General features: G+C 54.9%; 50 protein-coding genes (2 of these 50 cut by a window edge). 18 read left to right on the forward strand and 32 right to left on the reverse strand.

Annotation, left to right across the window (positions count from 1 at the left end; translation table 11 throughout):
• On the reverse strand, positions 1 to 333 hold the start of the coding sequence (locus TMES_RS00210) for an EAL domain-containing protein (RefSeq protein WP_085578315.1). The gene continues 903 nt to the left of window position 1, outside the view; 333 of the gene's 1,236 nt are visible here — the first part of the coding sequence; it begins with the start codon at positions 331 to 333; its stop codon lies beyond the left edge, outside the window.
• 409 nt (positions 334 to 742) lie between these two features.
• On the opposite strand from TMES_RS00210, the gene TMES_RS00220 reads away from it, so the two are divergent.
• Complete coding sequence (locus TMES_RS00220) at positions 743 to 1,324, forward strand: D-sedoheptulose 7-phosphate isomerase (protein WP_085578319.1); 582 nt, start codon at positions 743 to 745, stop codon at positions 1,322 to 1,324.
• Between the two features lie 103 nt (positions 1,325 to 1,427).
• Positions 1,428 to 2,900 carry a D-glycero-beta-D-manno-heptose-7-phosphate kinase gene (gene rfaE1 / locus TMES_RS00225; protein WP_085578321.1) on the forward strand — a complete coding sequence of 491 codons (1,473 nt, stop codon included), beginning with the start codon at positions 1,428 to 1,430 and terminating at the stop codon, positions 2,898 to 2,900.
• Positions 2,901 to 2,935: 35 nt separating this feature from the next.
• On the opposite strand, the gene TMES_RS00230 is transcribed toward rfaE1, so the two are convergent.
• Complete coding sequence (locus TMES_RS00230; RefSeq protein ID WP_085578323.1) at positions 2,936 to 3,514, reverse strand: nucleotidyltransferase family protein; 579 nt, start codon at positions 3,512 to 3,514, stop codon at positions 2,936 to 2,938.
• 37 nt (positions 3,515 to 3,551) lie between these two features.
• Positions 3,552 to 4,592 (reverse strand): adenosylcobinamide-phosphate synthase CbiB, encoded by a 1,041-nt coding sequence (gene cbiB / locus TMES_RS00235; protein ID WP_245835135.1) that lies wholly within the window; start codon positions 4,590 to 4,592, stop codon positions 3,552 to 3,554.
• Positions 4,593 to 4,835: 243 nt separating this feature from the next.
• Between cbiB and TMES_RS00240 the strand changes: the two genes are divergently transcribed.
• The 13 genes from TMES_RS00240 to bioB all read left to right on the forward strand — a co-directional run bounded on the left by TMES_RS00240 (position 4,836) and on the right by bioB (position 18,111).
• Positions 4,836 to 5,867, forward strand: coding sequence for a sirohydrochlorin chelatase (locus tag TMES_RS00240; protein WP_085578325.1), 1,032 nt, complete (start codon positions 4,836 to 4,838; stop codon positions 5,865 to 5,867).
• A 32-nt stretch (positions 5,868 to 5,899) separates the two neighbouring features.
• Positions 5,900 to 6,598, forward strand: coding sequence for a precorrin-8X methylmutase (locus tag TMES_RS00245; protein ID WP_085578327.1), 699 nt, complete (start codon positions 5,900 to 5,902; stop codon positions 6,596 to 6,598).
• Positions 6,591 to 7,913, forward strand: a complete 1,323-nt coding sequence (gene cbiE, locus TMES_RS00250; RefSeq protein ID WP_085578329.1) for a precorrin-6y C5,15-methyltransferase (decarboxylating) subunit CbiE — start codon at positions 6,591 to 6,593, stop codon at positions 7,911 to 7,913. Before TMES_RS00245 ends, cbiE begins: the two co-directional genes overlap by 8 nt.
• Positions 7,910 to 8,653: a precorrin-2 C(20)-methyltransferase gene (gene cobI, locus TMES_RS00255; RefSeq protein WP_085578331.1), complete on the forward strand. Its 744-nt coding sequence runs from the start codon at positions 7,910 to 7,912 to the stop codon at positions 8,651 to 8,653. The genes cbiE and cobI overlap by 4 nt, the downstream gene beginning before the upstream one ends.
• Positions 8,644 to 10,605, forward strand: coding sequence for a precorrin-3B C(17)-methyltransferase (gene cobJ, locus TMES_RS00260; RefSeq protein WP_085578332.1), 1,962 nt, complete (start codon positions 8,644 to 8,646; stop codon positions 10,603 to 10,605). Before cobI ends, cobJ begins: the two co-directional genes overlap by 10 nt.
• Positions 10,606 to 10,608: 3 nt before the next feature.
• Positions 10,609 to 11,379, forward strand: a complete 771-nt coding sequence (gene cobM / locus TMES_RS00265) for a precorrin-4 C(11)-methyltransferase (protein WP_085578334.1) — start codon at positions 10,609 to 10,611, stop codon at positions 11,377 to 11,379.
• 173 nt (positions 11,380 to 11,552) lie between these two features.
• Positions 11,553 to 12,956 carry a circularly permuted type 2 ATP-grasp protein gene (locus TMES_RS00270; RefSeq protein WP_085578336.1) on the forward strand — a complete coding sequence of 468 codons (1,404 nt, stop codon included), beginning with the start codon at positions 11,553 to 11,555 and terminating at the stop codon, positions 12,954 to 12,956.
• A gap of 16 nt (positions 12,957 to 12,972) precedes the next feature.
• Positions 12,973 to 13,923 carry an alpha-E domain-containing protein gene (locus tag TMES_RS00275; protein ID WP_085578338.1) on the forward strand — a complete coding sequence of 317 codons (951 nt, stop codon included), beginning with the start codon at positions 12,973 to 12,975 and terminating at the stop codon, positions 13,921 to 13,923.
• 1 nt (position 13,924) lies between these two features.
• Positions 13,925 to 14,746, forward strand: coding sequence for a transglutaminase family protein (locus tag TMES_RS00280; protein WP_085578340.1), 822 nt, complete (start codon positions 13,925 to 13,927; stop codon positions 14,744 to 14,746).
• A gap of 17 nt (positions 14,747 to 14,763) precedes the next feature.
• Positions 14,764 to 15,510: a proteasome-type protease gene (locus TMES_RS00285; RefSeq protein ID WP_085578342.1), complete on the forward strand. Its 747-nt coding sequence runs from the start codon at positions 14,764 to 14,766 to the stop codon at positions 15,508 to 15,510.
• 86 nt (positions 15,511 to 15,596) lie between these two features.
• Positions 15,597 to 16,247 (forward strand): GntR family transcriptional regulator, encoded by a 651-nt coding sequence (locus TMES_RS00290; RefSeq protein WP_085578344.1) that lies wholly within the window; start codon positions 15,597 to 15,599, stop codon positions 16,245 to 16,247.
• Between the two features lie 272 nt (positions 16,248 to 16,519).
• Positions 16,520 to 17,119, forward strand: a complete 600-nt coding sequence (locus tag TMES_RS00295; RefSeq protein WP_085578346.1) for a biotin transporter BioY — start codon at positions 16,520 to 16,522, stop codon at positions 17,117 to 17,119.
• Complete coding sequence (gene bioB / locus TMES_RS00300; RefSeq protein WP_085578348.1) at positions 17,119 to 18,111, forward strand: biotin synthase BioB; 993 nt, start codon at positions 17,119 to 17,121, stop codon at positions 18,109 to 18,111. The genes TMES_RS00295 and bioB overlap by 1 nt, the downstream gene beginning before the upstream one ends.
• Positions 18,112 to 18,227: 116 nt before the next feature.
• Here the strand turns inward: bioB and TMES_RS00305 are convergent, their stop codons facing one another.
• The 3 genes from TMES_RS00305 to TMES_RS00315 form a co-directional block, all read right to left on the reverse strand.
• The gene (locus tag TMES_RS00305) at positions 18,228 to 20,822 is read right to left on the reverse strand and encodes a plasma-membrane proton-efflux P-type ATPase (protein ID WP_085578350.1); all 2,595 of its coding nucleotides are present in this window, start codon (positions 20,820 to 20,822) and stop codon (positions 18,228 to 18,230) included.
• 869 nt (positions 20,823 to 21,691) lie between these two features.
• Positions 21,692 to 22,300, reverse strand: a complete 609-nt coding sequence (locus TMES_RS00310; protein WP_245835136.1) for a CHAP domain-containing protein — start codon at positions 22,298 to 22,300, stop codon at positions 21,692 to 21,694.
• Between the two features lie 76 nt (positions 22,301 to 22,376).
• Positions 22,377 to 23,615 carry an MFS transporter gene (locus tag TMES_RS00315; RefSeq protein WP_245835137.1) on the reverse strand — a complete coding sequence of 413 codons (1,239 nt, stop codon included), beginning with the start codon at positions 23,613 to 23,615 and terminating at the stop codon, positions 22,377 to 22,379.
• A 252-nt stretch (positions 23,616 to 23,867) separates the two neighbouring features.
• Here TMES_RS00315 and TMES_RS00320 point away from each other — a divergent pair, with 252 nt between their 5' ends.
• The 3 genes from TMES_RS00320 to TMES_RS00330 all read left to right on the forward strand — a co-directional run bounded on the left by TMES_RS00320 (position 23,868) and on the right by TMES_RS00330 (position 28,039).
• Entirely contained in the window at positions 23,868 to 26,435 is a 2,568-nt protein-coding gene (locus tag TMES_RS00320) for an alpha/beta fold hydrolase (RefSeq protein WP_085578354.1), read from the forward strand.
• Positions 26,436 to 26,531: 96 nt separating this feature from the next.
• Entirely contained in the window at positions 26,532 to 27,278 is a 747-nt protein-coding gene (locus tag TMES_RS00325; protein ID WP_158091163.1) for a class I SAM-dependent methyltransferase, read from the forward strand.
• A gap of 203 nt (positions 27,279 to 27,481) precedes the next feature.
• Positions 27,482 to 28,039, forward strand: a complete 558-nt coding sequence (locus TMES_RS00330) for a flavin reductase family protein (protein WP_085578358.1) — start codon at positions 27,482 to 27,484, stop codon at positions 28,037 to 28,039.
• 76 nt (positions 28,040 to 28,115) lie between these two features.
• On the opposite strand, the gene TMES_RS00335 is transcribed toward TMES_RS00330, so the two are convergent.
• The 26 genes from TMES_RS00335 to TMES_RS00460 all read right to left on the reverse strand — a co-directional run.
• On the reverse strand, positions 28,116 to 28,403 hold the full coding sequence (locus TMES_RS00335) for a YciI family protein (RefSeq protein WP_085578360.1): 288 nt from the start codon (positions 28,401 to 28,403) through the stop codon (positions 28,116 to 28,118).
• A 113-nt stretch (positions 28,404 to 28,516) separates the two neighbouring features.
• On the reverse strand, positions 28,517 to 28,999 hold the full coding sequence (locus TMES_RS00340; protein WP_085578362.1) for a rubrerythrin family protein: 483 nt from the start codon (positions 28,997 to 28,999) through the stop codon (positions 28,517 to 28,519).
• A gap of 296 nt (positions 29,000 to 29,295) precedes the next feature.
• Complete coding sequence (gene irrA / locus TMES_RS00345) at positions 29,296 to 29,730, reverse strand: iron response transcriptional regulator IrrA (protein WP_085578364.1); 435 nt, start codon at positions 29,728 to 29,730, stop codon at positions 29,296 to 29,298.
• A 222-nt stretch (positions 29,731 to 29,952) separates the two neighbouring features.
• The gene (locus TMES_RS00350) at positions 29,953 to 31,347 is read right to left on the reverse strand and encodes an NAD(P)H-dependent flavin oxidoreductase (protein WP_085578366.1); all 1,395 of its coding nucleotides are present in this window, start codon (positions 31,345 to 31,347) and stop codon (positions 29,953 to 29,955) included.
• Positions 31,348 to 31,454: 107 nt separating this feature from the next.
• Positions 31,455 to 33,578, reverse strand: coding sequence for a polyribonucleotide nucleotidyltransferase (gene pnp / locus TMES_RS00355; protein WP_085578368.1), 2,124 nt, complete (start codon positions 33,576 to 33,578; stop codon positions 31,455 to 31,457).
• 214 nt (positions 33,579 to 33,792) lie between these two features.
• Entirely contained in the window at positions 33,793 to 34,062 is a 270-nt protein-coding gene (gene rpsO, locus TMES_RS00360; protein WP_085578370.1) for a 30S ribosomal protein S15, read from the reverse strand.
• Between the two features lie 17 nt (positions 34,063 to 34,079).
• A complete protein-coding gene (gene truB / locus TMES_RS00365; protein WP_085578372.1) occupies positions 34,080 to 35,006 on the reverse strand; it encodes a tRNA pseudouridine(55) synthase TruB in 927 nt (308 codons plus the stop codon).
• Positions 35,006 to 35,452 carry a 30S ribosome-binding factor RbfA gene (rbfA, locus tag TMES_RS00370; protein ID WP_085578374.1) on the reverse strand — a complete coding sequence of 149 codons (447 nt, stop codon included), beginning with the start codon at positions 35,450 to 35,452 and terminating at the stop codon, positions 35,006 to 35,008. The genes truB and rbfA overlap by 1 nt, the downstream gene beginning before the upstream one ends.
• Before the next feature lie 18 nt (positions 35,453 to 35,470).
• The gene (gene infB / locus TMES_RS00375) at positions 35,471 to 38,233 is read right to left on the reverse strand and encodes a translation initiation factor IF-2 (protein ID WP_085578376.1); all 2,763 of its coding nucleotides are present in this window, start codon (positions 38,231 to 38,233) and stop codon (positions 35,471 to 35,473) included.
• 80 nt (positions 38,234 to 38,313) lie between these two features.
• A complete protein-coding gene (locus TMES_RS00380; RefSeq protein ID WP_085578378.1) occupies positions 38,314 to 38,904 on the reverse strand; it encodes an RNA-binding protein in 591 nt (196 codons plus the stop codon).
• Positions 38,905 to 38,922: 18 nt separating this feature from the next.
• The gene (gene nusA, locus TMES_RS00385) at positions 38,923 to 40,482 is read right to left on the reverse strand and encodes a transcription termination factor NusA (RefSeq protein ID WP_085578380.1); all 1,560 of its coding nucleotides are present in this window, start codon (positions 40,480 to 40,482) and stop codon (positions 38,923 to 38,925) included.
• Positions 40,483 to 40,491: 9 nt separating this feature from the next.
• The gene (gene rimP, locus TMES_RS00390; protein WP_085579713.1) at positions 40,492 to 41,031 is read right to left on the reverse strand and encodes a ribosome maturation factor RimP; all 540 of its coding nucleotides are present in this window, start codon (positions 41,029 to 41,031) and stop codon (positions 40,492 to 40,494) included.
• 164 nt (positions 41,032 to 41,195) lie between these two features.
• Positions 41,196 to 41,804, reverse strand: a complete 609-nt coding sequence (locus TMES_RS00395) for a biliverdin-producing heme oxygenase (protein ID WP_085578382.1) — start codon at positions 41,802 to 41,804, stop codon at positions 41,196 to 41,198.
• Positions 41,805 to 41,954: 150 nt separating this feature from the next.
• Positions 41,955 to 43,334 (reverse strand): HlyD family type I secretion periplasmic adaptor subunit, encoded by a 1,380-nt coding sequence (locus TMES_RS00400; protein WP_085578384.1) that lies wholly within the window; start codon positions 43,332 to 43,334, stop codon positions 41,955 to 41,957.
• A complete protein-coding gene (locus tag TMES_RS00405; RefSeq protein WP_085578386.1) occupies positions 43,331 to 45,148 on the reverse strand; it encodes a type I secretion system permease/ATPase in 1,818 nt (605 codons plus the stop codon). The genes TMES_RS00400 and TMES_RS00405 overlap by 4 nt, the downstream gene beginning before the upstream one ends.
• A gap of 132 nt (positions 45,149 to 45,280) precedes the next feature.
• Positions 45,281 to 46,015 (reverse strand): calcium-binding protein, encoded by a 735-nt coding sequence (locus TMES_RS00410; protein ID WP_085578388.1) that lies wholly within the window; start codon positions 46,013 to 46,015, stop codon positions 45,281 to 45,283.
• A gap of 179 nt (positions 46,016 to 46,194) precedes the next feature.
• Positions 46,195 to 48,906 (reverse strand): TonB-dependent receptor, encoded by a 2,712-nt coding sequence (locus TMES_RS00415; RefSeq protein WP_085578390.1) that lies wholly within the window; start codon positions 48,904 to 48,906, stop codon positions 46,195 to 46,197.
• A gap of 171 nt (positions 48,907 to 49,077) precedes the next feature.
• Positions 49,078 to 50,034: a FecR family protein gene (locus TMES_RS00420; RefSeq protein ID WP_085579715.1), complete on the reverse strand. Its 957-nt coding sequence runs from the start codon at positions 50,032 to 50,034 to the stop codon at positions 49,078 to 49,080.
• Between the two features lie 113 nt (positions 50,035 to 50,147).
• Positions 50,148 to 50,657 (reverse strand): RNA polymerase sigma factor, encoded by a 510-nt coding sequence (locus TMES_RS00425; RefSeq protein WP_245835139.1) that lies wholly within the window; start codon positions 50,655 to 50,657, stop codon positions 50,148 to 50,150.
• Between the two features lie 321 nt (positions 50,658 to 50,978).
• Positions 50,979 to 51,704, reverse strand: coding sequence for a tRNA (guanosine(46)-N7)-methyltransferase TrmB (gene trmB, locus TMES_RS00430; protein WP_085578392.1), 726 nt, complete (start codon positions 51,702 to 51,704; stop codon positions 50,979 to 50,981).
• A gap of 109 nt (positions 51,705 to 51,813) precedes the next feature.
• Complete coding sequence (metK, locus tag TMES_RS00435) at positions 51,814 to 52,989, reverse strand: methionine adenosyltransferase (RefSeq protein WP_085578394.1); 1,176 nt, start codon at positions 52,987 to 52,989, stop codon at positions 51,814 to 51,816.
• 336 nt (positions 52,990 to 53,325) lie between these two features.
• Positions 53,326 to 53,838 carry a helix-turn-helix domain-containing protein gene (locus TMES_RS00440; protein WP_425444034.1) on the reverse strand — a complete coding sequence of 171 codons (513 nt, stop codon included), beginning with the start codon at positions 53,836 to 53,838 and terminating at the stop codon, positions 53,326 to 53,328.
• Positions 53,839 to 53,910: 72 nt separating this feature from the next.
• Positions 53,911 to 55,494 carry an apolipoprotein N-acyltransferase gene (gene lnt, locus TMES_RS00445; protein ID WP_085578396.1) on the reverse strand — a complete coding sequence of 528 codons (1,584 nt, stop codon included), beginning with the start codon at positions 55,492 to 55,494 and terminating at the stop codon, positions 53,911 to 53,913.
• Positions 55,491 to 56,465: a hemolysin family protein gene (locus tag TMES_RS00450; RefSeq protein ID WP_085578398.1), complete on the reverse strand. Its 975-nt coding sequence runs from the start codon at positions 56,463 to 56,465 to the stop codon at positions 55,491 to 55,493. The genes lnt and TMES_RS00450 overlap by 4 nt, the downstream gene beginning before the upstream one ends.
• Positions 56,462 to 57,031, reverse strand: a complete 570-nt coding sequence (gene ybeY, locus TMES_RS00455) for an rRNA maturation RNase YbeY (protein WP_085578400.1) — start codon at positions 57,029 to 57,031, stop codon at positions 56,462 to 56,464. The genes TMES_RS00450 and ybeY overlap by 4 nt, the downstream gene beginning before the upstream one ends.
• Positions 57,015 to 57,671, reverse strand: partial view of a PhoH family protein gene (locus TMES_RS00460; RefSeq protein ID WP_143589492.1) — the 3' portion only. 465 nt of this gene lie beyond the right edge of the window; 657 of the gene's 1,122 nt are visible here — the last part of the coding sequence; the start codon falls outside the window, past its right edge — the gene reads right to left on this strand; its stop codon occupies positions 57,015 to 57,017. Before TMES_RS00460 ends, ybeY begins: the two co-directional genes overlap by 17 nt.

The raw sequence follows: 57,671 nt of genomic DNA on the forward strand, positions 1-57,671 counted from the left end.
TTCGCCATCAGGATCCTTGTTGTCGCTTAACAGCGGGTCATCGTTAAACAAAAACTTCAGACGAAAAATCGCGGCATTCACGTCATCGACACGGGTCTGGTCAAAAATAAAAATGACATCCTGATTGGTCAGGAAAAACAACCGCCCCGTAACAATCGGAACCAGGTCTTCAAACGCGGTCATGCAGGTGCGAATATGATGTTCGCGCCGGTTATAGTTTTGCAGCTTTGAAATATGCACATGCACCGCACCCACGCCCTGCTTGCGACGTTCAAGCCGCCGGACATAATCAACCAGAAATGCTTCGGGTGAAGGTAGGGCACTATCAGACATGTTTACTCAATTGCTTACATAATCAAACCGGAAAAATTTGGATTCCGTAACAATATAACTGTTTAACGTTAACAGCATATGTATCCAAGCACCCACAATTGTCGAACAATTTCTTGAAAGCTTCCAGTTCAATCAGCCTGATAAGCCGTAGCCACACACAAACCAAAGTGCTAGTTTCGCCGCGATCATAACCTTGTGAGGGATTGTGGATTGATATATGGCGATGCAGATGCGTCGTGATAACCGCCCCTGGCGAATTTTCGGGCTGAAATTAAAATGGCGCTTAACACCGCATTCAAATGACAGGCCTTTTTGCTTATAGGGGTGCGCGATATTAATCCCGACCGCTTCCATGACCAGATCACATGATGTGCCTGATACTTTCAAAAATTAAGATATGAGCCGAAAAATGGACATTAACACGTTTTTTGATGCCGAATTTGACGAGCATTTTGATCTGGTCAACAAAACCCGCGAGGCCACCCGCGACCCTTTTATCAAGCTGGTTGACCTGTGCGCCGATGCCTTTAATGCCGGTAACAAATTGATGTTTTTCGGCAATGGTGGATCTGCGGGCGATGCCCAGCACATCGCCACCGAATTTACCGTTCGTTACGTCAATAACCGGCGCGCCCTTCCTGCCATCGCACTGACCACCGACAGCTCAGCCCTTACCGCCATTGGCAATGATTTTGGTTTTGATCATTTGTTTGAACGCCAGATCGAAGCTTTGGGAAAACCCGGTGATATCGCCATTGGCATTTCAACATCGGGCAACAGCAAAAACGTTAATCTGGCTTTGCAAAAGGCCCGTGAAATGGGCCTGATCGCCACCGGCTGGACCGGGCGTTCGGGCGGCGAGATGGCCGCGTTGTGCGACCCGGTTATGATTGTGCCAAGCCAAACCACGGCGCGGATTCAGGAAATGCACATCATGCTGGGCCAGATGCTGGTCGGCATTTTAGAATACCGGCTGGGCCTGCGCGACTAGTTTGCGCCGCATGGCCCGAAAGGCCCATCGCGCCCTGCATATTCCCGTTATTGTCTGTTATCGCCTGCCAGATCAGACCCCATAAAAGCCGAAAGAGCCCCCCATGAGCGATCTTAGCCACCTTGCCCGTCTGGTCGAAGATTTGGGCACTGCCAAAATCCTGTGTATTGGCGATGTCATGCTCGACCGGTTTGTGTATGGCGCGGTCACGCGGATTTCGCCCGAAGCCCCCATTCCTGTTATTCGGGTACAGCGCGAAAGCGCGATGCTGGGCGGGGCGGGCAATGTGGTGCGCAATGCCACCGCCCTTGGCGCATCGGTTAAATTCCTGTCGATGGTGGGCGATGATTTACCCGGCCGCGAGGTAATGGAATTTGTTGCGGGCGATAAACTGGTCGAACCCTATATCCAGATCGAACGCAACCGCCCGACCACGATTAAAACCCGCTTTATCGCGGGTGGCCAACAATTATTACGATCCGATAACGAAACCACACTGCCCCCATCTGCCACAACGCTTACCCATGTGGGTGAACTGGCCGCACAGCTAACACCCGATGTAAACGCCATTGTTTTGTCGGATTATGGCAAGGGCCTTGTCGATGCCCATATCGTTAGCGCGACCATTGCCGCCGCCCGTGCCGCAGGAAAAACCGTTATTGTTGACCCCAAAGGCAATGATTACAGCCGCTATCGCGGGGCGACACTGGTGACCCCCAACCGGGCCGAAGCCGAAGCCGCCACCGGCATTGCGGTAAACAGTGATGACGATGCAGTGCGCGCGGCCCGCCATATCATTGAAAATTGCGACATCGAAAATGTCCTGCTAACCCGCAGCCAGGACGGCATGACGCTGGTATCTTCCAACGGCGATGTCCTTCATTTACCGACCGAAGCCCGCGAAGTTTATGACGTTTCAGGTGCCGGCGACACCGTGGTGGCCTGCCTTGCCGCCAGCATTGCCGCAGGCAGCAGCATCGCCGATGCCGCGCGCATTGCCAATGTTGCCGCCGGTATTGTGGTCGGTAAAATCGGCACCGCCATTGTTTACCCCGACGAACTGATCACGTTGTTGCATCATCATGACCTTATGATTGGCGAAGCAAAACTGATGAAGCTGGACCGCATGGTCGACCGGGTCGAACGCTGGCGGCGCAAAGGTTACAAGGTTGGCTTTACCAATGGCTGCTTTGATTTGCTTCATCCGGGCCATATCAGCCTGTTGCAACAGGCACGTTCGCAATGTGACCGGCTGGTGATCGGCCTTAATTCCGATGCCTCGGTCAAACGGTTAAAGGGTGAAACCCGCCCGGTCCAGTCCGAAGCCGCCCGTGCGGCGGTTCTGGGCTCGCTTGAAACCGTCAGCGGCGTGGTTATTTTTGATGAAGATACCCCGCTCGACGTTATTTCAGCCTTAAAACCCGATATTTTGGTCAAAGGGGCGGATTACACCGTCGAAACCGTGGTTGGGGCCGATATTGTTCAGGGATATGGCGGCAAAGTCTTTTTGGCCCAGCTGGCCGATGGCTTTTCAACCACATCAACCATTGCGCGGATGAACCGCAAACCAGACTGACCCCCGTTTATTTCGACATCAAATCGATTTAACGGCTATCTATCCGGCCATGGCTGGATAGATAGCTGTGGCCAGATTTTACCCCAGCGACCGGTTTTCTGGCGGTAAACATCCCCAACCGGCAAAACCGGGTTGGGCACCACCCGGCCCGCCATCACGTTTTCCAAACCAAAGGGCGCGTGGACATAACAATCGCCATCCGGCTGTTGCGCAATGCCAATGGCAGTTGTCTGATAAGCAAAACGGGCAATGCCATCCGCCGCACAGCTAACCGGGCCATACGGAAAACCGTATTTGGCTTCATACCAGATCGGCACCCGGGCGTGATTGCGAATTTCAACCCGCACCGGTAAATCGGCAAACAAATCGGCAGTTTGCGCAATCACCCGGTCTTCAGCCTCAAACGACGTATCGGCATCGAAATAAAACAGGTCATAGTCGGCAATATGGGCATCCATCGCAAACCCGGCCTGAAGGTTCCACACGGTTTGCGCAAGGCAACCTGCGGTTAACCACCAATCCGCCAAGCCAACCGTCGCCATCCGGTTCAGGATTACGTCGTTATTCGGGTTCTGGCGCACCATTGCCAAAAATCGGGCTTCAATATCGCGCATCCTGTCACCATCCTGCCACCACCCCCGGTTACGACACCTACCGGTTCAACGCCAACCAGATCAGTACCGGCCATAACCCGTTTAACACACATGCCAGCACAAACACCCGCAAGGCCGCGCGAATATCATCGGGCGAGGCATTGCGCCGCCCATCCCCAATATAGGGATCGCGGACAATTTCGCTGCCATACTGGCGCGGCCCGGCCAGTGACAGGCCCAACCCACCTGCCATCGCCGCTTCCTGCCAACCGGCATTGGGCGATTTATGTTTACGCGCATCACGCCACATGGTGCGCCAGGCGCGGGTACCGGCACTCAGCCCCAGCGAAATCAGCACTGCCAAACACACAAGCCCGCCCGCCAGCCGGGCGGGAATAAAATTAACCACATCATCAAGCCGGGCAGCAAAACGGCCAAAATACAAATAACGCCGGTTGCGATGGCCGATCATGGAATCCAGGGTATTAATTGCCTTGTAAACACACAACCCAATCGGCCCGGCAACAGCAAACCAGAACAAAGGCGCCACCACCCCGTCGGAAAAGTTTTCCGAACAGCTTTCAATCGCCGCCCGGCTCACCCCGGCATGGTCCAGACTGGCCGGGTCGCGCCCGACAATCATGGAAACCGCCTGCCTTCCGGCAGCAAGCCCGTCATGCTCCAGCGTATCGGCCACAATCGCAACATGCTGATACAGGCCCTTTTGCGCAATCAGCACACCTAACAGGAAAATTTCCGCCACAATGCCCGACGGTGCATTTACCGCCCATAACTGCACCAGCCCGCCCGCAGCCCCGGCAACGACCAGAACCATAAATACAGTCACAGCCCCGCGAAACAGCCGGTCGCCATTGCTGCGTTCGGGGCGGTTCAGGCGTTTTTCAAAAAATGAAATCAGCTTGCCGATCCACACCACCGGGTGCGAAATGCGCGAAAACAGCCACGGCATGTCGCCCGCGATGCCATCCAGAGCCACACCCAGAATGATGACGATCACGCCAAAACTGTAAATGCCCGGTAACGGGACCAAAAAACTGAAAAATGCCTGTTCCATCGCCGCAAGATGCGGTGCTTGCAAGGCTTCGTCAATATGACATTGCAGGCAATGATCGGGGCCTTGTTGGCAAATAAGATAAATGCCTCCGGCACTTGGCGGCAATTATAAAACGGACCTGCGCTGGCAAAAGGCCGATTACCAAAGCTGCTGCTTGCATTCATCGGTTCAATCGGGGAAAACGTGGGAGACATCGGGCGGCGGCACGCAAAATTCCCGGCGTGTTTGGGCCGTAATGAGCAGAGAGCAAAAAAAGGAGCAGCCTTTATGTCCCCCAAAGGTGCGGTAATGATTTGCGGCCACGGTTCGCGCGACGAACGGGCTGTTTCACAGTTCAACAATATGGTTGAACAAATGAAACAAACCCATTTAGCCGATTACGATGTCGAAAGCGGCTTTCTGGAATTTGCCCATCCGATTTTGCGCGACGGGTTTGAAAAGCTGAAAGCCCTTGGCCACAAAAAGATTTATGCGCTGCCGGGCATGCTGTTTGCCGCCGGTCATGTTAAAAATGACCTGCCCAGCGAGGTCAATAATTTTGACCATGAAAACCCCGATATCACGGTAAAATTTGGCCGCGATCTGGCGATTGACCCCAAATTGCTGCGTGCCAGTGCCGATCGCATCGAAGAAGCGCTGGCCACCACCGATGACAGCATTGCGCGCAAAGACACGCTGCTAATGGTCGTCGGGCGCGGCACCAACGACCCCGATGCCAATTCCAATGTCTATAAGGTCGCCCGCATGTTGCAAGAAGGCATGGGGTTTGGCCGGGTTGAAATCAGCTATTCCGGGGTGGCGCATCCGCGCGTGAATGCCGGGCTGCGCGAAGCCATGAAACTTGGCTATAAACGGGTTGTGGTGTTTCCGTATTTCCTGTTTGTCGGCATTCTGATCGACCGGATTTACAGCCACACCGACGAAGTGACCGCCGAATTCCCCGATGTTGAATTTATCAAGGCATCCTACCTGGCAGACCACCCTTTGGTGCTGGAATGTTTTGCCGAACGGCTGGCCGAAATTGATACTGGCGACAACAATATGAACTGCCAGCTGTGCAAATACCGCGAACAGATCATTGGTTATGAAGGCGATGTTGCCACCCCGCAGGTCGGTCATCATCACCATGTCATGGGCATTGGCACCGACGGGCACAGCCATGATCACGGGCATGGACACAGTCATGGCAACAGCCACGGCCATTCTCACGACCACGGTCCCTCACATGGCCATGATCACGGACATAGCGATCACAGCCACGACCATACACACGACACTGCCGAAAAAACCGGCAAATAAAACCGCCAGAACAAACGCCAAAGGGCGGGGTTATGTTTGATTATCTGCGCGATCCGCAGGCCATATACCGGCAAAGTTTCGCCACCATCGAAGCCGAAGCCGACCTCGCCCGTTTTTCGCCAGAAGAACGGCCCGTTGCCATACGTATCATTCATGCCTGTGGCATGGTTGAAATGGCCGAAAACATTGTTTTTGGCCCCAATGCAATTGCGGCGGGCACCACCGCTTTACTGGCGGGAAAACCGATATTGACCGACGCCGAAATGGTGCGAAACGGCATTATTTCGCGCTTGCTTCCGGCGCAAAACCCGGTCATTTGCCGGTTAAATGACGATAACATTCCCGCCCTTGCCGCCCTGATCGGCACCACCCGGTCTGCCGCGGCCGTTGAAACCTGGACCAACGATATCGACGGCGCGATCATTGCTATTGGCAATGCGCCAACCGCCCTGTTTCATCTGCTTGATGCCGTTATATCGGGCCATTTGCCCAAACCGGCCCTGATCATTGGCATGCCGGTGGGGTTTGTCGGCGCGGCTGAAAGCAAGGAAGCCCTGATCAATCATGCGCAGGACGCCGATGTTCCCTTTATCACCCTGCGCGGGCGCTTTGGCGGCAGTGCCGTTACCGCCGCCACGGTAAATGCGCTGGCCCGCATTGCCAAACCCGCCGAAAACGCCGATGGCACAGCCCCCGTCACGACCAAGGACGGAACAGCATCCCATGACTGATCATACCAACACTTCCAACGTTAGCACCAACACCGCCGCCACCACCGACCACACACACACCCCAAACGGCCTGATCACGGTTGTTGGCATTGGCGAAGACGGGTTTTCTGGCCTGTCACCTGCTGCAGCGCGTATTATTAAGCAAGCCGGGATTATTTTTGGTGGCAAACGGCATTTAAGCATGTTGCCCAACAACATTTCGGCGCAGCAATGCCCGTGGATCAGCCCGTTTAACGACAATCTCGCCCTTATCGGCAATTGCCGGGCACAAAACCCGGTTGTCCTTGCCAGTGGCGACCCGATGTATTTTGGCGTTGGCAACACGCTGGTTAATCATTTCGGTTTCGAAAATATAGCAATTTTTCCGGCCCCGTCATCCATCAACCTTGCCTGTGCCCGCACGGGCTGGGCACTGGCGGAATGCGATGTGATCACATTACATGGCCGCCGCCCCGAAAATTTGCGCGCCTGTTTGCGACCGCGCGGCAAAATTATTGCCCTGTCGCATGATGGCACAACCCCGGCGCTGGCCGCCGTGATGCTATATGACGCCGGATATGGCGACAGCAACATCACGGTTTGCGAACGGTTGGGCGGGGACCACGAAAAAATCACCACCAAAACCGCGCGTGAATGGCAAAATCACGCCGTGGGCCATGAAACAGATAATCTGATCGACCCGTTAAACGTGATTTTGATCGATCTGGTTGCCGATGCCACCGCCACCCTTTTGCCACTTGGCCCCGGCTTGCCCAACGATGCTTTTATTCATGACGGCATGATCACGAAATCCGAAATTCGCGCCCAGACCATATCCTCGCTGGGCCCGTGGAAAGGGGCCGTTTTGTGGGATATCGGGGCGGGATGTGGCAGCATTTCCATCGAATGGATGCGTCTGGGCGGGCAGGCCGTTGCGATTGAACGCGATGGCAAGCGTTGCGACATGATCGCTAAAAACGCCACCCGACTGGGCACGCCGGATATGATTTTGCATCATGCCAGCATCGATCATGCCATCAACATGGCAAAAACAGCCGCCGACCCACAGCACTTCCCGGCCCCCGACGCCATTTTTATTGGCGGGGGCATCACCACGCCCAACCTGATGGAACAATGCCGGGATATATTATCGACCCACGGACGGCTGGTGGCCAATACGGTGACGCTGGAAGGCGAACAGAAATTGTTTCGGTTTTATAATAAATTTGGTGGCACCCTGTCGCGGCTAACGGTTTCGCGTTTGGCGGCACGCGGCAATTTTACCGGCTGGCACAACCTTGCCCCGGTCACCCACTATGTCGGAGTTAAATCATGACCGCGAGCACACGCACGAACGCGAGCGCACCCGTCACCGCCAAAGGCACCGCCTACGGGCTGGGTATTGGCCCGGGTGAAGCCGACCTGATCACGCTAAAAGCATATAAAATACTGCAAGAAGCCGACGTCATTGCCTATCCGGCGCTTGAAGACGGTGCCAGTCTGGCCCGGCAAATTGTCGCCCCGCACATGCCGCAAGGCCGCATTGAAATTGCCATTCGCATTCCGATGGGGCCGCCCGCAGACCGCATCTATGACGCTGCCGCCCTTGAAATTGGCGAACATTTGCGCGCCGGGCGCACCGTGGCGGTTTTGTGTGAAGGCGACCCGTTTTTCTATGGCAGCTTCATGTATTTATATGGCCGCCTGGCCGAGGCAGGCTTTCCCGTCGAAACCGTGCCAGGTGTTAGTTCCATGATGGCCTGTGCCGCCCAGTTAGGTGCGCCGCTGGCCGCCAAAAACGATGTGTTACAGGTTATTCCCGGCCCGTTACCGGCAGAACGGCTAAAATCGCAACTGGCCGATACCGATGCCGCCGCCATCATTAAACTGGGTCGCCATTTTGCCAAGGTACGCCAGGTTATTGCCGACCTTGGCCTGACCAACCGCGCGCGCTATATCGAACGCGCCACCCTTGATAGCCAAAAAATGGTGCCGCTGGGCGATTTGCCCGATGATGCCACCGCGCCCTATTTTTCAATGATCCTGATCCACCGTCGCGGAGACGCATGGAAATGACCAGCCCCAACAATAGCCAAAGCCCCGATATGACCCGGCTTCCAACCGATCCGATTGCCCCCATCGCGGTCATTTGCCTGACCCAGCGTGCCCTGCCAACAGCAAAGCGCATCACATCGGCCCTGCAAGGGGCCAGCCTGCATGGCTTGCGCACCCGCGTTTCTACCCGCGAGGTCGATATCGCCTTTGACGATACCATTGCGCATCTGCAACAAACATTTGCCGCCGACCACGTCATTATCGGTGTCTGTGCCAGCGGCATTTTAATCCGCGCTTTGGCCCCGCTTTTGGCAGGTAAATGGCAGGACGCTGCCGTTATTGCCGTTGATGAAGCCGGTGAAACCTTTATTCCGCTGTTGGGCGGGCATCACGGCGGCAATAAACTGGCCCGTGATCTGGCCGAAAGGCTGGGTGCGCGCGCTGCCATTACCACGCCGGGCGATGCCGCCCTGGGCCTTGCCCTTGATGAACCGCCTGCTGGCTGGAAACTGGCCGATAACGCCCCGGTCAAACCGGCCACCGCCGCCCTTTTGGCCGGGGCCAGTGCCAAAATCACCATCGATGCCGGATCGGCCGCCTGGCTGACCAACAGCGCCATTCCGCGTGACGATAACGGCACTGTTGCCCTGCACGTTACCCCAAACACCCCCAAAGGCGACATTACCGACCAAATCGGCGATCTGGCACCAGTTACATTCCATCCGCCGGTATTGGCGCTGGGTGTGGGCTGTGAACGCAATTGTGACCCGGCAGAGCTGATTGATTTGGCTGAAAAAACCTTGGCCGATGCCGGGTTAAGCCCCAAGGCAGTTGCCTGTGTTACCTCGATTGATCTTAAGGCCGATGAAACCGCTGTACATGCGCTAGCGGCCCATCTGGCGGTTCCGGCCCGGTTTTTTACGGCCAGCGAACTGGAAGCACAGGCATCGCGCCTGCAAACCCCGTCGGACATCGTTTTTGCCGAAACCGGGTGCCATGGCGTTGCCGAGGGATCGGCACTGGCAACAGTCGGTGCCAATGGATCGCTGATCGTTGCGAAACAGAAATCAAAACGCGCCACCTGCGCCATTGGCCTGTCAGATACCGATATTAACCCGAGCAAAACCGGGCGCGGGCAGGGGAAACTGTCTATTGTTGGTATTGGGCCGGGGCAGGCCAGTTGGCGCAGCCCCGAAGCCAGCCAGCTTATCGCGCGCGCCAGCGACATTGTCGGCTATCAGATGTATCTTGATTTGCTGGGTGATTTGATCACCGGCAAGGAATTGCATCATTCAGACCTGGGCGCTGAAGAAGCCCGCGCCCGCCATGCCCTGGAACTGGCCGCCGAGGGGCGCGATGTCGCCCTGATCGGGTCGGGCGATGCCGGAATTTATGCGCTGGCAACACTGGTGTTTGAATTGCTGGACCGCGAAGACAAAGCCACATGGAACCGGGTTGCCATACAGGTATCGCCCGGTATTTCAGCGTTGCAAGCCTGTGCATCGCGCATTGGTGCGCCGCTGGGCCATGATTTTTGCGCCATTTCCCTGTCCGACCTGTTAACCCCGCGCGAAGATATTTTGCGTCGCATTGCGGCGGCCGCGGCGGGCGATTTTGTGATTGCGTTTTATAACCCGGTTTCCAAACGCCGCCGCGATTTGCTGGCAACCGCACGCGACATGCTGCTTGATAACCGGCCGGCTGATACCCCGGTTGTTCTGGGTCGCCAGCTCGGCCGTCCCGATCAGGAAATAACGGTCATTCCGCTTTCGAAACTTGAAGTCGATATGGTCGATATGCTGACCACGGTTCTGGTGGGGTCAAGCAACAGCAAGCACATTAAACGCGGCACGGCAGAATGGGTTTATACCCCGCGCGGCTATGCCAAAAAAGGGGCCGACGCCGCCAAGGCCCCGGTGCATAGCAGCGGCAGTAATAATTCGGGCCAAAACACCACGACAAGGAAAGACTGAAACATGACTGTTCATTTTATTGGTGCAGGCCCCGGCGCACCCGACCTGATAACCGTGCGCGGTTTACGCCTGATCGAAAAATGCCCGGTCTGCCTGTATGCCGGGTCGCTGGTGCCCGAGGAAATCGTTGCCAGCGCGCCGCAAAATGCCCGCGTGATTGATACCGCACCGATGAACCTTGATGAAATCATCGCCGAAATTAAAACTGCCCATGATGCCGGGCAGGATGTGGCGCGGGTTCATTCAGGCGACCCGTCGATTTACGGGGCCATCGCCGAACAGATCCGCCGCCTTGATGAAATGGCCATACCCTACGACATCACCCCCGGTGTTTCGGCCTATGCCGCCGTGGCCGCCGAACTGGGTGCCGAACTGACCCTGCCAGACATCGCCCAGACGGTGATATTAACGCGCACCGCCATGCGGTCCTCGGCCATGCCCGAGGGCGAAAGCCTCGCCGAACTAGGTAAATCGCGCGCAACACTGGCGGTACATTTATCGATTAACAATCTGGCCAATGTCGTGCGCGATCTGGTGCCCCATTACGGTGAAGACTGCCCGGTTGTCATTGCCTATCGCGCCACCTGGCCCGATGCAAAATACCTGCACGGCACGCTGGGCGACATTCGCGCCAAGGTCAAAGGCAGCGGCATTACCCGCACCGCCCTGATCATGGTCGGCGAGGTTTTTGGCCGCCGCGATTTCACCGATTCCCGGCTTTATGCTGCCGACCATCATCATGTTTTACGCCCCAAAAAAACCGCGGCCAAATGATAACCGGTGGTTTTTGCCCAGACTTTTCGCAGGCGCAGCATAATTTTTCATCAATCGACCAAATCGTATAAAAAACATTCAATTTCGCCCTGAACATCCTTGACCCCCGCCTGATCCGCTGCCTTTAATCTATACCAAGGTCGAAAAAGACCTGGGAATGAAGGGAACGGCGCATGTTCAACGAGATGAAAATGAACGATCAGGTGCGCGAACCCTATCGCGCACTGGTTGACTGGATGGATGCCACCGGTCCAGAAATTCTTGCTCAGAAAAGACTCGAGGCCGAAACGCTGTTTCGTAAAATCGGCATTACCTTTGCCGTTTATGGCGAAGGCGGCGATCCGGAACGGCTTATTCCGTTTGATTTGATCCCGCGTATTTTTACCGCCACCGAATGGCGCAAGCTCGAACGCGGGGTGAAACAGCGAGCACGGGCGCTCAACACATTTTTGTATGATGTTTACCACAATGCCGAAATCATTCGCGCCGGGATTGTCCCTGCCGATCTGGTCTATCGCAATGCGGCATTTGAACCCGCCGTTATCGGCATAGATCCGCCCCGTCGCGTTTATAGCCACATTGTGGGCGTTGATGTGGTGCGTGTCAGCGCCGATGAATTTTATGTGCTGGAAGATAACTGCCGCACGCCGTCGGGCGTTTCCTATATGCTGGAAAACCGCGAAATCATGATGCGGATGTTCCCCGAACTGTTTTCAAAATTGCGGATCGAACCGGTCGATAGTTACCCCGACCTGCTTTTGAAAACCTTAAAAAGCATTGCGCCGCGCAAATGCGAAAACGACCCTAATATTGTGGTTCTCACGCCTGGTGCGCTCAACAGCGCCTATTACGAACATTCCTTTCTGGCCGACCAGATGGGTGTTGAACTGGTTGAGGGGCAGGATCTGTTTGTGTCCGAAGGCCGGGTTTACATGCGCACCACGCGCGGGCCGGAACGGGTAGATGTTATTTATCGCCGCATCGATGACGATTTTATCGACCCGCTCTGTTTCCGCCCCGATTCCGTCTTGGGCATTCCGGGCCTGATGAATGTCTATCGCTCCGGCGGGGTGGCAATTTGTTCGGCACCCGGTGCCGGGGTGGCCGACGACAAGGCGGTTTACACCTATGTCCCCGATATGATCCGGTTTTACCTCGGGCAAGAACCGATCCTCAATAACGTGCCGACCTGGAAATGCAGCCGCTCGGACGATTTGAAATATGTGCTCGAACATCTGCCCGAACTTGTGGTCAAGGAAGTTCATGGCTCGGGCGGCTATGGCATGCTGGTCGGTCCGGCATCAACCCGCGAGGAATGTGCAACCTATGCCCAGCGCATCAAGGCCAACCCGTCGGACTTCATTGCCCAGCCAACCCTGGCCCTGTCGGCCTGCCCGACCTTTGTTGAAAGCGGCATTGCCCCGCGCCATGTCGATTTTCGGCCCTTTTGCCTGGTCGGCGATGACATCCGCCTGACACCAGGTGGATTGACCCGGGTGGCACTGCGCGAAGGGTCGCTTGTGGTTAATTCGTCGCAGGGTGGTGGCGTTAAAGACACCTGGATCATGGCGGAATAAAACAGGAAGACAGAACATGCTAAGTCGTACTGCTGAAAATCTGTTCTGGCTGTCGCGCTATGTTGAACGTGCGGAAAACATGGCTCGCCTGTTGGAAATGGGCTATCGCATGGCCTTGATGCCCGCCGCGGGCGATGGCAACCGCTCGGAATGGCGATCGGTGTTATCGGCTGCGGGCTGTGCCGAAGGGTTTGATTCCGACAACACAGAACTAACACAGGCCACGGTATCGGATTATCTGATTTTTAACCGCGATAACCCGTCATCGATCATTAACTGTTTTGAATATGCCCGGGCCAATGCACGCGCCAAGCGCACCGCCATTACCCAGGAAATGTGGGAAGCCTTGAACGGCGCGCTGATGGAACTGCGCCGCACCGCCATGCGCAATCTGGCCAAAACCGACCTGCCCGGTTTTATCGACTGGGTCAAAAGCCAGGGTGCCCTGTTTCGCGGGGCGACCGATTCGACCATTTTGCGCAATGACGGCTATGATTTTATCCGCCTGGGTACATTTTTGGAACGCGCCGATAACACCGCCCGTCTGCTCGATGTGAAATATTACGTGCTGCTGCCTGAAACCAGCATGGTTGGCGACGGGGTGGATAATTACCAATGGACCACCGTTTTACGCGCCGCATCATCCATGCGGGCCTTTCACTGGGTGTATCGCGATGATTATTCACCGTGGCGCATTGCCCATTTTCTGATTTTAAATCCGTTCAGCCCCCGATCGCTCGCCCATTGTGTTGAAAATATCACCAACCACCTTGAACGCCTCGCCCGGCAATATGGCCAGCGCCAGGCGGTTCACAGCCTGGCAGTTGATACCTATGCGATCCTTAATCAGGGCGACATGGACGAAATTTTCAGCCATGGCCTGCACGAATTTCTAAGCGACTGCCTGCGACGCTATCAGGCGTTGTCCTCGGCGATTGCCGAAACCTATTATTTCGGGGGGCAGTAACATGCGCCTGACAATTGAACACAGAACCCGCTATCGTTATGCACCATCGGCGCGCTACGTTACCCAAAGCCTGAAATTAACCCCGTCCCTGTTTGACGGGCAACGCATTGTCGACTGGTCGATCACGGCTGAAAACTGCGCCATCACATCGGAATTTGTTGATGGCTATGGCGATACCGTCAGCACGCTGACCTGTAATGGCCCGATTGATGAAGTTGAAATTGTGGTGCAGGGTCTGGTCGAAACCACCGATATGTCGGGTGTTCTGGCCGGGCACCGCGAAAAGGCATCGCCGCAGGTGTTTTTGCGCTCCACCCCCATGACCCAACCCAGCACCGCCATTCGCAAACTGGTTAAAACTGTGGCCAAATCCGTTGGCCCCAATGCCAGCCCGCTTGAAACCGCCCACGGGCTGGCCGACGCGGTGCGTGATGAAATTGATTATGTGCCCGGTTCCACCCATGCCCATACCACTGCGGCCGATGCGCTGGCCGCCGGGCAGGGTGTGTGCCAGGACCATGCCCATGTTTTGCTGGCCGCCGCCCGGCTGGTCGATATTCCGGCACGGTATGTTTCGGGGTATCTTTTTGCCGATTCCGAAGGTGTGCCGCATGAAGCCGCCCATGCCTGGGCCGAACTTTATATTAATGACATTGGCTGGGTCGGGTTTGACCCCGCCAATCGCTGCTGCCCGACAGATTTTTATGTTCGACTGGGGTCTGGACTTGACGCCAGAGACGCCTCACCTATACGTGGCATACATTCTGGTGGTGCCGACGAGGATCTGGATGTAACGGTTATCGTCGCGCAGTCACAACAATAGCTGGACCTTGGAAAAAAATGACATATTGCGTGGGCCTGATGCTTGATGAAGGACTGGTTTTCCTGTCCGACACACGCACCAATGCGGGCCTTGATAACATTTCACGCTATCGCAAAATGTTTAACTGGGAAGTGCCCGGTGAACGCGCCATCGTTATGTTAACGGCGGGCAACCTTGCCATCACCCAGGCGGTGGTCAGCGTTTTGCACGAAGCCATCGACGACCCCAATACCCCCGAAGGCGATAATATTCTGACAGCACCCACCATGTTCCGCGTTGCTGAACTGGTCGGCGAGGCCATGCAATCTGTTCAGCACAAATACCACGAGACACTGGAGCAACGTAAAGAAAGCTCTGGTGCCAGTATTATTCTGGGCGGGCAGCGGGCCGGCGGGGCACAACGCATGTTTCTGATTTATGCCGCGGGCAACTTTATTGAAGCCACCGAAGACACACCCTATTTGCAAATTGGCGAGCATAAATATGGCAAACCCATTCTGGATCGGGTGATCACGCAGGAAACCCCGATTGAGGAAGGTGTAAAAGCCGCCCTTTTATCGATGGATTCGACCCTGCGGTCCAACCTGTCAGTCGGGATGCCGCTGGATCTGGCAGTGCTGCCCGAAGGCAAATGCCAGTTTTCCGAACGGCGTCGCATCGAAGCCGAAGATACCGGGTTTAAAGCATTGTCTGATGCCTGGTCACAGGCATTGCGCGAAGCCTTCGCCGGCATGCCCGACGAACATTGCCCGCCAGATTGTTAACAAGCCTCTTAGTCTCGCACGATTAATTTACCCGATACTGATATGCGCGCTCGACAAGTTCGGGCGCGCAAATTATCTATAAAATCATGACAAACGACAAAGACAATACGATTACCGGCAAAATCACCCGCGCCCTGGCAGAGCGGATCATCGCCGGGCACATCGCACCGGGCACCAAGTTAAGACAGGATTACTTCGCCGAGGAATTTGGCGCCAGCCACGTCCCGGTGCGCGAAGCCTTTCGCCGCCTCGAAGCACAGGGGCTGGTAGTCAGTGAACCGCGCCGGGGGGTTCGGGTTGCAAGTTTTGATATTGCCGAAGTTCACGAAGTCGCCGAAATGCGCGCATCGCTTGAAGTTCTGGCCCTGCGCCACGCCGCACCACACCTGACCGCCGCCATTTTGGACGCGGCCGAGGCGATTAATCGCACCGGAGAAAATGCCGCCGATGTCCGGTCGTGGGAAGAAGCCAATCGCGCCTTCCACCGCCTGATCCTGACCCCGTGTGGCATGCCGCGCCTGTTGACCACGATTGACGATTTACATGCCGCCAGTGCGCGCTTCCTGTTTTCCGGCTTTCGCATGGAATGGGAAGCCCCGACCGACCAGGATCACCGCGCCATCCTCAAAGCCCTGCGCGATCGACAATTTGACGTCGCCGCCGCCACCCTTGCCCGCCATGTCAAATGGATCGGCACCAAACCGGGTATTAAAACCCGCCTGAAAACCCCTTCCTGAACATCTTTCTGCCCCTGAAATTCCATCCCCGATGTGAAACCTGCCTGCTGCCAAGCATTGCGGGTGCGTATTTACGCGCCAATCTCTAATTTTATAGATAAAAATAGCATCATTAAATCAATTAGATAACAAATAATTTTCGTAAAAACCCATATACTCGCCCCACTATCTATTTTTGGATTGATTTTACCCCTCACTCACGGCGTAATTAATAGATCAGATTCGTTTTTATCTATAATTTTGAACCTACGCCAGAGCAGGATGAAATCACCATGAACAACACCCTTTCCAAACCGGCAGCAGCCCACAGCGCCACAGGGCCTAAATCACAAACAATGTCGGGCCTGAAATACGGCCTGATGGTTCTGGCTGGAATTGCCATACTGACGGCAAGTGCCAAAATCACCGTCCCCTTCTGGCCGGTGCCGATGACCCTGCAAACCATGGCGATCATGGCAATTGCGCTGGCGACCGGGCCGCGCATTGCCTGTGCCACCGTTCTTGGTTATCTGGCGGCAGGGGCCATTGGTTTGCCCGTTTTTGCCGGAACGCCAGAACGCGGTATCGGGCTTTCCTATATGGTCGGACCAACCGGCGGCTATTTGCTGGGGTATCTGGTGGCATCCTGGCTGGTCGGAAGCCTGGCCCAAGGGCGCGGCACATTGGCCCGTTTTGGCATCATGATGGCCGGTATGATCCCGGTCTATGTTCTGGGTCTGGCATGGCTTGCGGTGTTTGTTCCGCTGGAAAAAGTTGCCCAATACGGCTTTATCCCGTTCATCTTGGGCGACACCCTGAAAATTGCTCTTGTTGCCCTTGGCAGTGCGGCCTGCGCGCGCTTTGTTAAACGCAACCACGATGGCAACGCATAATGAACAAATTTCCCACGCAAAACCCGGCAATCGACCACACCATCCGTCACGACTGGAGCGTGAACGAGATCGAGGCAATCTATCGCCTGCCATTGCTGGAACTGATGGGCCGCGCCAGCGCGGTCCATCGGGCCCATCACGACCCCAATGCCGTGCAAAAAGCCAGCCTGCTATCGATCAAAACCGGCGGCTGCCCCGAAGATTGCGCCTATTGCCCGCAATCAGCCCACCACCGCGAGGTCAAACTGGGCAAGGAACAATTAATCGATCCCGGGATCGTTTTAAAAATGGCCGCCCGTGCCAAGGCCGCCGGGGTGGACCGTTTTTGCATGGGGGCCGCATGGCGCCGCGTGCGAGACGGGGCCGCCTTTGATGCGGTGATCGAAATGGTTCGCGGGGTACGCGATCTTGGCATGGAAGCTTGCGTTACCCTGGGCATGCTCGAAACCCGCCATGCCGAACGCCTCGCCGGGGCGGGGTTAACCGCCTATAACCACAATCTTGATACCAGCCCGGAATATTACAGCCAGATCATCTCGACCCGAACCTATCAGGACCGCCTTGATACCCTTGCCGCCGTGCGCGGGGCCGGGATTGATCTTTGCTGTGGCGGAATTATTGGCATGGGCGAAAGCATCCGCGACCGCGCATCGATGCTTCATGTTCTGGCCGGGTTTGCCCCCCATCCCGAAAGTGTGCCGATCAACGCACTGGTACCAGTGGCAGGAACACCCCTTGCCAACCGGGAACCTGTCGATGCCCTTGAACTGGTCCGCATGATCGCAACCGCGCGCATCACCATGCCCAAATCCACCCTGCGCCTGTCAGCCGGGCGGACCGATCTTGGCCGCGAAGCCCAAATCATGTGCCTGATGGCCGGGGCCAATTCGGTGTTTTACGGCGAAAAACTTCTGACCACGCCAAACCCGGAACAAGATTGCGATAGCGCCCTTTTTGCCGCTCTCGGACCTGTTCGGGTTACGACGGCCTGACAGGCGACCATTTAACCTTTGGTACATCCGGCCCGGCCAAAAGGCACGCTAGCAGAATATCAAAAAAGGCGACCCCGTTTTGTGCGGGTCGCCTTTTCATGTGGTATCAGCCGACCTTAATGGGAATGAAGAACTTCCGTCAGCCGGGCAATATGGCGGGCCTGGCGGGCTTCGCGATAGGCCAGCAACCGATAGGCCATAATTTTAAAGCCGCTATTGATCAGGAACCAGACCAGGGCATAGGCCCAGACCAGCAAGGCGTATTTCCAGCCAACCGGGGTAATGAACCAGCCATAAACAGCGGCCAATGTGCCAATAACCTGGGTGGTTTCGGTGGCAATAAACAATTTCAGGCTGGGCCATGGCTTGTGCCAGACCGCCCCTTTATTCCGGGTCAGGTAAATGGTCAGATGGCCCGCGACCAGCAATTTCAGAAAGATCAGCGACTGGATCAATCCACGATCCAGATGCAAATATTGTTCGCATATCCAAAACAGCAGGAACGACGCCACAACCCCCAGAACCCCCAACATGCACGACATGGTAAGTGTCGCCGACATATCCCAGCGCACCGGGCGGGGCGATACCGGGGCATTGTCATAGGCAATCATCATGATCGGGAAATCATTTAACAAGGCCAGCAACACGATCATGACGGCGGTGACAGGGTAAAAATTAAACACCAGAATTGATATCGTCATGAACAACAACACCCGGATGGTTTCCGATATCCGATAGGTGGCATAGCTGCCCATGCGTTCAAATATCCGCCGCGCTTCTTCAATTGCGGTGGTAATGACCGACAGGCCCGGTGCGGTTAACACCAGGTCGGCCGCCGCCCGCGCGGCATCGGTGGCACCACTTACGGCAATGCCAACATCGGCCTGTTTTAACGCCGGGGCATCATTGACCCCGTCGCCGGTCATGCCAATGATATGCCCGCGTTCCTGCAGTTCCTTGACGATGGCGTATTTATGTTCGGGAAACACCCGGGCATAGCCATCGGCCTGTTCAATGGCAACGGTGCTGATCGCGGGCGCTCCCTCGCCAAAGGCCTGGTCCGCAGGCAGAATATTATTGCCCATACCCAGCGACATGGCAATTTGCCGGGCGATGGCTTCGTGGTCGCCCGTGACCATTTTAATATCCACCCCCATCGCCGCAGCTTCGCGCACGGTTTGGGCGGCATCTTCGCGGGGCGGGTCAAACAACGGCAACAGGCCCAGAAATTGCCAGCCCCCCGTTTGATCATCAAGCGATGGTGCAACATCGCCGCCGCCCGACACAACCGGTACAGCCCGGCGCGCCACACCAATGGTGCGATATCCGCGTGAGGCCATATCGTTAACCGCATCGCTAACCCGTGTGGTTAGCGCGTCATCCGGGTCCACCAGCTTTAAAATGACCTGCGGGGCGCCTTTGGCCACCTGAAACTTCGCATCGCCCTGCTTCACGGTGGCTTCGGCCCGTTTGGAAACCGGGTCAAACGGATGAAAATCGACAATCTGATAAGACGACGGCACAGCCTGGCCATTAAGCCCGCCCATCACCGCCTGATCAATGGCATCGCCACCATCGGCACGCGATGCCAGGGCCGCGGCTAGCAACAAATCATCGCGGTCTTTTGCCGCCAATATCACCGGGTCGCCCAGTGTCAGGCGGTTTTGGGTCAGGGTGCCGGTTTTATCGGAACATAAAATATCAATTCCGGCCAATTCCTCGATCGCGACCAGCCGCGATACAATTGCCTTTAGCCGCGCCAGTTTTTCCGCACCCACCGCCATCGTCACCGACAAGACAGCAGGCAGGGCTACAGGTATCGCCGCCACTGTCAGGATCAGGGCGAACAGCACCGTGTCAAACCACGGATCCCCGCGAAAAAGGGCAACGGTTAAAATAACTGCAACCAGCCCGATAGTAGACAGGATCAGGAAATTGCCAATCCGCATCACTGCCTTTTGGAAATGCGAAATATTCCCGGCGTTTTGCACCAGCTTTGCCGTTTTACCAAAATAGGTATTCATGCCCGTCGCGGTGACCTGGGCGGTCATTTCGCCCATTTTCGCAATCGAGCCTGAATAAACATCATCGCCGGATTTTTTATCAACCGGCAACGATTCACCCGTTAACGCAGATTGATCAACGGCAAGATAATCGCCACCAACCAACCGGGCGTCGGCGGGAATAATATTGCCCAGCCGCAGCGAAACAATATCCCCGCACACAAGGTCACGGGCCGGGGTTTCCTGCCATTTGCCATCGCGTAAAACCCGCGCGGTCAGCGCCAACTGGTTTTTCAGCGCGGCAATGGCATTGTCGGCCTTGTATTCCTGCCAAAAGCCGACACCGGCATTTAACAACAACATGATCAGGATAATGGCAAAATCGGCCCAATGCTGAACCGCGGCGGACAAAATAGCCGCCACCTCGATCATCCAGGGAATCGGTCCCCAGAAATAAGACAGCAATTTCCACCAGACATTTTCTGTCTGCTCGGCAATGACATTGGGGCCGTCACTGGCAAGGCGCTTTTGCGCGGTCCCTGTATCAAGTCCTTTATCTATGTTGGTCGGGTTTTCAAGTGGTCGGGGTGATGGCGAAGCATCAGGACCAGAGGAAGGATTTTTGGGGGAGGTCGGGGCAGGGGCAGCGGAGAGTTTGGCAGGGTGGCGAGAGTGATTGTTGTCCCGCCCTTCCAGATCATCTGACATGGCATGGTTTCCGTAAACAACAGATCGAAAGGATGACTATGCGCCGGGCCCAAAGCCCGAACATTGAGCGAAATCAAACGCGACGGCGAAATTTTAAAATCCAATTGATTAAAAAAACGGATCACCAGACTGAAAATAAAACAAATTTTAAACCATGTTTCAGGTCGTCAACCCGCTAGTAACCCACCGCGATACCGCACAGGAAGATAACAAAGCCCTTACAAAGAGCAGGACAGGGCATTGATCGTTATTTTTTAACAAAACCGTCTCTACCGACGCCGATAACAGATGGCCGGACGGCAGGCTGTTTTGGGAACGCTATTGGAAAATATTCAGAAATTACTTTAAGTTTTGAAATAATCTCGATCTTTAAAGCATGCGATCACAACAACGGCGTAGAATATTGATAAAAAAGTATAATTATACTATATCAATGGCGGCATTTTAGGTACATACTGAAAATTCAACGGCAATTACCGGCCCAATCAAAAGCATTTTTTGTCGCAAGGCCTTGGTTCAATGGCAGTATTTTGCGCGATCCAAATCATTTTAAAATTTGAAGTAAATTATACGATCATACGTTTAAGTGTTTGTTTCAGGGTGTTTTTTCAAAAACTTCGCTTTAACGGCAAAATTTAGCGAAAACAGCCCCTGATTTCTGCGAGACAGAACCCGAAACGAGCAGGCTTTACCCCGCCCTATACCATCTGTCATGTTACCGGCAGACAGAACCAAACAGCCTGTCGTGCCATGCACATACCATGGCAAAAACACTGTTTTGGCAGAATAATAACCGGAAAAGAATACCGCGAACGCAGGTAACGGTCAGGCAGCAAGATAATGCGCAAGATGGCAACAGGAAAGCGTGCCTAGTTGGCTTCGGCTGTTTCGCTGGGCTGATAGATAAACCCGTGCGACGGATAAATACGGCCATAGGTGCCAATCGTATTCATCAGGCGCAATTGCGACCAGTCATTATTGGGCGATACATCCTCGACCGGCTGGCGTAAATGGACTTTGCCCCGGGTACGCGAATCGCTGCCCCAATTGGCCTGATTAACCAAAATACGACGCTTGCCAAGAATGGCAGCCACCACGGCGACATGACCATATCGCAAGCGTTTGGTTTTCTTGAAAGCCAGAACCGACCCCACAACCGGGGTATGGCCGCGTTTGAACTGGTTTTTGGCCTTGCCCCACCAGGTCCAGGCATCGCCATAAATTTCAATGCCCGAAACCGCACGGGCATAGGGCACACATTGCAAAAATTCGTCGGTGGGCGGAAAATTGTTTAACCGGGCTGCGGGCAGGGAAACATGGGCAACCTGGGTAACGCGGAGATCACGGGCATCGCGATCCAAATCGGGCTGAACAGACACACCGGTCGCACTATTGGCGGTAGAAAAACACCCGGCAAGAACCAAGCTCAGACAGACAATCGCAAACTGGCGCATTCCACGACCCCCAAATAACTGCATCCCACCATACCCTGCCGATGTTTAAACAAGTGTTTACACAGTCACTTCCACGTCATGCTTATGACACGGAATTAAGTTACTCTGCCGCCGATGGTGCCAGTGCTTTTGCGCGGCCCAATCGCCATATCGCCACCACTGCCACCAGCATAATCAATAATCCGGAACCACCCGCTGTTACGCGAATATCGCTCCATTGCGAGATCGCACCCAGAACGGTACCCCCCAAGGCAACGCCGCCAAAACTGGTGGCGCTCCAGAAGCTCATTACACGGCCTCGCAGTGTGTTGTCGACAGTCAATTGCAATGCCGTTTGCGAACCCACCCCGACCGCCGTCAGGCCAAACCCCGCCAGCCCAACCAGAAACACCGCCAGTTCAAACCATGGGCAAAAACACAAGCCCAGCATGGCAGACCCGGCCAAAAAGGCACCGATCACGGCAACCCTTTGAAAACTTTGCGGGTCTGATTTGGTCCGCGAGAGCATAAAGGTGGAAACAACTGCGCCAAGCCCCCCGGCGGACGACAAAATACCCAACCCGGTCACGCCGCTGTCATAGGCAGCTTCGGCAAAAACCGGCATCAGTTCGAGCATGCCACGACCCGCAATTGCGATGACACAAGACAGCAAAAGCATGGCCCGAATCATCGGATCGGCGACGGCGTAACGCGCGCCGTCGATTAAAGCGGGCCAGATTCGGCGCTGGCGCGTCTCCGGTCCGCGCGTCGTATTAATATCAACCAGCATCATCACCACAATGAAGGGCAGATAACTAATGGCGTTGAGCAAAAACGCCGTTCCGACATCAAACCACGCAATCACCAGCCCGCCAATGGCTGGCCCCACCAGGCGCGACAGGTTAAAATTCATCGCCGCATAAGTAACCGCCCGGCTCATATATTCACGCGGCACAATGGCTGGCACCAGCGACAAACGTACCGGCGTTGTCGCACTGCCCAAAATACCGTTACAGGTGGCAATCACCACCATCCAGCCCAAAGTGACGTGGCCGCTATAGGACAACCCCATCAGGAAAAACGATGTAAAGGCCATCAACAAATTAAGGAAAATAGCCGCGCGGCGCAAATCAACCCGGTCGGTAATCACGCCAAAAACCGGGCCCAGAAAAAACACCGGGGCAAAATGCAGGGCCGCAATTAACCCGGTCCAGAACGCCGACCCGGTTAACGACCATGCCAGCCACGACATGGCGATTTTTTCAATCCATAATCCTTGCGTGCTAATCGCCTGCCCGGTCAGGAACAGCACAAAATTACGGTCGCGAAAAATGGACGGTCCGGGGGCGGCGTCGGTCAATATGGTTCCAGTGAAATGGTATAAATAACGGCGGTAATGCAGCGATTTTTCCAGTGAACAGGGCCGTAAAAACAGGGGGGCATGCCCGGATACCGGTTGGGGAAAAACACTTTAACCCCAACACGCACGGGTTGCCATCCTGATTATGCGGCCCTGGTGCCTGGCAACGCCATGATTTCCCCACATATAAAAGATAACAATGGATCAATATCTTGCTGCCTTGTGCAACCGCACCGCACGGAAAGGCCCTTCATGACGCCCGATTTCAAACAGCTTGAACGCGAACAATTCGCCATCCACCCCGCCGCCTGCGAATGGACGATGCGGGCCATGAGCGTGCTGCGCAACCGTGTTGACATCAATATCAAGCTGCATGGTGATCGCGACCATATCGCCCAGGGCGACATTTTCATGTTCAACCATTTCGCCCGGTTCGAAACCTTTATCCCGCAATATCTGATTGCGCTGGAAACCGGAATTTTTTGCCGCTCGGTGGCGTCGGCAGAATTTTTTGCGCAAGATAATACCCTGTCAAAATATCTGCGTGCGCTGGGCGGGGTGCCCAATAATTATGCCCGGTTATTGCCGTTTATGGCCGAGGAAATTTTACGCGGCGGCAAGGTGGTGATTTTCCCCGAAGGCGGCATGGTCAAAGACCGCCGCGTTATGACCGACGATAACCCCTATGTTGGCCGCAAGCCCGATTACAGTATTTATTCGCGCTCGGCCGATCAACGCCGCGCCCATCATACCGGGGCGGCTGTGCTGGCACTGGGCCTTGACGGCTTTAAAACCGGGCTTGGCTGGCTGATAAATCATGGTTGCCCCGACGAGGCGCTGCGCTGGGCCGATATTATTGGCGTCACGCCCGAACAACTGCGCACCGCCATTGCCAAACCGACCCTGATGTTTCCCGCCAACATTACCTTTCACCCGCTGCGCGTCGACCAGAATTTACTGGCGCGCGGGGCCGAAATGTTTATGGGCGGGCTAAGCCCGAAAATGGCGGAAGAACTGATTATTGAAGGCAACCTGATTTTAAAGCGGACCGATATGGATATCCGCCTTGGCCAACCGGTATCGCCACATGAAAGATTTACCTGGCTGGACCATCGCTTGCTGGGCCGCATGGTACGCCACGCCAAAACCATCGATGATCTGTTTCGCCCGGCAAAGGATTTACCCCGTCTGGGCGACCGGCTTATTCAAAATGCCCTAACGCGCCATGTGCATCCGCTGCGCGATCAGTGCATGGCGGTGATGTATTCCAACATCACGCTGAATGTCAGTCACCTTGCCGCACGGTTGATGAAAATGATGCTGGCCGATGGCGAAACCAGTGTTGATATCGCCCGGTTTGATAAAATCATTTATCTGGCAATTAAAAACGTCCAGCAGGCCGCCAATGTGCATTTGCATCGCGGCATTCGCAATCCGGCCGCCTATATTGGCATATTCAACCTTAATTGCCCGCAAATCCGCCAGTTTATCGACAGTGCGGTTCAGCTGGGCCTGATCGAACGCTGCGATGGCAAATATTGCTTTTTGCCCAAATTACAGGCCGAGGCAGGCTTTGACCAAATCCGCATGGACAACCCGGTGATGGTTTATGCCAATGAAATGGCCCCGATCCAGCCGGCATGGGATGCCTTGAAGGCGGCGCGCAAACAGATCGATCAAAACCAGCCCGGCGATTATGCCCGCCTGCGGTTTGACGACGAAATACGGGCCTGGAAATGGAACTGGCAAAAATTTCACCGCCCGCAATTTGCCACCATCAACGATCAGGAAACGGCATCGCTTTCCGGCGAACCCTATTTGCATTTACCCCAACCCGCCCGGCACAGCAAAACCGGCGTTTTGGTGGTACATGGTTTTCTGGCCTCCCCGGCGGAACTTCACAATGTTGGCGATGCCCTTGCGGCCCGGGGTCATGCGGTGCTGGGTGTGCGCCTTTCGGGGCACGGAACATCGCCGCATGATTTGCAAACCCGTAACTGGCAGGACTGGCTGGCATCGGTAGAACGCGGATATGATATTCTTTCGGCCTTTTGCGACAAGGTTGTGATCGTCGGTTTTTCAACGGGGGCCGCGCTCAGCGCCATTTTGGCCGCCCGCCACCCGGCCAGACTGGCGGGGCTGGTCATGGCCAGTTCACCGCTAAAATTTCGCAATCGCAACCTGATGTTTGTGCCGTTGCTTTATGGTGCGAACAAATTAATGGGCTGGATGCCAAATGCCGGCGAAATGCTGGGGTTTCGTGCCAACCAGTCCGAACATCCCGAAACCAATTACCGCCATATCCCGATTAACGGCCTTTATCATTTGCGCCGCGCGGTGGCCGAAATGAACGAAAAACTGGCCCATATTGATGTGCCGGTTCTCGTCATGCAGGCCGATAATGACCAGGTTGTCGACCCGGCCAGTGCCAATATGATTGCCCGGCGGTTAACCGGCACCCAAAACAAAACCGTGAAAATGCTGCCATCGAACCGCCACGGTATTTTAAACGAGGATATCGCCGGTGCCGTTGATCTGGTGAGGGCATTTGTGGCAGATGCCGATCAGGCCGAGCTTCCGGTTTCACCGCCGCCGTTAGAAATAACCAATACGCACGAAGATGAACCGGCCCGGATTACGGATGCCATCCCCCCCGACGCCGTTATCCCCGTGATCAGCGCGCGGGCGAAAAGTCGTGCCATACTGGCGCGCGCCAGATTTGGGAAATCCCCCCCGACAAGCAGTGAAATAGCGCCACAAGCACCTTCGGGCCCCGCTAAAGACCCTGTTGCAAATCAGGATTACCAGAACGAAAGGTAATCTGAGCCGATCTGTATGTTTCAGCACTGCGCCGGTTCGGTTATCAAGGTTTTGTGTCGCCCGTTTAATTGCCGCCACAAAGCCGGAGGATACCGCGTGACGCTTGATAAAATTTACCAGAACCGCAATCTGGTCGCCCTTTATGATGCCCTTAACCCGGCAGGTGCGGACACCGCATTTTATGAAAAAATGGCGCAGGATGCCGATTCGGTATTGGATATCGGCTGTGGTACGGGCTTGTTAACCGCGCGTCTGGCGCAGTTAGGCAAGGATGTAACCGGCGTGGACCCGGCCACGGAAATGCTCGCCATTGCCCGCCAGCGCCCGGCGGGCGCACGTGTAAACTGGCATCAGGGCGATGCAGGCTCGCTGTCGCTGGGTCGCAAGTTTGATCTTGTGATCATGACCGGCCATGTGTTTCAGGTCTTTCAAAGCGATCAAGATGCTCTGGCAGCCCTCACCACGGCGTTTCATCATCTGGCCCCGGGTGGAAAACTGGTGTTTGAAAGCCGTAACCCGGAAATTCGCGGCTGGCAGGACTGGATTCCGGAAAAAACCCGAAAAACGGTGACGGTTGCCGATATTGGCGATGTGACGATCGAACATGACCTGCAATCGGTTGCGGGCGAATATGTCAGCTTTGAAACCCGGCATTATTTCCCCGGCAAGGCAAAGCCCAACGTTCTGACCAGCCACAGCACATTGCGCTTTATGGACCGCGACACCATCGCAAACCTGCTTGCCACAGCGGGCTTTGACACGGTTACGTGGCGGGGCACCTGGCAGGGCGACCCGGCCCAGGACGACAGCCCGGAGCTGATCGCCATTGCGGTTCGGGCCTGAGACCCTAAGGCGAAAGTCAGGGTTTCGTTGTTCTGCGGCTGGTACTAAGTTTAGTCCTACGATTTATTTTTGTGCCGACACCATCAAAGCGCACAGAATAGCCGAATTTGCCGGGCAAAATACCACACTGGCACCAGTGCTGCTGCCCGATAATACGACCTTGATGTGGCCCACGGCGGCACTTTATCAGGAAGGGATACACCATGCCCATCTATGAAAAACACGATTATCCGCTGGTTGATGTGCGCCGTTACCTGGAACCCGGCCCGGTTGTGCTGCTGAGTTCGGCCCATAACGGCGAAACCGACATCATGACTATGGGCTGGCACATGATGATGGAATTTACCCCGGCCCTGGTCGGCTGCATCATTTCACCGGCCAATCACAGCCACGAACTGGTTCGTGCCAGCGGCGAATGCGTAATTAATGTTCCCACCCTTGAACTGGCCAACCAGATGGTGGATATCGGCAACAGCACCGGCACCCGGATTGACAAATTCAAGGAATTTGGCCTGACGCCGCAAAAGGGCACGGTCGTGAGTGCGCCCATGATCGGGGAATGTTTCGCCAGCTTTGAATGCAAACTGGCCAACGGCAAGATGATCGATGAAATGGGCTTTTTCGTCTGGAAGGTTATCAAAGCCCATGTCGATAAAACCGTGACCGCGCCCAAAACCCTGCATTATCGCGGCGGTGGTGAATTTATGGTAGCGGGCGACAGCCTTGATTTAAGTGCGCGTTTCAAGCCTGAAATGCTTTAGGGCAACCCCACGGACCTGGTCTTGATATTGGCGCTCGCCGCCGCCAATCCATCACGCATTTGGCGGCGGATCAGCATTATTTTGCCAGCAACTTTTCCAGCCCGCTGGCCATCATCGCCGGTTCAAATTCGATAATGTCATAACGGGCAAAGCCCTTTTGCCAAAACGGATCGGCTTTTAAACAGGCGTCGAGTTTTTCACGCGAACACCGGGCCAGAATAACCCCGCCGTCACGCGGTTTTTTCGGCCCCGACGCAATAAAAGCGCCGGTGCCATAGCACTGCTTGAGCCATTCCACATGGTCGGCCAGCACCGCATCGACTGCACCTAAATCAACGATATAAGTCAGGTTAACAATGAACATTCACACCATCATCGGGCATTGGAAATACACATAACAGGCGGTCTTTGCACAACCTGCCAACACATAATGTCAGGAACGGTGGGCAAAACCGAAGTGCCGGCCACAGCCCTTAATCAAGACCGGCCTTTAACGCTGGCCACACCGCTTGTTGCCGCGGTGTCGGCACTGTCTTCGAGTGTTTCGCCAAGGTCGCGCAGGGCCCGTTCAAACCGGCTGGCATGCTGGGTTTCAACCCGGGCCAGGGTTTCAAACCAGGCGGCAATGTCGTTCTGGCCTTCTTCGCGGGCCACACGGGCCATTTCAGGATAGGACGTTTCACCCTCATCGCGTTCGGCCATCAGGGCGGCACGCAGGTTTTTGCGGCTGGTGCCAATTGGCAAACCGGTTTGCGGATCACCGCACTGTTCCAAAAATTCCAGATGGCCAAAGGCATGGCCGGTTTCGGCCTCGGCCGCACTGCGAAACAAATCGGCAAGTTCGGTCATGCCTTCGATATCAGCCTGCTGGGCAAAATAAAGATAACGCCGGTTCCCCGTCGCTTCAGCCGCAAAGGCTGCCCGCAGGTTTTCCTCGGTACGTGTTCCCTTTAACGCCACTTGGGCCCCCTGTTTCTTGTTGGAATTGGCATCAGGGTCATATCAACAGGTCCTGACACTAAAAAGGACGGCACGCGAAACCCCGCATGGCCGTCCTTCTATTTGTGCCAATATCGATGCGCGTCAAGAACCAAAGGGGCGTTTGGCAACGCGCCGGTTCGTTTTCATCACCCTGTCACAGCAACGACCATAATCTGAAAGGCAAATGTCGCCTTTCTCACCAGGGTTGCTATACCGTCAGATAGGCTGCGGCTTTGCATCATGAATGGAAAACCGGTGATCGCATTGAGCATACCTTAGGCAGCGTGCCGTTCTTGCTGGCGGCGCAAACGGAAAACCAGATCAACCGATGCCAGTTCGGTGCCGCGCGGCATGTTGGGAATACGCGCCAGATGTACAGCATCGGCGGGAATATCGACCAGGCTGCCGTCATCTTCGCAATAAAAATGATAATGCGGGGCGACATTGGTATCGAAATAGGACCGACCGGAATCAACAATAATTTCGCGGATCAGGCCCGCATCGGTAAACTGGTGCAGGGTGTTATAAACCGTGGCCAGTGAAACCTTCACATGCTGTGCCATGGCTTCTGAATGCAGTTGCTCGGCGGTAACATGCCGGGGGCCGGTGTCAAACAGGAACCGGGCCAGTGCAAGGCGCTGGCGGGTCGGGCGCAGGCCGGCTTCTTTAAGACGGTTAAGCGCATGGGTGTAAGGCCGCTGGATGGTCATGATGGTGCCCCTTCGATAAAGTTTCGAACCGGCGGTTGAAAGACAACTGCCCGTTGATTTCGAGGCTATATTAGACGAACCTTAACGGCGTTTTCTTTGATTTTGATCAACTATAATCATTCTTGGGATCATTTGCGTCCATAGTGCAAAAAAATAAAGGGCCGGTCACCGACCAGCCCTTCAATTTTGCTATGCAACGCGGGGTTGACCCGTGCAAACCGGTTAATCACCGGTGGCAATACGGTCCACAAGCTGTTTGACCGTCGGGACAAAACCGTTGGCATAAAACGGATCTTCGCCAAATTTATAGGCATTATGACCGGCAAACATCAATTCATGTTCAACCGGGGAACCATGCGCAATATTTTGCAGGGTTTTCTGAATGCAGAAAGACCGGGGATCGGCGCGCTTGCCGGTAGTGCCTTCGCCTTGCTGCCAGTTTGAAAACTGGCAATGAGACAGACAGCCCATGCAATCGATCTGGTCTTTCTTGATCTCAAGCGCACTTTCCGGGGTGACAAAAACCATTGTCTCGTCCGGGGTCGGCATGCCTTCGCTGTAGCCTGCGGCAAGCCAGTTGCGCACCTTGTCAGCATCGTCTTCACGCACATAGATCGGACGACCGCGACGGCCCAGCGGAATCCCCACATGCAAATCGGCCTCGGCAGTCCGCGAATAGCGAACCTGGCGATCCGAGCGCTGATGCAGGTCTTCAAGAAATGTATTACGCACAGCCGAGCTGTAAAAGCCGGTCGGGCTGAATTTATGCAGCGACACTTCACCGTTCTGCAAGGTAACAAGCCGTTTTTTCCATTCTTCGGAAATCGGGCTTTCCTGGGTCAAAAGCGGACGCGTGCCATACTGAAAGGCCACCGGGGCCACTTCAGGATTGTCGATCCAGTCTTCATAATCGCGCAGATACCAGACCCCGCCTGCCATAATGATCGGAACATCATTCAGGCCGACAGAATTCATAAATTCCCGCAGCGCCCGCACACGCGGGAACGGATCTTCGGGGATCAACGGGTCTTCAGAATTTGACAAACCGTTATGACCACCGGCCAGCCACGGGTCTTCGTAAACCACGCCGCCCAGCCATTCGGGAACCTTTTTATAGGCCCGCAGCCACAGCGCGCGAAACGCCCGTGCAGACGACACGATCGGGTAATAATAAACCCCGAACGAAGCCGCAATCGTCGATATCCGGTACGGCATGCCTGCACCGCAGGTAACGCCATGCACCAGACCCTTTGTGCCCTCAAGCACACCGACAAGAATTTCTTCGGCACCCCCCATTTCCCACAGCACATTCATGTGCAAACGGCCTTCGCCGTTACGGGTTTCATGGGCAACCTGTGCCTGGGCGATACCGCCCGCAATACCATATGAAACCAGTTCGTGGTGGCGGTCACCACGGGTTTTGCCTTCATAGGTCATCGGCACCACATTGCCGTCCGCATCAAAAGTATCTGCGTTGACAGCGGAAAAAGTGCCGATACCACCGGCCGCAGCCCATGCGCCTGAGCTTTGACCTGTCGAAACAGAGATGCCTTTTCCACCTTCGATCAAAGGTAGAACCTCTTTTCCCGACATGACGAGCGGTTTAAGGGCTTTCAAATTCGTCTCTCCCATTCGGCTTTTCAGATGAGCGGGTCATCCGAATGCATGTGATGGAGGGGCGGCGGCCTGTTTTTTTTTCGCCGCCCGCTCTCACATACCTTTAATCAGGCTTCAGCAGCGTCAAGGTCCGCGCCGGTTTCCTGATCGACGCGCTTCATCGACAATTTGATCTTGCCGCGGTCATCGAAACCAATGACCTTGACCTTGACCTGATCGCCTTCCTTAACCACATCGGAAACCTGTTTGACACGTTCCTGTGCCAGTTCCGAAATGTGGACAAGGCCGTCACGCGCACCAAAGAAGTTCACGAATGCGCCGAAATCGACAGCCTTAACAACCTTACCATCATAGATATGGTTCAATTCAGGTTCTGCAACAATCGATTTGATCCAATCAACAGCCTGCTTGCCTTTTGCACCATCGGTATGTGCAACAGTGATCGAGCCATCGTCTTCGATATCAACCTTGGCGCCGGTTTCTTCGCAAATTTCACGAATAACCTTGCCGCCAGAACCGATAACGTCACGGATCTTGTCGCGCGGAATGCTGAACTGGGTGATGGTCGGGGCATTACCCGAAACTTCACCACGGGCTTCGGGCAGGGCTTTGGACATTTCGCCAAGAATATGCAAACGACCGTCACGGGCCTGGCCCAAAGCGATCTGCATGATTTCGGCGGTCACCGAAGTGATCTTGATGTCCATCTGCAAGGAAGTAATACCCACTTCGGTACCGGCAACCTTGAAGTCCATGTCACCAAGGTGATCTTCATCACCCATGATGTCAGACAGAACAGCAAAATCGTCGGCTTCCTTGATCAGGCCCATTGCGATACCTGCAACCGGACGCAACAGCGGAACACCACCATCCATCATCGCAAGCGAGGTCGCGCAAACAGTTGCCATCGAGGACGAACCATTTGATTCGGTTACTTCCGAAACGATACGCACGGTATAAGGAAACGCATCCTTGGCCGGCATCAACGGATGAATGGCGCGCCATGCCAGTTTACCATGGCCGATTTCACGACGTCCCGGCGAACCCATACGACCAGCTTCACCAACCGAGTAGGGCGGGAAGTTGTAATGCAGCATGAAGCCTTCACGATATTCACCGTCAAGGGCATCGACAATCTGTTCGTCCTGGCCGGTCCCAAGGGTGGCAACTGCCAGCGCCTGGGTTTCACCACGGGTAAACAAAGCCGAACCATGCGCACGCGGCAGAACCGAAACTTCACCCATGATCGGGCGAACATCAGAACCGGTACGACCATCGATACGCTTGCCGGTTTTAAGGATGGCACCGCGAACAATGTCTTTTTCCAGGTTTTTCAGGATCGTCGAAATTTTGCCTTTAAGGGCATCGGCGATTTCGTCATCAGCCAGCTTGGCAAGGATGTCTGCCTTGGCAGCCGAAACAGCCGCAGAACGGTCCTGTTTGACAACATGGCCATAAGCCGCGGTCAGGCTGTCGGTGCCCAGAGCGGCAATTTTTGCGACCAGCGCATCATAACCATCGGGCAAACCAGCGATATCACGCGGGTCTTTGGCAGCATCTTCAGCCAGATCAATGATCAGGTCGATCACGGACTGGAACTGCTCATGGCCAAATTTAACAGCGCCGAGCATGATTTCTTCCGAAAGCTCTGATGCTTCGGATTCAACCATCATCACGCCTTCGCGTGTACCGGCAACCACCAGGTCCAGGGCCGAGCCCTTAACGGTTTCAGTCGCCGGGTTCAGAACAAATTCGCCATCGTTGTAACCAACGCGTGCCGCACCGATCGGGCCCATGAACGGCAGGCCGGAAATGGTCAGCGCTGCCGAGGCACCAATCATGGCAACGACGTCAGGGTCGTGTTCCATGTCGTGCGACAGAACGGTACAAACGATCTGGGTTTCATTGCGGTACTGCGGATGAAACAGCGGGCGGATCGGACGGTCGATCAGGCGGGAAACCAGGGTTTCCTTTTCTGACGGACGGCCTTCACGCTTGAAAAAACCACCCGGAATTTTACCAGCGGCAAATGCCTTTTCCTGGTAATTCACGGTCAGCGGGAAAAAGTCGATATCCGGGCGCGGCGACTTGGCGCCGACAGCAGTACACAGAACCACGGTTTCACCATAGGTAACCATAACCGCGCCATCTGCCTGACGGGCAACCTTACCGGTTTCAAGAACCAGTTTGGCATCACCCCACTGCATTTCCTTACGGACGACATTAAACATATTACTTCCTTCCAAACCTACTTGCGGACCAAGCAATTGTTACACGAGATCCGAACACATTAATTATGAGGCTTTTAAGTCAAGCGTCATAATTAATGGGTCCGGACACACCGAGCGTGACCAGCCTTTCTGGACGTGCTCTCCCGTCTATCCCGATCCGCGGGACAATAAAAAACGACGGCGGAGGGTAAAACCGCTCCGCCGCACGTCAAAATCAGCGGCGAATACCGAGCGTAGCGATAATCGCTTCATAACGTTCAGTATTTTTGCGCTGCAAGTATTTCAGCAGCCGGCGACGCTGGCCAACCATCATCAAAAGACCACGACGGCTATGGAAGTCGTGCTTGTGCTCTTTCATGTGTTCGGTCAGGTTTTTGATCCGTTCGGTCAGAATAGCAACCTGGACCTCGGGGGAACCGGTATCGCCTTCTTTCTGGCCGAATTCTTTGATCAGGTCGGTTTTACGTTCAGCAGTAATCGACATCAGGCATCCTTTCGCCTTTAAAGATTAAATACACGCACCGGGCGGATCTCGCCGCCATGAATCTCGGCCAACGCAACAGCGCGGTCGTTCAACATGGCACAGACGATTCCGTCCTGGGCGACGGGAGTTCCGAGCTCGCTTCGCTTGGCAACAGCCAACAGCCCGACAGGCTGCCCGCTGGCAAGTCGTTGCGCCTCGACTTCGGTCAGGGCCAGCGCCGGGATGTCGTCCAGCGCGGTCTCGACCGGAAGCAGTTTTTCCATAACCGCCTCGGGGTCCATTTCGAGCAAAGTTTGCAACGGAATGGAATCACCTTCTGCAAAAGGCCCCGCCGACGTACGACGGAGCGCGGAAATGTGGCCGACAGAGCCAAGGCGCAACGCAATATCGCGCGCCAATGACCGCATATATGCTCCTTTGCCCGATATAACATCGAACACGGCATGGTCGCGGTCAGGCATGTCAACCAATCGAAGATCTTTTATCAAAATCGGACGGGCTTTTAACACCACGTCTTCATCGCGGCGGGCAAGATCATAGGCACGTTTGCCATTTACCTTGATCGCCGAAAATTTTGGCGGTACCTGCTGAATTTCACCGGTGAATTCACACAACACAGCCTCGATTTCCTCGCGGGTCGGGCGATGGTCCGAGGTGGCGTTAACGTCGCCCTCGGCATCATCTGTGGTGCGTGATTCCCCGAATTTCAGGGTAACACGATAACTTTTGCTGCCATCCATGACATAGGCGACTGTTTTGGTCGCTTCGCCAAATGCGATAGGCAGAACACCGGTCGCCAGCGGGTCCAAGGTCCCGCCGTGTCCGGCTTTGGCTGCATCAAGCAGACGACGCACCTGATTGACCACAGTAGAAGACGTGATCTCAAGAGGTTTGTCGACGGCAAGCCAGCCGCTTATGATTTTGCCGCGACGCCGACGCGCCATCAGTCGTCCTCTTTATCGTAATCGTCCGCGTCCGTATCAGACGATGCATCATCGTCATCATCGGGCGTCAGGTCTTGTGCGACATGCGGATCGCGCAACAAAGCGCCAATATTATCGGAGATATCAAAACTGGTATCTTCGAGAAACCGCAATACCGGGACGTATTTCACATGCACGCTATTGGCAACATGGCTGCGCAAAACACCCTTCTGACGTTTTAAGGCATCAAGGGTCGGTTTGGCATCACCCCCGCCAAGGGGTGTTACCGAAACCATCGCATTGCGCATATCCGGGCTTAAATCCACCTTGGTCACAGTGACCGGGCGGCGGGTCAGTTCCGGATCGTAAATGTCACCACGTTCAAGGGCGCGCGACAACGCCTGGCGGATTTCCTCCGCCACGCGTAACTGTCGCTGACTTGGTCCTTTGGCAGGTTGCTTCGGCATATCAGTTTCATCGCCTCCTTAAAGCTGGACGGCGATTTCCTCCTGCTCGAAGCACTCGATAACGTCGCCTGCGACAATGTCATTGTATTTCGCAAATGACATCCCGCATTCGTACCCTTCGCGCACATCCTTGACTTCGTCCTTGAAGCGACGGAGCGTCGAAAGTTCGCCGGTATGAATAACCACGTTGTCGCGCAACAACCGAACACCGGCACCGCGTTTGACGGTCCCTTCGGTGATCATGCAGCCTGCAATCTTGTTGCCCGAAATGGTAAAGACTTCGCGGATCTGGGCGTAACCCAGGAATTTTTCGCGAACTTCAGGTGACAGCATACCGCTGAGCATCGCCTTGGTGTCGTCGGCAACATCGTAAATGATCGAATAATAACGAATATCGACATTATCGCGACGGGCCTGGTCACGGGCTTGCTGGTTGGCACGCACGTTAAAGCCAATGATCAGCGCGTTCGACGCACGGGCCAATGTGACGTCGGATTCGTTAATCCCGCCAACACCGCTATGCAAGACGCGAACACTGACTTCGTCGTTGCCCAGTTTCTGCAAGGTGCCGATAAGTGCTTCGACCGACCCCTGCACGTCACCCTTGATAACGACCGGCAATTCCTTGCTGCCGCCATTGGTGGTGAACATGTTTTCAAGCGCCGATTTTTTCATCGCTGCCGCCTGCGTTTCGCGGATGCGACGCTGACGGAAATCAGAAACTTCACGGGCCTTGGCTTCAGTTTCGACAACAACAAAGTCATCACCGGCCGACGGAACACCGTTAAGGCCGTTAACCTCAACGGGCATACCTGGCAGGGCAGTCTGGATACGCACACCATGGTCATCGACCAGGGCACGAACACGACCCCATTCCGGACCGGTGACAAAGATATCACCGGTATTAAGCGTGCCGCGCTGTACCAGAACCGTTGCCACCGGGCCACGGCCCTTTTCCATCCGCGCTTCGACGACAACGCCGTCAGCAACACGGTTGGGGTTGGCTTTAAGGTCCAGAACTTCGGCCTGCAACAGGATGGCTTCTTCCAGATCGGTCAAACCGGTGCCGGCTTTGGCCGAAACCTCGATCGTCTGAACATCGCCGCCCATTTCTTCCACAACAACTTCATATTGCAGAAGGGCAGTTTTAACCTTGTTGGCATCCGCACCCGGCTTGTCCATTTTATTGATCGCAACGATCATGGGGACATTGGCAGCCTTGGCATGGTTGATCGCTTCGATCGTCTGCGGCATGACCGAGTCGTCAGCAGCAACCACCAGAACCACGATGTCGGTAACCTTGGCACCGCGTGAACGCATTTCGGTAAATGCAGCGTGGCCCGGAGTATCGATAAAGGTGATCTTGGAACCGTTTGCCATCGTCACCTGATAGGCACCGATATGCTGGGTAATACCACCGGCTTCACCACTGACAACGTCGGTTTTACGCAACGCATCAAGCAGCGACGTTTTACCATGGTCAACGTGGCCCATTACGGTCACGACTGGCGGACGCGAAATCAGCTGTTCATCGGTGTCATCGGCCACAACCAGGGCTTCTTCAACGTCAGCGTCAGAAACACGCTTCATCTTGTGACCGAATTCTTCAACCACCAGCTGGGCGGTATCAGGGTCAAGGCTCTGGTTAATGGTCGCCATAACGCCCATCGCCATCAATGATTTGATCACATCGGCAGCGCGTTCGGCCATCCGGTTTGCCAGGTCCTGAACGGTAATAACGTCCGGAACGACAACTTCACGAATGATCTTTTCTTTCGGCTTTTGCTGACCCTGGTTACGGGCCCGCGTTTTCGCCTGCTGGCGCTTGATCGATGCCATCGAACGGCGGCGGCCACCTTCATCACCGGTCATCGCGGTGTTGATCGACAACTTGCCACGACGGCGGCTGTTATCATCGGTTTTCGCACGCGCGCCACGGCCGGCCGCTTCGGCTTCTTCAGCCCGCTTGCGTGCAGCAGCTGAACGAACTTCTTCTTCGTCCAGTTCCTTGCGGCTTTTCGGCTTGGAAGCTGAGGGGGCCGAACGACGGCGCTCTTCAGGAACCAGCGGTTCAGCCGGGGCACCAGGCGTAATTTCCTCGACAGCTTTTTTACGGCCTTCGGGTTTCGGACGCGGCTGCAATTTCGCACGCGGTGCCTGGGCATCACGGGCGGGTTCGTCATCAGCGTTTTTGGCTTTGGATGCCGCGGCAGCAGGTGCCTCGGCCTTTTCCTTGGCCAAACGGGCCGCTTCTTCGGCTTCGGCTACCTTGCGTGCAGCTTCTTCCTCGATTTTACGCGCAGCATCCTTGCGTGCCTGTTCGGCAGCAGCAGCTTCTTCCTGCTTGCGACGTTCCTCGGAAGCTTTCAACGCAGCCATACGAACAGCACGTTCGCCCTGGGTCAGGTTACCCTGTTCCTCATGGGCGCGCGGGCGCTGCTGGGCAGGCTTCGGTTTGTGGCGCTGTGCCGGGGCCGGTTTTGAAGGGGCCGATGCCGGTTTTTTAGGGGCCGGTGCCGCCGGGGCCGCTGCTGCGGGTGCAGCAGCAGGTGCTGCCGGAGCGGCATTTTCGCCCTCGACAACATTATCCTTGTTCACTTCGCGGAAGCGGCCGGATTCGTTCTGTTCAAAAGTACGCTTCTTGCGCACCTCCACGGCCACAGATTTGGACCGTCCGTGCGAGAAGCTTTGACGCACCTGCCCAGCCTCGACCGTCTTGCGCAATTCAAGCTTCGATCGATTGAGGCTTAGGGGCTTCTTCTCCTGATCGCTGTCACTCATAATCCGTCCAACTTCCTCATTTCCTGCGGGATCGGTCGCCTGGCGGCCAATCCTGTTCTTCCGTACGGCGCTGCCTGCCTTCAGGCTGCGCGAAATCCTTCAAGCCGCTGTAGTGACCGGCTTAGGCGTTGCGCCAGACCACCTGGCGCAACTGCCGCATGTACTGCGTGATCACGGCCAAAAGCCGCGGCAATCTCGGCAGCATTAAGAACGGAAAAAACCGGAAGATCGGCGGCTTTTGCCGCGATCCGTGCTTTTCCGTCCGCAGCACCGTCACGTGCCGCCAAAATCAGTTCCGCTCCATCATCAATTTGGGCGCGAACTTTCTCAAACCCTGCAACAGCCTGTCCGGCACGACGCGCCAGCGACAGAAGATCGATGCATCTTTGTGACAGCATTGCTTCGATCCTGTCAGCCAGCGCCGGGTCTACCACTACTTTTTGTCGCGCCGCCCGGGCAAAGGCATTTTTTGCACAGGCGGTGTTTACCACATCCCGTGACGGGCACAACCATAATCCCCGTCCGGGTAAGCGTTCATCAAGATCGGGAACGACGCTGTTATCAGGGCCGATCACGAATCTTAAAAGGTCTTCTTTCTCCCGGACCTCGCCGGTGACAATGCACCGGCGTTCCGGAATTTCTCGTTCCTTGCCGCCTTTACGATGCGACATGGTCCCCTCCGATCAGCGTCAGGCGTCTTCGCCTTCGGCCCCGGCTTCGCCGGTTTCTTCTTCCAGGTCATCAAACCAACCCAGACGACGGCGGGCTTCCATGATCATATCGTTCGCCTGATCAAGGGTAATGGTTTCAGTCGGTCCGGCAAATTCAATCAGTTCGTCGCTGGCCAGATCGGCAAAATCTTCAAGATTTTTAACGCCATTCTCACCAAGCTGCACGGCAACTGCCAAGGAAATTCCCGGAAATTCAATCAGGTCATCAGCAACGCCAAGTTCACCCCGACGGGTCTGAAGACGTTCGGCTTCTTCTGCAAGATAGCCGCGCGCACGTCCCCGAAGTTCTTCGGCAAGCTCTTCTCCGAACCCTTCGATTTCTGCCAGTTCGGCCAAAGGCACGTAACCAACTTCCTCAATCGAGGTGAAACCTTCTGCGACAAGGAGATGGGCGATAACTTCATCGACATCAAGGGCCTTGATGAACATTTCTGCCCGCTTGCGTGATTCTTCCTGACGACGTTCGCTTTCGTCTTCCTCGGTCAGGATATCAATATCCCACCCGGTCAACTGCGATGCAAGCCGTACATTCTGACCACGACGGCCGATTGCGAGGCTTAGCTGGTCATCAGGAACAACCACTTCAATGCGATTCGATTCTTCATCAATCACAACCTTGGTCACCTCGGCCGGAGCCAAAGCATTCACAACAAAGGTTGCCGGGTCTTCAGACCACTGAATGATATCGATTTTTTCGCCCTGCAATTCAGCAACAACGGCCTGAACACGCGAACCGCGCATACCGACACAAGCGCCAACCGGATCAATCGAGCTGTCCGAAGACTGCACCGAAATTTTAGCACGCGAGCCAGGGTCACGCGCAACCGATTTAATTTCGATAATGTTGTCGTAAATTTCCGGCACTTCCTGGGCAAAAAGCTTTGCCATGAAGGTCGGATGGGTGCGTGACAGAAAAATCTGCGGGCCACGCTGTTCACGACGAACATCCAGAATCAGGGCACGAACACGGTCGCCCTGACGCATGGTTTCACGCGGGATCAGTTCTTCACGGCGCAAAATGGCTTCGGTCCGGCCCAGATCGACCAGAACATTACCAAATTCAACCCGTTTGACAGCCCCGTTGACCACTTCGCCCATACGGTCCTGATATTCGTTATACTGACGTTCACGTTCAGCATCACGAACCTTCTGGACAATAACCTGCTTTGCCGTTTGTGCGGCAATACGGCCAAAATCAATCGGCGGCAGCGGATCAATCAGAAATTCGCCAAGTTCGACATTCTCGTCACGAATACGAGCCTGTTCCAGTGACATCTGGGTAAAATCGTTTTCGATGTCATCAGTGACTTCAATAAAGCGCGCCAGCCGGATTTCGCCGGTTTTACGGTCGATATGAGCACGAATGTCATGTTCATGGCCATAACGAGAGCGACCAGCCTTTTGAATGGCCTGCTCCATCGCACCAAGAACCTCGTCACGATCAATGCCTTTTTCGCGGGCGACAGCGTCAGCGACCTGCAAAAGCTCCGGCCGCGGCATTCCCGAAGTTGCTTCCATATCCAACCTCTATTCTGCGTTGTCGTCAGACCGGCGCTGGCCGGTGACATGCGCGATCAATTCATCCGTCAGCACGAGTTTCGCCTTGGCGATATCGGCTAACGGCAACACTTCACGTTCGCCATCCACTATCAGGGCGACCGCATCGTCTTCGAGTCCATCCAGCTTTCCGCTGAAACGGCGGCGACCGGCAACAGCCACCACCAATTCGACCTTGGCGTCAAAACCGCGCCAAATCTCAAAATCCTTGCGTCGGGTCAGCGGCCGGTCAATGCCAGGCGAGCTGACTTCAAGATGATAAGCTCCGGAAATGGGGTCATCCACGTCAAGCAGCGCTGAAACAGTACGACTGATTTCAACACAGCTCTCAACGGTGATGCTGCCGTTTCCTTCGGGGCGATCCGCCATAATCTGCAGGATCTGGCTGTCTTTGCCCATCATGGACACACGTACCAGTTCAAACCCCAATGCCTCTATCGACGGCGCAATAATTTCTGCGATCCGCGACAAGAGCGGGTCTCTCAACTGCTGTCCGATCAGTTCAGCCATATAAGATGCCATACCCCAGAATGCACAAAAGAGCGGGCCGAGGCCCACTCTTTGTTACGTTTTACAAAAAGCTTGCGCGCTTTATAACGCCAGTTTCCCCAGAAATCAAGTGACGATCCTGTCTGTAAACCGCATTCAGCCAAGGGATAGGCCGCGCAAACCCCTTATGCCGCCACCTTGCGATCCATGATCAGAAGATTGTGAAAAAAGTCGAACGCATCATGTGCGCCTTGCCGAAGAACAATTTCGTCATCAGGATTTAACACAAGCCCATTGAGTTGCTGAACAAATTGCCGCCAATGCTTGCCACGACCGTCATCATGGGCCCCCAAATGGCGCGCGCCAAACCCGTCATCAAGGCCAAGTTTAACCGCCGCTTTTAATAAAAATGCCGCCCCAAGGTTTGATCCCTCGCAGACATAAAGCCAGCCCAGTCGTGCCGGACCACTATGCGGGGCTGCGATCGCCCCGGGATCGCGGGGCAAGGGCAGGCCAAGATCACCAAGATCGGCACAAACGCTGTCAAACCGGCTGCGGTCTGACAGGCCGGGGATCAGGGCGTTAAGGTCATCGGCATGGTAAAGCGGCTTCATCACCGCATGAAAGCAATATTGCAAGCCCAGAAACCGGCCATAATTGTCGCGATTGTCAAACGGCTTCATCGCCATGACCATATCGTCAATCTGCTGATGATCGTCGCGGGTGTTTGCTTTTATGCGTTCCAACCGGGTCGGTTGGTCCTGCGTTAAACGCGTGGCCGTATCCGTTGTCATGGTGAGCACCCTTTATCTGGTCCTGAAAATACTGTCGCGGCGGCACATTTCTGTGCCCCTTTGTTATCCATTACGAGCCAGCGGGCGAAATATCTGATCCGAAGTGCGAATTAATCTGCCCCCCCACAACGCCAGCTTTCCGTCGCCGTGTTATTCTTCGCGAAAGGCGCGGGCGAACTGGTCTAGCAACGGTTTGGCAAAATAGCTCAGCGCTGTGCGTTCGCCCGTGGCAATAAAGGTTTCCACCGGCATGCCGGGAATTAACGGGTGATCGCCCAGACGTGAAAGCTCGCCTTGCGTAATATGCATCCGCACCGGATAAAAACTTTCCCCCGTCACCTCGTCGCGCGACAAATCAGCCGCGACAAAATCTACCGTTCCCGCCAGTTCCGGGGTGGTGCGGCGGTTAAAGGCGGTAAAGCGCAACATCGCCTTTTGCCCGGGGTGGATCTGATCCACATCCTGCGGGCGGGTGCGCGCTTCAATCACCAGCGCATCCTGATCGGGCACAATCCCCATAATCTTTTCGCCCGCGCCAATCACACCACCTTCGCTATGCACCTGCATCTGATAAATGGTGCCATCATAGGGCGCACGAATATCGGTACGGCGCAACTGATCGACCAGCGCAATCTGTTTTTGTTTCAACTCGGCCAACTGGCTGTCGGTATCGGCAAGGTCGGTCAGCACGTCGGTCTGGCGGTCGCGTTCGAGCTGCAATATCGCCATTTGCGTTTCGGCAATTTGCATTTGCGCCGCGGCAATTTCGGCACTGAGTTCGCCGCGCTGGCCTTCAAGGCTGGCTTTTTCACGGCGCAATGCCGCCACACGGGTAATCGGCACCAGTTGCTTGGCAAACAGCATTTCCAGCCCGGTAAGCTCGTCTATAATATGGCGATGCTGTTCAACATTGGCGGTTTTTTGCGCTTCCAAACCGCCAATACGTTCATGCAACTGGCTGCGCTTTTGCTCCAGCTGCTGTTTTTCGCCCATCAGGCTGGTCTGGCGGGCGTTAAACAAACGGATTTGCGCATGAACCAGGGCGGCAATATCGGGTTGATCGGCCCGTGTCGCCAAAATTTGCGGCACAACGGGTGCAATCGCATCATCGCGTTCGGCAACCAGGCGCATTTCGGTCGCACTTAACGCGTCAATCTGGCTTTCAACAATGCCAAGGCTGGCACGCGCCTGTGTTGCATCAAGGCGCACCAGCATATCGCCCGCATGAACGCGGTCACCATCACGGACAAAAATTTTACCGACAATGCCGCCATCGGGATGCTGCACCACCTTGGCATTGCTTTCGACCACCATCTTGCCACTGGCTACCACCGCGCCCGACAAACTGGCAAAGCTCAGCCAGCCCGCCATACCGCCAAACAACACCAGAACCGTGACTGCGCCAAACACGATATGACGACGCAAGGAATTCAGCGCCAGGCTGCTACTATTATTAGTGTCGGCATCCCGGTCGGGGGCTGGCAAAACAGAATTTGCTGCCACCGCAATAGTTTGCAACGGGTTAATCATGCGCTTTCTCCGACCTGGCGCAGGGTTTTGCGCAAAATATCGTCCCGCGATCCCAGCGCAACCTGCTGCCCACCCTGAATAACCATCGCCCGGTTCACACAGGCAAGGATATTGGGCCGATGGGCGATCATAACCACAATCGCCCCGCGTTCACGCAGGCCGACAACGGCCTTTAACAACGCCTGCTCGCCATCAACATCAAGGCTGGCATTGGGCTCATCAAGAACCACCAAAAACGGATCATTAAACAGCGCCCGGGCCAAACCAATGCGCTGGCGCTGCCCGCCCGATAGCACCACCCCGCCGGGGCCAATTTGCGTATCATACCCGCCGGGCAGGGACTGGATCAGGTCGTGGACTCCGGCCTGCTTTGCCGCTGCAATCACTTTTTGCGCATCAGGCCTGGCATGAAGGCGGGCAATATTGCGCGCGACCGTATCATCAAAAAGTTCCACATCTTGCGGCAAATACCCCACATGCTGCCCCAGATCATCGCGCGACCAATGCGAAAGCTCGGCTCCGTCAAGGCGAATGCTGCCTTGCGCACAATGCCCAATACCAACCAGGGCACGGGCGAATGTCGATTTTCCCGACCCGCTGGGGCCAATCACCCCCAGGCCATCGCCCGCACGCAATTCAAGCTGGGCAATTTTTAACAAGGTGCGTCCCGATGCCGGTCTGCTCGCTGGCCGGTTGGGATGGCCCGCTGCCCGATGGGGCATGGTTTGCACCACCAGCGACTGCACCGTCAGGTTCTGGTGCGGGGCCGGCAGCACCAGCCGGGGCGAGGATGCAGATGATGCCCGCGACGAGGACGTGCCCGCACCATCTGCATCCAGCAACCGGCGCAAACGGGCATAGGCTTGGCGGGCGGCCACAAAACCGCGCCAGTTGCCAATCGCCTGTTCCACCGGCGACAGGGCGCGGGCGGTTAATATCGATGCCGCCACCATTGCTCCGGGCGAAACTTCCTGCAAAATCGCCAGATAGGCACCAAGGGCCAATACGCCAGACTGCATCGCCAGACGGATGACCTTGATATAGGCCGAAAAAGTCGATGTAACGTCGCCCGCCGTGGTGTTGGTTTGCAAATAACGATCATTGATCATGGCCCAGCGCCCGGCAAAGGCCGGGACCATGCCCATGGCGCGCAAAACCTCGGCATTGCGCCGCCCGGCATCAAGCAAGGCTGTGCGCCGCACCGCCTGCCCGTTCATGCGCGATACATGGCGGCGCGACAGCATTTCGCTGATCAATGTCAGAATCACCAAAACCAGCCCACCGGTGAATGCCAGCATCCCCAGCCACGGATGGAGCAAAAACACGATGCCCAAAAACAACGGCATCCACGGCAAATCACATATTGCTACCGGCCCGGCACTGCCCAGAAACTGGCGGATCTGGTCGAGATCATTGATAGGGCGGGCATCGGACCCGGGTTGATCAAGCGGCAGCGACACCGCACTGCGCAGCACCACCGGCCCGGTTTGTTCATCCACCCGCCAGCCCATGCGCACCAGCATCCGGGCGCGCAGGGCATCGACCGTACCCAAAAACAGATAAAGCCCCAGCACCAGCCCGGTAAGTGCCAGCAATGTCGGCACACTGCGGCTGGCCAAAACCCGGTCATAAACCTGAAGCATAAAAAGCGGCCCGGTCAGCATCAGGATGTTGGACACACCACTTAAGGCGGCAACAATGCCAAACACCTTGCGCAACGATGCCATAACACCGCGAAGCGAGGTGGGGGACGCTGAGGACGGGGAGGGCGATGAATTGGATGAATACGCAGAAGCACTGGCACGCCACAGCATGACTATTGGTTATCCGCTGGTTTATCGCTAGAATAAGGTGGGTGCCGCATTGTGTGAGAATGCTGCGGCACCCGGAATAAGACCATGCGCCCGTTCCGCGATTAGCCCTCTTGGAACGGGCCGTCTTTTGCCTTAGACAAAATCGTTCTGGTCAATGTCGGCAAAATCAACGCCGGTCAGGGTCACGGTACCATTGGCATGCGTGATCAGGGCATTGCCTGCACCATCATCGGCGATGGTGACATCGTTATAATCAAGATCCAGCAAGTCGCTGCCATCCTGGAAATCACTGACAGTATCGTCACCAAAGCTGGCGCTGGCATCAAATTCAAACACGTCCGCACCGCCATTGCCGGTCAAAACGTCGTCGCCAGCCCAGCCCCCAATCACGTCCGCCCCGGCACTGCCGTTAATGGCAACGCCCTGAGCATCAAAAGTACTTTCCAGAGTTGACACATCACCCGTGCGCAATTCAGCAAGGACAGAGTTGGTGTCGGCATCGCCAAGATTCAGGCCGGAAATATCAACCGACGAATCGGTGAATTCAGCAAGCCCTGAACCAGAGTCGAAACCCAGCGTGCTACCAAAGGAAACATCATCAAGATTGCCACCAACGGTATGGTCGGACATATCATATTCGAACATGCCGGTTCCGGTTGTTGCCAGAAATGCACCGGTATAGGAACTGCCGGTATCCTGATCTTCAAGCCAGAACTGATTTCCCATTTCTGTCGGTGACGTACCGCCCAGGAACGCCCCGTAATTACCACTTCCACTTGAGAAGTTGCTGTCAAAATCTTCAAGAAAACCATGAAGATCAACACCATTGCCGGAACTGTCTGCGGTTAAGTCAATCGTGATCGTCATTGTACAATTCTCCATTTGCATTTTTGCCCCAACCAACGAGGCAATAATCGATAATGACTATTAATATCACTATGAGTCAAATAAAAAATTATATTAAAATCAGATACTTAACAATCAATAGCATGCAGGGCCGGGATTTCTCCCAGCCTGATACAAGACCTGACAATGACGATTTTAAATTAGAAATTACCGCTTAAAGTCATGATCGCTGTCCGCCCCGGCGCCAAAGTAAGGCCCCCAAGCGCGTCGACATATGCTTCATCCGTCACGTTATTAACTGCAAATCTGAATTTGAGATTCCGATTAAGCTCGTACGAACTGTACAGATCGTATGTGCGATAGCGGAGGATACTTTGTGCGTCATCACCCGAAGTTCCTGTAATATTGTCTTCCGGATATACAAATGTCGCCCGTACGCCCAGTATCAGATCCTGATCAAACAGACGTACACCGCTATCGAGCGTATATTTTCGTTTGGGCAATGTATAAACGGTCATTAACCCGCCTGCCTTACCCCAGCTAGCAGGTAACCCATTTCCATTAGTCGGAGAAGACGGCAAAGCGACCAAAGGATGAATAACAGGATCGTAATTTCCTTCGAGGTCAGTATCGGTGAATGACATTGCCCCGGAAATGTAGAATTTCTCGGCGTCATATCCCAATTCCAGTTCAGTGCCGGAAATGTAAACCGGATCCTCCAAATTCACATAAGACTCCGCCTGTGCTGCAAGCGTCCAACCCAAAATCGGTGGGCCAAAAGATTGGGGTGTCGGCTGCGCAACAGCTGCCGAGACAATATAATTGTCAATTTTTGTCCGATAATGAGAGAGCTTTGCCCGGAATCCATCGTTCTTTGTCAACACATCATCAAATTTCAAATTGACGCCGAACTCGGTCGTGAACGATTCCTCAGGTTCAAGATCAGGATTTGCATAAAATGGAACGGGTACGCCAGCAACATGCCGCCCCTTGACCATGCCCTCCATAATTGTCGGAGGCCGAAAAGCCTGACGATAGGCACCAAAAAACTGAATTCCATTGAGAGGTGACAGCCCCAGACTTACAGAAGGGGAAATCTTATGTCCGGAAAGGTCAATGTCGAGCGGCGTCCCCCCGTCTTCGCACTTATTGGCCGCGTTATATTGTTCGCACCAATAGGAATCGCCGTCGAGCTGGAAACGGTCATATCTTATCCCTCCTTTAAACTGGACCAAATCACCCCAATCAAACGTTCCATCTAAAAAAGCCCCTTGAACGTCGCGTTGGCCACTTGGCGTCGACCCTTCAAGTTCAAACCCTTCCCCATTACCTCCAAGGCCCAGCGTTTCCGACCGGGTTTTGGTTTTGTCCTGGAAAGTTTCAACCCCGTAATCAAGGCTGAAGATACTGTCCTGTGTCATCAGTTCATCAAGATAAAATGAACTTTTATTAGCCGCATCAAATCCATAGGTATCTATCTTGTATTTAGTATTAAACGCATCAGTCGTAACACTGCCACTAGACGAGTAACGTGCGGGCCGAAATTGTTTATTCTCGGTCTGCGTCCACCAAAGACCGGTTTTCAAATCAATCAGGTCTGTATCCGGGTTCCAGGAATGTTTTGCCGTTACCGTATGAGAAGTCGCTTCATCAAAGTCGTTGTACTGGGCGTCTTCGCCAGTCGCTTTGCCAAACTTTGTCGTAAAGCCGACATAACCAAGATTTAATTCCTGATCTTCTGACAGGGCGAGATTTGCTTTCAACAGGCCGGAGGATTGCCGTTGACCTGTATATTGCTGATTTTGGCCATTCGCTTCAACGAGGTCGTCCGAATTATCGATATACAATCCCGGATTATTCTTTCCGCCCTTATATTCGCCAACCAGCTTTCGACTAAAGGCCGCTGCAACATCCAATTTCGGCGAGATCCTGGCAGCAATGGCTGCATCACCAGCAAAACTATATGCGTTGGTCCCACGCGACAAATTGACTTTCCCGCCGACATTTTCGTCTGCATCAAGGATATCGTCAGTATTCAGGGTCCGCATGGTTACAATCCCCCCGGATGTTCCGGCTCCGCCAACGCCAGACATGTCGCTTTTTTCAACAGTAACATCCGCAAGTAATGCGGTATCAACATACATTCTGTTGACGACACCGTGACCTGACTGACTGAAGTTCTGGCGCGCGCCATCAATGTTCATATTAACCCGCCCCTGATCTTGCTGCCCGCGCACGTTTACAGACAATCCCGGCTGCTGCCTATTACCCGCAACATCAACACCTGTTATCGAGTTAAAAATATCCGATGCATCCCGACCCGGCGTTTTGCGCATATTTTCCTGGCTGATGACCGAGACCGAACCCGGCGTCTCATAAACCCAGTCGGGATTGCCCTCATATCCAATATTGTCGCTCGCTCGGGAAATGATCGTGATGGGGGCGGTTGTAACGTTACTTGAAGACGGATCGGTTCTTGCAGCAACAATGGAAACGGTTTTACCATCAAGGGGCTGCCAGCTCAGATCACTTCCGGCAAGCATCAGATCAAGCGCGCCAGTTGCCGTCATTTCACCTTTAACAGCAGCGATGACATGACTGGCAGGCAAAGTGCCATCCACCACCACATCAATCCCGGAAATCTGCGAATATTTGACCAGTGCTGATGCCAGCTTTTCTGCCGGAATATCAAAATAGTAAGTTCGGCCTAAATCTGCACTTTGTGCCAGTTCAACCGCTGTGGCTGTCATGCCGTCACCGCGCGACCCCGCCAGCACAGGTGCTGGCACCATGGCCAGCAAACATCCCGATAAAGCCGTTGCCACAATCGCGGTTGAAGAAAACTGTTTTTTCCGGCGCACGCTCTTTACCCCGGGTAAAGACAGCACGGCTCCGGCCCCCACAAAATCCATTCTCATTGTCTCCCAAGCACATCATGCAAATGCATCGCATTATCGCGATCTACTCAGTAAGACGGGTCAGTACGAGGAATATCCGACGGGATTATCATTTTTTGCGAATAATTTTTATTATCATCAAAAATATCGGGCCAGAACCTTCATTCGCACGGCTTTGCCGATCCATCAGGCGTCACGCAAAATGGTCAGATAATCGCCAATCTGATCGACCTCGATCGACAACACTTTACCCACCAGCGGTAAAACATCGGATGTACGATTTAGGTTAACCACCAGCGTCACGGGCCGCTGTTTTAGGGCATCACCCAAAACAATAATCCGTCCCGGATGCCAGCGTTGCAGCACATTTGCGACTTTTTCCAGCGGGTCGCCGACAAAAACCAGCCGACCTTTTCGCCAAGCCAGCCGCATTGCCAGATCGACCTCGTAAGGTGTGCCCAACACGCCATTGTCACAGGAAATGCCATTACCGCCGGTAACATTGCGGGTGCTTTGGTCCGTTTCAACATCAACGGAACCGGTTTGCGTAATGATTTCGCTTTGCCCGTCATAACAGGTGACATCAAACTGTGCCGCGGCAACCGGGCGCACAATGCCACTGGCTGTGCTGACGAAAAAATCACGCCTGCGCCCATCATGCGCAAAAAACACTTCGCCTTCATGCAATGCGACCCCGCTCGCCCCCCTGTCATCCGTCACAAGGGACAATGACGACTGGCTTGCCAGTTCGGCCTGCACGCCGTCCATTACTGTAATTTTGCGCCGCGTACCTTTGACAGTGCGAAAATCGGCAAAGGGATGATGGGGCAAAACATCGCCATACCAGCCCGCAGCCCCGACAAGCACAGCCGCCAACCCGGCACCGAGAAAAGCCCGTCGCCCTGTCTTGTTATGTGCGCCCAAATTCTGATGGGCCAAATTCAGGCTGGAAGTCCCGGTCCACAGATGCTCTATCTCCAGAAAGGCGCGATGATGTGCCGGGTCAGACGCGATCCAGCAGGCGAAATTCTCGCGGTCATGTTCGGACTCGGTCCCATCAAGCAACAGCGCGAACCAGTAAATCGCCTGTTCCAATGCACTGCTTCCATGTTGATTTTTCGCGATGACGTCGCTTGAATCCATGATCTGGCTGTTCCGCTTTGCAAAATAAAAGCCGCCGCAATATGCGCATGCGCGCAAATACACCGGGTCACTTTTATATGACGAACCGGCATGTCTGATATCTGATCAAAAAATCAGTTTTTTTCGCCCATGTCGGTTGCTTCCTTAACCAGGGTTAAGGCACGCACCATGCGGCTAAAGGCGGTTTGCGGCGGAATCCCCAGTTTTTCGCCAATCTCGACATAAGTTTGCCCCTCCAGCCGGGCGAGGATGAAAACATCACGCAAGGGGGCGGGCAAGGCGTTCAGGGCATTTTGCAATTGGCGCAATTCCTGGCGCGACCACACAATCTGGTCGGGCAGGGGGGCATCACTGGCCACAAATTCCAGGCTTTTTTCCGAATCCGGGACAAACCTTAAAATCCGTTCGCGACGGAAATGGTCAATTACCAGATTTTGCGCCGTGCGATACAAATAAGCCTGCGCATATTTGACATCGGGCAATGAAGGCGTGGTGACAACACGCAGGAACGTATCCTGGACAATGTCATCTGCTGTGTACCAGGCCAGCTTGCGTTTCTGCACAAAATGCCGCAAGCGCACCTGATATTGCCGGAACAGTTGATTGATATCCCAATGGGTCACGAGCCTGACCTTTGAAACGAACCCGCGTTCAGGCGTTCCGGCTTTATAATCCGGAACAACGCGGTAATGTCATATCAGCGATCCAAAACAGATATCGCATATGAAACTCATTCTCAATAAAAACTTGGCCCTACCGGCACGGTAATGTTGTTTTCCCACAAAAGACCGCGCTGGTTTCGCAGGGCTCACAATGCCCGGCGATGGTCAGGCACCAAAACCGGACGTATCCCACATTCTCAAAACCAAAAGCCCCTTGCGTGTCACAAAGGGCTTGGGGGACGGCGTGATATAAACCGGACTGGAACGGTAACGGTGGGGTCGTTAAGCGTCAGGGACTGAGCGATTTTTACGGCAAAAGCGCAAATAATTGCATTTTTTGCCCTGACGCAGCGCCTTTTGCTCGTAACGGGTTTTAACCCAGTCTTGCGGCGGGATACGCCAGTCATCGGGGCTTTCGGCCAGCCATTCAAAATCGGGGTGATTATGCAAATGCTGCAGCGTCCAGGAAATATATTGCATATCATCGCTGGCAACCCGAAATTCACCGCCATCTTTTAACAACCGCGCCAGCAAGGCGAGGTTTTTCGGCCCGACAAACCGGCGTTCGGCATGGCGCTTTTTCGGCCACGGATCAGGAAACAGCAAAAACACCCGGTCAAAACAGGCATCGCGCAATTTATACAAAAGCGGGCGCGAATCATCGGGTACCACGCGCACATTTTGCAATTGCCGGTTGCCAATATGGCGGATCAGGCTGCCGACACCATCCATATAAGGTTCACAGCCAATAATACCAACATCGGGGTTGGCTTCCGCCTGGCCTGCCAGATGTTCACCGCCGCCAAAACCGATTTCCAGCCACAGCTGAGATCGATCCGGGGCAAAGTATGACTGCGGGTCAACACCTGCCTGCTCGGGATATTCGATTGCCAGTTTGGGCAACAAATCATCCATCAGCGTCTGGCGCGATGCCTTCGGCGGGCGGCTGCCACGGCGGCCATAAAAATTCGGGCGGTCTGGTGTCGGGATCGGTCTGTTGCTACGCATGACTTATCTGGCAATTAAAAATGCAAAACGGGCGGCCCTGCTAGGCCGCCCGCCTCATAACATGTCTGATGGTTTTGGCAAATCACCTAATCAGGCCGCTTTGGCAATATTAAGCACCAAAAGCAGATTTGAGTTCGCCCACCAGATCGGTCTTTTCCCACGAGAAGAACCCGCCTTCTTCCGGCTGGCGGCCAAAATGACCATAAGCCGAGGTTGGCGTGTAAATCGGCGCACACAGATTAAGGTGTTCACGAATGCCACGCGGGCTCAGATCCATCAGTTCGCGCAGAACCCTGGCCAGTTTCACTTCGTCAACGTCACCGGTTTCATGCGTGTTAACATATAATGATAACGGCTTTGAAACACCAATCGCATAGGCAACCTGCAAGGTGCATTTGCTGGCAAGGCCCGCTGCAACAACGTTTTTCGCCAAATAGCGCGCGGCATATGCTGCCGAACGGTCAACCTTCGTCGGGTCTTTGCCCGAAAAAGCACCGCCGCCATGCGGGGCCGCCCCGCCATACGTATCAACAATGATCTTGCGCCCGGTTACACCGGCATCGCCATCCGGCCCGCCAATGACAAAACGGCCCGTCGGGTTGATGTAGATTTCATCTTCCGGCGGCAACCAGCCCTCGGGCAAGGCTTGCGCGATATAGGGCAATACGGCAGCCCGGACATCATCCTGGCTATAGCCATCATGATGCTGGGTTGACACCACAACCGATGTTGCGCCAACCGGCTTGCCATCGACATAGCGCAAGGTAACCTGGCTTTTGGCGTCGGGGCCAAAAACGGCTGATTTGCCAGAATGACGATCTTCGGCCATGTGGCGCAAAATCCGGTGCGAAAACTGGATCGGGGCGGGCATCAGTTCGTCGGTTTCATCACAGGCATAACCGAACATAATGCCCTGGTCGCCAGCGCCAAGGTCTTTATTGTCCCTGGAATCAACACCCTGGGCAATATCAACCGACTGTTCGTGAACGTGACACGAGATTTCAGCGGTTTTCCAGCTAAAGCCTTCCTGATCATAACCAATGGCGCGAATGGCTTCGCGTGCGGCGTCAATCATGGTTTGGTCATTGGCAACACTGGACGGACCACGAACTTCGCCAGCAAGGACCACGCGGTTGGTGGTTGCCAGCGTTTCCACCGCCACGCGGGCATCAGGGTCGGCCGCCAGAAAGGCATCAACGATCGAGTCGGAAATACGATCACAAACCTTGTCAGGATGACCTTCCGACACGGATTCGCTCGTAAACAGATATTCTTTATGAGACATATAAAACCTTCTCCGGTGAAAAGGGAGTTTCCAAAAACTGGACCGGAGGGCCGTGATACGAACGTATCGATCAGCGCCCACTTAGCCTTTTTTTACGTGGTGGCAAGCGGTCCAAATCCGTCCACGTCATCAACATGTCATATCCCATCACAGGAAATCACCCAAGCATTTTACGTCCAAAGGGTCAGAAAAATATCAAACAACGATCATTTCCAAAACCGGAAGTAAGTCGTTTATGCCCAAGGCGCAATGGCTTGCATAAAAAAACGCATCCGGAAAATTGCCCGAATGCGTTTAAAGATCGTGTCAGTTCCAACGTCGCCAGACGTAGTTACGTCACTTTGCCGGGTCTTTGCTGCCGCTCTCATCAGGAGCCACAACGATACCCATGGCTTTAACCAGCTCGAAAACACGTTTGCGCTGAACCGGATCAGTAATGCGATAATAGGCACGCACCAGTTCCAGGGTTTCGCGACGGTTCATCGGATCGTTATCAAACGGATCCGGGCTTTCCGACATTTCGCGACGCTCGTGAACCGATTTCGTTGAAATCGCATCCGGCATATCGTCAAAAAAGAACGAAACCGGCACTTCAAGCACACGCGACAAATCATACAGGCGCGATGCACCCACACGGTTGGCACCACGTTCGTATTTTTGTACCTGCTGAAAGGTCAGGCCAATGGCCTCACCCAGTTTTTCCTGGCTCATACCCAGCAAAGTCCGGCGCAAACGCACCCGGGCCCCAACATGAATATCCACAGGGTTCGGTTTTCCGGTGGCCGTGCGGCCACGGCCACGACCGCGGGTATTCTTTACAACCATCACACTGTCATCCTTCGGCGACATCGTCTTGTCCTTCTTAAACTCCGACCTGCCGCCCTATTCTTATGGGGGACACTTTTGGGGCGGTCCGGTAAACTATTTTTCCGTTCCGAGGGATTTGCGAAACCGCTGATATCCCAATACGAGAACGAACACTAGCAACACAATACCGTAAAATGGTATATCGCGCCACAAATAATATACCGTAGTATGGTTTTTACCATCCAAAAGGGGAGTTATGAGAATTCCCTGTTTGGTTAGGGGGAGTATAGCCTGTTTACGGCCATAGGAATCAAAAACAGCCGATACGCCAGTATAGGCCGCCCGAACCAGCGGAACACCTTCTTCAACCGCACGGTAACGGGCCGCAGCCAAATGCTGATAAGGCCCCGCACTATGTCCAAACCAGCCATCATTGGTTACATTTAACAACCAGGACGGGCGGTCATTGTCGTCGGTCACAGCACCGGGGAAAATAATTTCATAACATACTAACGGCGAAAACGACGGGATATTCTTTACATGCAAGGTTGCTGCCCCGTGTCCCGACGAAAAGTCGGTGCGACCGGCTGTCAGCTTGGGAAACGGCAGGATCGCGCGAAAAGGAACATATTCCCCGAACGGCACCAGGTGGAACTTGTCGAAGGTTGCAACAATACGGCCCTGGTCATTAATGACCTGCACCGAATTCCAGACCTGAAATTCGTCACTGTCACGCGGAAAGGTCCGTGGCGCGCCGGTAATCAAAATATCGCCCGGCCCCAGTATGTCGGCCATCATCGCCCGACGACCGGGATCGGTTTCAACAAAAAATGTCGCCGCTGTTTCCGGCCAGATCACGATGCGTTTGCGCCCGAGCGGCAGATCAGCCGGACGCCGCGACATCGAAAGCAATTTTCGAAAATGCTGGTCTTGCAGGGATTTTTCCCATTTTTCCGACTGGGGAATATTGGGTTGCACAATTTGCAAAATCGGTGCGTCCGCCGGGGCATCGGCAAGGGTTACATCGGCCGCCGGCAAGCCGGCCAAATGCCACGCGCCGCCGCCCCACAAACCTGCCGCAATCAAAACCCCGCACACGGCTAGAACCTTGCCCGGGCGTCCGGCAATCCACAGGGCAGGCAGGGTCGCAAACAGCGCCGTAACCGCACTTAATCCGTACACCCCGATCACCGATGCCAGTTGCATCGGGGCGGGGTCAATCGCCCAGACATGGCCAAGCAAATTCCACGGAAAACCGGTCAGCACATGACCACGGGCAAACTCGGCAATCGCCCAGAAGGACGCCAGCAAAAAGGCCCGTGCTATCCGCCCGTGACCCAATTGCCAACTGGCCCATACCGCAATCATCGGAAAAAGCGCCAGCCCGCCCGCCAGCCCCAACAGGGCAAAGGGGATCATCCAGCCATAAATCTCGGGCTGAACCAGAAACGCATGCGCGATCCAGTAAAACCCGACGGCAAAATGCCCGGTACCAAACCACCAGCCCGCCGCAAGCGCGCTTTTGCGGGTTTTAACCCCGTCAAGCGACCATAACAGAACCGCAAAGCCCAATGGCAACGCAGGAATTAAAAAGAAAGGCGGCAAAGCCAAAACTGCTGCCGCCCCCGCGAAAAGCCACGTCAAACGCCGTGGCCAGCCATCCATGCCAGCCAGACGTTTGGCCAAGCGATCAATCATTTTGGGATTTCCTGCGAAATTTCCCCTCCCGGCTGGGAAGGATCGGGACGGTGCAAGTGAATGCGTACCCGGCGCACCCGGCGCGGATCGGCATCAAGCACTTCAAACTGCAAGCCTAACGGATGTTCAATCAATTCGCCGCGCGCCGGAACCCGCCCGGCCAGCGAAAACACCAACCCGCCCAGCGTATCAATATCCTCGTCTTCTTCATCATCTAGCAGGCCAAAGCCCAGCTTTTCCTCAAGATCCTCGACTTCATAGCGCGCATCGGCCACAAAACAGCCATCCGAAAGCCGGATCAGTTTCGGCGTCTGGTCAATGTCATGTTCATCATCAATCTCGCCGACAATTTCCTCGACCAGATCCTCGATGGTGATCAAACCGTCAATGCCGCCAAATTCATCGACCACCAGCGCCATATGCGTGCGCGACAGCCGCATTTCCGACAGCAGGTCCAAAACACGGATCGCCGGGGAAACAAACAGAACCCGACGCAAAAGCGCACTAAGCCGATATTCCCGCCCCGCCGCATGGCACGCCAGCACATCCTTGATATGGACCATACCGGCAATATCATCGAGCGTATCGCCATAAACCGGCAAACGTGAATGCGCCTTGGTCACCATTTCGGTCACCAGGTCGGGCAAGGTGATTTTTTTTGGCACCGCCACAATATCGGCCCGCGGGATCATAACGTCCTCGGCGGTCATATCGCGCAGCGCGATGATGTTTTCAAACAGGGAACGTTCATGCAGCGAAACCGGTTCGTCGTCTTCTTCGGTTCGCTCCGCCAGTTCTTCAAGGGTATCGCTTAGCGACGCTTCGCCGTTGCGAGACCGCGTCTTGCGCAATCCCATGGCAGAGGCGACATTTCCCCAAAACGAGGCACCATCTGCTTCTTCCTGCAACTCCCCGCCAAAGCGGGGCGTGATACTGTCCTTATCTTCGTCACGTTCACTTATGTCGTTCATTGTCCTGTTTCGACATCCTGATCTTCGATTGGGGCATAGGGATCATCTATTCCCATCCCGGCAAGAATATGGCGCTCCAATTGCTCCATATGTTCGGCTTCATCATCAACCATATGATCATAACCGACAAGATGAAGTGTGCCATGTGCCGATAAATGTATCAGATGATGCAAAAGCGGCTTGTTTTGCTCGGCCGCTTCGCGCTGGCAAGTTTCCCGGGCAATTAAAATATCCCCCAGCATTAACGGCATATCGGGGGCCATATCAAATTCGCTGGCCCCGTCATCACTTTCAAGGGCGGCAAAGGACAACACATTGGTCGGCGCATCCTTGCCGCGATAATCGCGGTTTAGCACACGCACACTGGCATCGTCGGTCAGGGTAACGCTGATTTCAATCATCATCACCTGATCCAGCAACGATTTTTCGTCGTCCTCGTCCCACAGCGCACCGTCATGGGCGGCGGCGACCAATGCGGCTTCTACGGCACCACGAATGGCGATGGCCTCGTCATCGGACCAGTCGCCCGCCTCGATGGCAACATCGAGATCAAGCTGTGCTGTCATCACCGGCCTTTTCGCGCACTTCGCGGTCACCATGTCCCTGACGATAACTTTTACCAATGCGTTCGCGCAGGGCATCGGCCTCGTCATAGGCCTGCACAATGCGGGTCACCATGGCATGGCGCACCACATCGCGCTGGTCAAACTTCACCCGGCCAACCCCTTCAACCGTATCAAGCGTTTCCATCGCATCGCGCAAACCCGATTTCACCCCGGAGGGCAAATCGATCTGGGTAATATCGCCCGTTACCACCATGCGTGATCCTTCGCCCAGCCGGGTCAGGAACATTTTCATCTGCATCGGGGTGGTATTTTGGGCCTCATCAAGAATAACAAAGGCATGCGACAAGGTCCGCCCGCGCATAAACGCCAGCGGGGCGACTTCAATTTCACCGCGTTCCATGCGCTTGATCACAACATCCCCTGGCAGGGTGTCGTGCAACGCATCATAAAGCGGGCGCAAATAGGGATCGACCTTGTCTTTCAAATCACCTGGCAAAAAGCCCAGATGTTCACCGGCTTCAACCGCCGGGCGCGACAGAACAATACGGTCGACCTGGCCCTGGGTCAGCATCTGTACCGCCATCGCCACCGCAAGATAGGTCTTGCCTGTGCCCGCCGGGCCAATGCCAAACACCAGTTC

It is taken from the genome of Thalassospira mesophila, from assembly GCF_002115755.1.
In the GTDB taxonomy this organism is placed as follows: domain Bacteria; phylum Pseudomonadota; class Alphaproteobacteria; order Rhodospirillales; family Thalassospiraceae; genus Thalassospira; species Thalassospira mesophila.

Excerpts from the sequence above, each read along its gene's own strand:
- TMES_RS00220 (WP_085578319.1), top strand. The coding sequence starts at position 743 with ATGGACATTAACACGTTTTTTGATGCCGAATTTGACGAGCATTTTGAT.
- rfaE1 (WP_085578321.1), top strand. The coding sequence starts at position 1,428 with ATGAGCGATCTTAGCCACCTTGCCCGTCTGGTCGAAGATTTGGGCACT.
- TMES_RS00230 (WP_085578323.1), bottom strand. The coding sequence starts at position 3,514 with ATGCGCGATATTGAAGCCCGATTTTTGGCAATGGTGCGCCAGAACCCG.
- TMES_RS00240 (WP_085578325.1), top strand. The coding sequence starts at position 4,836 with ATGTCCCCCAAAGGTGCGGTAATGATTTGCGGCCACGGTTCGCGCGAC.
- TMES_RS00245 (WP_085578327.1), top strand. The coding sequence starts at position 5,900 with ATGTTTGATTATCTGCGCGATCCGCAGGCCATATACCGGCAAAGTTTC.
- cbiE (WP_085578329.1), top strand. The coding sequence starts at position 6,591 with ATGACTGATCATACCAACACTTCCAACGTTAGCACCAACACCGCCGCC.
- cobI (WP_085578331.1), top strand. The coding sequence starts at position 7,910 with ATGACCGCGAGCACACGCACGAACGCGAGCGCACCCGTCACCGCCAAA.
- cobJ (WP_085578332.1), top strand. The coding sequence starts at position 8,644 with ATGGAAATGACCAGCCCCAACAATAGCCAAAGCCCCGATATGACCCGG.
- cobM (WP_085578334.1), top strand. The coding sequence starts at position 10,609 with ATGACTGTTCATTTTATTGGTGCAGGCCCCGGCGCACCCGACCTGATA.
- TMES_RS00270 (WP_085578336.1), top strand. The coding sequence starts at position 11,553 with ATGTTCAACGAGATGAAAATGAACGATCAGGTGCGCGAACCCTATCGC.
- TMES_RS00275 (WP_085578338.1), top strand. The coding sequence starts at position 12,973 with ATGCTAAGTCGTACTGCTGAAAATCTGTTCTGGCTGTCGCGCTATGTT.
- TMES_RS00280 (WP_085578340.1), top strand. The coding sequence starts at position 13,925 with ATGCGCCTGACAATTGAACACAGAACCCGCTATCGTTATGCACCATCG.
- TMES_RS00285 (WP_085578342.1), top strand. The coding sequence starts at position 14,764 with ATGACATATTGCGTGGGCCTGATGCTTGATGAAGGACTGGTTTTCCTG.
- TMES_RS00290 (WP_085578344.1), top strand. The coding sequence starts at position 15,597 with ATGACAAACGACAAAGACAATACGATTACCGGCAAAATCACCCGCGCC.
- TMES_RS00295 (WP_085578346.1), top strand. The coding sequence starts at position 16,520 with ATGAACAACACCCTTTCCAAACCGGCAGCAGCCCACAGCGCCACAGGG.
- bioB (WP_085578348.1), top strand. The coding sequence starts at position 17,119 with ATGAACAAATTTCCCACGCAAAACCCGGCAATCGACCACACCATCCGT.
- TMES_RS00305 (WP_085578350.1), bottom strand. The coding sequence starts at position 20,822 with ATGTCAGATGATCTGGAAGGGCGGGACAACAATCACTCTCGCCACCCT.
- TMES_RS00310 (WP_245835136.1), bottom strand. The coding sequence starts at position 22,300 with ATGCAGTTATTTGGGGGTCGTGGAATGCGCCAGTTTGCGATTGTCTGT.
- TMES_RS00320 (WP_085578354.1), top strand. The coding sequence starts at position 23,868 with ATGACGCCCGATTTCAAACAGCTTGAACGCGAACAATTCGCCATCCAC.
- TMES_RS00330 (WP_085578358.1), top strand. The coding sequence starts at position 27,482 with ATGCCCATCTATGAAAAACACGATTATCCGCTGGTTGATGTGCGCCGT.
- TMES_RS00335 (WP_085578360.1), bottom strand. The coding sequence starts at position 28,403 with ATGTTCATTGTTAACCTGACTTATATCGTTGATTTAGGTGCAGTCGAT.
- irrA (WP_085578364.1), bottom strand. The coding sequence starts at position 29,730 with ATGACCATCCAGCGGCCTTACACCCATGCGCTTAACCGTCTTAAAGAA.
- pnp (WP_085578368.1), bottom strand. The coding sequence starts at position 33,578 with ATGTTTAATGTCGTCCGTAAGGAAATGCAGTGGGGTGATGCCAAACTG.
- rpsO (WP_085578370.1), bottom strand. The coding sequence starts at position 34,062 with ATGTCGATTACTGCTGAACGTAAAACCGACCTGATCAAAGAATTCGGC.
- truB (WP_085578372.1), bottom strand. The coding sequence starts at position 35,006 with ATGGCGCGTCGGCGTCGCGGCAAAATCATAAGCGGCTGGCTTGCCGTC.
- rbfA (WP_085578374.1), bottom strand. The coding sequence starts at position 35,452 with ATGCCGAAGCAACCTGCCAAAGGACCAAGTCAGCGACAGTTACGCGTG.
- infB (WP_085578376.1), bottom strand. The coding sequence starts at position 38,233 with ATGAGTGACAGCGATCAGGAGAAGAAGCCCCTAAGCCTCAATCGATCG.
- TMES_RS00380 (WP_085578378.1), bottom strand. The coding sequence starts at position 38,904 with ATGTCGCATCGTAAAGGCGGCAAGGAACGAGAAATTCCGGAACGCCGG.
- nusA (WP_085578380.1), bottom strand. The coding sequence starts at position 40,482 with ATGGAAGCAACTTCGGGAATGCCGCGGCCGGAGCTTTTGCAGGTCGCT.
- rimP (WP_085579713.1), bottom strand. The coding sequence starts at position 41,031 with ATGGCTGAACTGATCGGACAGCAGTTGAGAGACCCGCTCTTGTCGCGG.
- TMES_RS00395 (WP_085578382.1), bottom strand. The coding sequence starts at position 41,804 with ATGACAACGGATACGGCCACGCGTTTAACGCAGGACCAACCGACCCGG.
- TMES_RS00400 (WP_085578384.1), bottom strand. The coding sequence starts at position 43,334 with ATGATTAACCCGTTGCAAACTATTGCGGTGGCAGCAAATTCTGTTTTG.
- TMES_RS00405 (WP_085578386.1), bottom strand. The coding sequence starts at position 45,148 with ATGCTGTGGCGTGCCAGTGCTTCTGCGTATTCATCCAATTCATCGCCC.
- TMES_RS00410 (WP_085578388.1), bottom strand. The coding sequence starts at position 46,015 with ATGACGATCACGATTGACTTAACCGCAGACAGTTCCGGCAATGGTGTT.
- TMES_RS00415 (WP_085578390.1), bottom strand. The coding sequence starts at position 48,906 with ATGGATTTTGTGGGGGCCGGAGCCGTGCTGTCTTTACCCGGGGTAAAG.
- TMES_RS00420 (WP_085579715.1), bottom strand. The coding sequence starts at position 50,034 with ATGGATTCAAGCGACGTCATCGCGAAAAATCAACATGGAAGCAGTGCA.
- trmB (WP_085578392.1), bottom strand. The coding sequence starts at position 51,704 with ATGCGTAGCAACAGACCGATCCCGACACCAGACCGCCCGAATTTTTAT.
- metK (WP_085578394.1), bottom strand. The coding sequence starts at position 52,989 with ATGTCTCATAAAGAATATCTGTTTACGAGCGAATCCGTGTCGGAAGGT.
- TMES_RS00440 (WP_425444034.1), bottom strand. The coding sequence starts at position 53,838 with ATGTCGCCGAAGGATGACAGTGTGATGGTTGTAAAGAATACCCGCGGT.
- lnt (WP_085578396.1), bottom strand. The coding sequence starts at position 55,494 with ATGATTGATCGCTTGGCCAAACGTCTGGCTGGCATGGATGGCTGGCCA.
- TMES_RS00450 (WP_085578398.1), bottom strand. The coding sequence starts at position 56,465 with ATGAACGACATAAGTGAACGTGACGAAGATAAGGACAGTATCACGCCC.
- ybeY (WP_085578400.1), bottom strand. The coding sequence starts at position 57,031 with ATGACAGCACAGCTTGATCTCGATGTTGCCATCGAGGCGGGCGACTGG.